The organism is Chryseobacterium sp. GW821-FHT04C04 (assembly GCF_059420365.1).
In genome coordinates, this window is sequence record NZ_JBWKTO010000006.1 from 1 (window position 1) to 57,671 (window position 57,671).

56 protein-coding genes (1 of these 56 running past the window's edge) are annotated in these 57,671 nt (G+C 36.4%); 26 read left to right on the forward strand and 30 right to left on the reverse strand.

The features are described from left to right. Nucleotides 1–457: 457 nt before the first annotated feature. Nucleotides 458–3,325, forward strand: coding sequence for a M16 family metallopeptidase (locus tag AC07UM_RS19490; RefSeq protein WP_494684268.1), 2,868 nt, complete (start codon nt 458–460; stop codon nt 3,323–3,325). 59 nt (nt 3,326–3,384) lie between these two features. On the opposite strand, the gene AC07UM_RS19495 is transcribed toward AC07UM_RS19490, so the two are convergent. The 3 genes from AC07UM_RS19495 to AC07UM_RS19505 form a co-directional block, all read right to left on the reverse strand. Further along, nucleotides 3,385–4,461 carry a GNAT family N-acetyltransferase gene (locus AC07UM_RS19495; RefSeq protein WP_494684269.1) on the reverse strand — a complete coding sequence of 359 codons (1,077 nt, stop codon included), beginning with the start codon at nt 4,459–4,461 and terminating at the stop codon, nt 3,385–3,387. Further along, nucleotides 4,458–5,456, reverse strand: coding sequence for a polysaccharide deacetylase family protein (locus AC07UM_RS19500; protein WP_494684270.1), 999 nt, complete (start codon nt 5,454–5,456; stop codon nt 4,458–4,460). The genes AC07UM_RS19495 and AC07UM_RS19500 overlap by 4 nt, the downstream gene beginning before the upstream one ends. 72 nt (nt 5,457–5,528) lie before the next feature. Next, nucleotides 5,529–7,667 carry a S46 family peptidase gene (locus tag AC07UM_RS19505; RefSeq protein ID WP_494684271.1) on the reverse strand — a complete coding sequence of 713 codons (2,139 nt, stop codon included), beginning with the start codon at nt 7,665–7,667 and terminating at the stop codon, nt 5,529–5,531. A gap of 294 nt (nt 7,668–7,961) precedes the next feature. On the opposite strand from AC07UM_RS19505, the gene AC07UM_RS19510 reads away from it, so the two are divergent. After that, nucleotides 7,962–8,447 (forward strand): copper resistance protein NlpE, encoded by a 486-nt coding sequence (locus tag AC07UM_RS19510; RefSeq protein WP_494684272.1) that lies wholly within the window; start codon nt 7,962–7,964, stop codon nt 8,445–8,447. A 34-nt stretch (nt 8,448–8,481) separates the two neighbouring features. On the opposite strand, the gene AC07UM_RS19515 is transcribed toward AC07UM_RS19510, so the two are convergent. After that, the gene (locus AC07UM_RS19515) at nt 8,482–9,129 is read right to left on the reverse strand and encodes an MgtC/SapB family protein (protein ID WP_494684273.1); all 648 of its coding nucleotides are present in this window, start codon (nt 9,127–9,129) and stop codon (nt 8,482–8,484) included. 202 nt (nt 9,130–9,331) lie between these two features. On the opposite strand from AC07UM_RS19515, the gene AC07UM_RS19520 reads away from it, so the two are divergent. The 5 genes from AC07UM_RS19520 (at nt 9,332) to AC07UM_RS19540 (ending at nt 13,050) form a co-directional block, all read left to right on the forward strand. After that, nucleotides 9,332–9,916, forward strand: coding sequence for a hypothetical protein (locus tag AC07UM_RS19520; RefSeq protein ID WP_494684274.1), 585 nt, complete (start codon nt 9,332–9,334; stop codon nt 9,914–9,916). A gap of 15 nt (nt 9,917–9,931) precedes the next feature. Next, nucleotides 9,932–10,330, forward strand: a complete 399-nt coding sequence (locus AC07UM_RS19525) for an immunity 22 family protein (RefSeq protein ID WP_494684275.1) — start codon at nt 9,932–9,934, stop codon at nt 10,328–10,330. 480 nt (nt 10,331–10,810) lie between these two features. After that, nucleotides 10,811–11,059, forward strand: coding sequence for an FEKKY domain-containing protein (locus AC07UM_RS19530; RefSeq protein ID WP_494684276.1), 249 nt, complete (start codon nt 10,811–10,813; stop codon nt 11,057–11,059). A gap of 43 nt (nt 11,060–11,102) precedes the next feature. Further along, a complete protein-coding gene (locus tag AC07UM_RS19535) occupies nt 11,103–11,837 on the forward strand; it encodes a protein phosphatase 2C domain-containing protein (RefSeq protein ID WP_494684277.1) in 735 nt (244 codons plus the stop codon). A 490-nt stretch (nt 11,838–12,327) separates the two neighbouring features. Continuing rightward, entirely contained in the window at nt 12,328–13,050 is a 723-nt protein-coding gene (locus tag AC07UM_RS19540) for a hypothetical protein (protein ID WP_494684278.1), read from the forward strand. A gap of 86 nt (nt 13,051–13,136) precedes the next feature. Here AC07UM_RS19540 and polA read toward each other — a convergent pair whose 3' ends face one another. The 12 genes from polA to tssO form a co-directional block, all read right to left on the reverse strand. Continuing rightward, nucleotides 13,137–15,971, reverse strand: coding sequence for a DNA polymerase I (polA, locus tag AC07UM_RS19545; protein ID WP_494684279.1), 2,835 nt, complete (start codon nt 15,969–15,971; stop codon nt 13,137–13,139). Between the two features lie 163 nt (nt 15,972–16,134). Further along, nucleotides 16,135–16,566, reverse strand: a complete 432-nt coding sequence (locus AC07UM_RS19550) for a hypothetical protein (protein ID WP_494684280.1) — start codon at nt 16,564–16,566, stop codon at nt 16,135–16,137. A 95-nt stretch (nt 16,567–16,661) separates the two neighbouring features. After that, complete coding sequence (gene tssD / locus AC07UM_RS19555) at nt 16,662–17,078, reverse strand: type VI secretion system tube protein TssD (RefSeq protein ID WP_109738676.1); 417 nt, start codon at nt 17,076–17,078, stop codon at nt 16,662–16,664. 442 nt (nt 17,079–17,520) lie between these two features. Continuing rightward, nucleotides 17,521–17,934, reverse strand: coding sequence for a type VI secretion system tube protein TssD (gene tssD / locus AC07UM_RS19560; RefSeq protein WP_494684281.1), 414 nt, complete (start codon nt 17,932–17,934; stop codon nt 17,521–17,523). 352 nt (nt 17,935–18,286) lie between these two features. Further along, entirely contained in the window at nt 18,287–19,153 is an 867-nt protein-coding gene (locus AC07UM_RS19565; protein ID WP_494684282.1) for a lytic transglycosylase domain-containing protein, read from the reverse strand. A gap of 67 nt (nt 19,154–19,220) precedes the next feature. Continuing rightward, nucleotides 19,221–21,716, reverse strand: coding sequence for an ATP-dependent Clp protease ATP-binding subunit (locus AC07UM_RS19570; RefSeq protein WP_494684283.1), 2,496 nt, complete (start codon nt 21,714–21,716; stop codon nt 19,221–19,223). Nucleotides 21,717–21,979: 263 nt separating this feature from the next. After that, on the reverse strand, nt 21,980–22,651 hold the full coding sequence (locus tag AC07UM_RS19575) for a hypothetical protein (RefSeq protein WP_494684284.1): 672 nt from the start codon (nt 22,649–22,651) through the stop codon (nt 21,980–21,982). Between the two features lie 108 nt (nt 22,652–22,759). Beyond that, complete coding sequence (gene tssD, locus AC07UM_RS19580) at nt 22,760–23,167, reverse strand: type VI secretion system tube protein TssD (RefSeq protein ID WP_494684285.1); 408 nt, start codon at nt 23,165–23,167, stop codon at nt 22,760–22,762. A gap of 357 nt (nt 23,168–23,524) precedes the next feature. Then, nucleotides 23,525–25,930 (reverse strand): type VI secretion system protein TssR domain-containing protein, encoded by a 2,406-nt coding sequence (gene tssR, locus AC07UM_RS19585; RefSeq protein WP_494684286.1) that lies wholly within the window; start codon nt 25,928–25,930, stop codon nt 23,525–23,527. A gap of 47 nt (nt 25,931–25,977) precedes the next feature. After that, on the reverse strand, nt 25,978–26,889 hold the full coding sequence (locus tag AC07UM_RS19590) for a PKD domain-containing protein (RefSeq protein ID WP_103231495.1): 912 nt from the start codon (nt 26,887–26,889) through the stop codon (nt 25,978–25,980). 48 nt (nt 26,890–26,937) lie between these two features. Continuing rightward, nucleotides 26,938–27,462, reverse strand: coding sequence for a type VI secretion system transmembrane protein TssO (locus AC07UM_RS19595; protein WP_494684287.1), 525 nt, complete (start codon nt 27,460–27,462; stop codon nt 26,938–26,940). An 11-nt stretch (nt 27,463–27,473) separates the two neighbouring features. Further along, nucleotides 27,474–28,010 (reverse strand): type VI secretion system TssO, encoded by a 537-nt coding sequence (gene tssO, locus AC07UM_RS19600; RefSeq protein ID WP_103231493.1) that lies wholly within the window; start codon nt 28,008–28,010, stop codon nt 27,474–27,476. 180 nt (nt 28,011–28,190) lie between these two features. Here tssO and AC07UM_RS19605 point away from each other — a divergent pair, with 180 nt between their 5' ends. The 5 genes from AC07UM_RS19605 to AC07UM_RS19625 all read left to right on the forward strand — a co-directional run bounded on the left by AC07UM_RS19605 (nt 28,191) and on the right by AC07UM_RS19625 (nt 32,932). Then, the gene (locus AC07UM_RS19605) at nt 28,191–28,862 is read left to right on the forward strand and encodes a response regulator transcription factor (protein ID WP_103231492.1); all 672 of its coding nucleotides are present in this window, start codon (nt 28,191–28,193) and stop codon (nt 28,860–28,862) included. 318 nt (nt 28,863–29,180) lie between these two features. Then, complete coding sequence (locus tag AC07UM_RS19610) at nt 29,181–29,471, forward strand: HU family DNA-binding protein (protein ID WP_002984212.1); 291 nt, start codon at nt 29,181–29,183, stop codon at nt 29,469–29,471. 370 nt (nt 29,472–29,841) lie between these two features. Further along, nucleotides 29,842–31,401: an Rne/Rng family ribonuclease gene (locus AC07UM_RS19615; RefSeq protein WP_109738679.1), complete on the forward strand. Its 1,560-nt coding sequence runs from the start codon at nt 29,842–29,844 to the stop codon at nt 31,399–31,401. Between the two features lie 199 nt (nt 31,402–31,600). Further along, the gene (locus AC07UM_RS19620) at nt 31,601–32,068 is read left to right on the forward strand and encodes an OsmC family protein (RefSeq protein ID WP_494684288.1); all 468 of its coding nucleotides are present in this window, start codon (nt 31,601–31,603) and stop codon (nt 32,066–32,068) included. Between the two features lie 213 nt (nt 32,069–32,281). Continuing rightward, nucleotides 32,282–32,932 (forward strand): response regulator transcription factor, encoded by a 651-nt coding sequence (locus tag AC07UM_RS19625; protein WP_494684289.1) that lies wholly within the window; start codon nt 32,282–32,284, stop codon nt 32,930–32,932. Nucleotides 32,933–33,292: 360 nt separating this feature from the next. Here the strand turns inward: AC07UM_RS19625 and AC07UM_RS19630 are convergent, their stop codons facing one another. From AC07UM_RS19630 to AC07UM_RS19655, 6 genes are all read right to left on the reverse strand, one after another. Next, on the reverse strand, nt 33,293–34,804 hold the full coding sequence (locus AC07UM_RS19630; protein ID WP_494684290.1) for a carboxypeptidase-like regulatory domain-containing protein: 1,512 nt from the start codon (nt 34,802–34,804) through the stop codon (nt 33,293–33,295). Nucleotides 34,805–34,815: 11 nt separating this feature from the next. After that, nucleotides 34,816–36,180 (reverse strand): CsgG/HfaB family protein, encoded by a 1,365-nt coding sequence (locus tag AC07UM_RS19635; protein ID WP_494684291.1) that lies wholly within the window; start codon nt 36,178–36,180, stop codon nt 34,816–34,818. Nucleotides 36,181–36,203: 23 nt separating this feature from the next. Beyond that, complete coding sequence (locus AC07UM_RS19640; RefSeq protein WP_494684292.1) at nt 36,204–36,614, reverse strand: curli production assembly/transport component CsgF; 411 nt, start codon at nt 36,612–36,614, stop codon at nt 36,204–36,206. A gap of 11 nt (nt 36,615–36,625) precedes the next feature. After that, nucleotides 36,626–37,360: a CsgE family curli-type amyloid fiber assembly protein gene (locus AC07UM_RS19645; protein WP_494684293.1), complete on the reverse strand. Its 735-nt coding sequence runs from the start codon at nt 37,358–37,360 to the stop codon at nt 36,626–36,628. 7 nt (nt 37,361–37,367) lie between these two features. Continuing rightward, nucleotides 37,368–37,766 (reverse strand): hypothetical protein, encoded by a 399-nt coding sequence (locus tag AC07UM_RS19650; protein WP_494684294.1) that lies wholly within the window; start codon nt 37,764–37,766, stop codon nt 37,368–37,370. A 115-nt stretch (nt 37,767–37,881) separates the two neighbouring features. Further along, nucleotides 37,882–38,700 carry an RIP homotypic interaction motif-containing protein gene (locus AC07UM_RS19655; protein ID WP_494684295.1) on the reverse strand — a complete coding sequence of 273 codons (819 nt, stop codon included), beginning with the start codon at nt 38,698–38,700 and terminating at the stop codon, nt 37,882–37,884. Between the two features lie 517 nt (nt 38,701–39,217). On the opposite strand from AC07UM_RS19655, the gene AC07UM_RS19660 reads away from it, so the two are divergent. The 6 genes from AC07UM_RS19660 to AC07UM_RS19685 all read left to right on the forward strand — a co-directional run bounded on the left by AC07UM_RS19660 (nt 39,218) and on the right by AC07UM_RS19685 (nt 44,356). After that, a complete protein-coding gene (locus tag AC07UM_RS19660) occupies nt 39,218–39,847 on the forward strand; it encodes an NUDIX hydrolase (RefSeq protein ID WP_494684296.1) in 630 nt (209 codons plus the stop codon). 27 nt (nt 39,848–39,874) lie between these two features. Continuing rightward, nucleotides 39,875–40,681, forward strand: coding sequence for a lysophospholipid acyltransferase family protein (locus AC07UM_RS19665; protein ID WP_047373745.1), 807 nt, complete (start codon nt 39,875–39,877; stop codon nt 40,679–40,681). 17 nt (nt 40,682–40,698) lie between these two features. Next, a complete protein-coding gene (locus tag AC07UM_RS19670) occupies nt 40,699–41,136 on the forward strand; it encodes a hypothetical protein (RefSeq protein ID WP_494684297.1) in 438 nt (145 codons plus the stop codon). Nucleotides 41,137–41,142: 6 nt separating this feature from the next. Continuing rightward, complete coding sequence (locus tag AC07UM_RS19675) at nt 41,143–42,480, forward strand: UDP-N-acetylmuramate--L-alanine ligase (protein WP_494684298.1); 1,338 nt, start codon at nt 41,143–41,145, stop codon at nt 42,478–42,480. Between the two features lie 284 nt (nt 42,481–42,764). Beyond that, nucleotides 42,765–43,553: a C-type lectin domain-containing protein gene (locus AC07UM_RS19680; RefSeq protein ID WP_494684299.1), complete on the forward strand. Its 789-nt coding sequence runs from the start codon at nt 42,765–42,767 to the stop codon at nt 43,551–43,553. A gap of 11 nt (nt 43,554–43,564) precedes the next feature. Beyond that, nucleotides 43,565–44,356, forward strand: a complete 792-nt coding sequence (locus AC07UM_RS19685) for a C-type lectin domain-containing protein (RefSeq protein ID WP_494684300.1) — start codon at nt 43,565–43,567, stop codon at nt 44,354–44,356. Between the two features lie 56 nt (nt 44,357–44,412). On the opposite strand, the gene AC07UM_RS19690 is transcribed toward AC07UM_RS19685, so the two are convergent. From AC07UM_RS19690 to AC07UM_RS19705, 4 genes are all read right to left on the reverse strand, one after another. Continuing rightward, nucleotides 44,413–45,024: a hypothetical protein gene (locus AC07UM_RS19690; RefSeq protein WP_494684301.1), complete on the reverse strand. Its 612-nt coding sequence runs from the start codon at nt 45,022–45,024 to the stop codon at nt 44,413–44,415. 143 nt (nt 45,025–45,167) lie between these two features. Further along, on the reverse strand, nt 45,168–46,226 hold the full coding sequence (locus AC07UM_RS19695; protein ID WP_494684302.1) for an NAD(P)H-dependent flavin oxidoreductase: 1,059 nt from the start codon (nt 46,224–46,226) through the stop codon (nt 45,168–45,170). Nucleotides 46,227–46,319: 93 nt separating this feature from the next. Then, nucleotides 46,320–47,024 (reverse strand): DNA alkylation repair protein, encoded by a 705-nt coding sequence (locus AC07UM_RS19700; protein ID WP_494684303.1) that lies wholly within the window; start codon nt 47,022–47,024, stop codon nt 46,320–46,322. A 102-nt stretch (nt 47,025–47,126) separates the two neighbouring features. After that, the gene (locus tag AC07UM_RS19705; RefSeq protein ID WP_494684304.1) at nt 47,127–48,002 is read right to left on the reverse strand and encodes an aldo/keto reductase; all 876 of its coding nucleotides are present in this window, start codon (nt 48,000–48,002) and stop codon (nt 47,127–47,129) included. A 182-nt stretch (nt 48,003–48,184) separates the two neighbouring features. Here AC07UM_RS19705 and AC07UM_RS19710 point away from each other — a divergent pair, with 182 nt between their 5' ends. After that, complete coding sequence (locus AC07UM_RS19710; RefSeq protein ID WP_494684305.1) at nt 48,185–48,619, forward strand: GNAT family N-acetyltransferase; 435 nt, start codon at nt 48,185–48,187, stop codon at nt 48,617–48,619. Beyond that, nucleotides 48,620–49,087, forward strand: coding sequence for a GNAT family N-acetyltransferase (locus tag AC07UM_RS19715; protein ID WP_494684306.1), 468 nt, complete (start codon nt 48,620–48,622; stop codon nt 49,085–49,087). It begins immediately after the preceding gene. Here the strand turns inward: AC07UM_RS19715 and AC07UM_RS19720 are convergent. From AC07UM_RS19720 to AC07UM_RS19730, 3 genes are all read right to left on the reverse strand, one after another. After that, nucleotides 49,061–49,960 carry a LysR family transcriptional regulator gene (locus tag AC07UM_RS19720; protein ID WP_103231470.1) on the reverse strand — a complete coding sequence of 300 codons (900 nt, stop codon included), beginning with the start codon at nt 49,958–49,960 and terminating at the stop codon, nt 49,061–49,063. The two genes, AC07UM_RS19715 and AC07UM_RS19720, sit on opposite strands and share 27 nt — an antisense overlap. Before the next feature lie 204 nt (nt 49,961–50,164). After that, complete coding sequence (locus AC07UM_RS19725) at nt 50,165–51,100, reverse strand: alpha/beta fold hydrolase (protein WP_494684307.1); 936 nt, start codon at nt 51,098–51,100, stop codon at nt 50,165–50,167. Nucleotides 51,101–51,405: 305 nt separating this feature from the next. Further along, entirely contained in the window at nt 51,406–52,155 is a 750-nt protein-coding gene (locus tag AC07UM_RS19730) for a metallophosphoesterase family protein (RefSeq protein ID WP_494684308.1), read from the reverse strand. A gap of 191 nt (nt 52,156–52,346) precedes the next feature. On the opposite strand from AC07UM_RS19730, the gene AC07UM_RS19735 reads away from it, so the two are divergent. The 6 genes from AC07UM_RS19735 to AC07UM_RS19760 all read left to right on the forward strand — a co-directional run bounded on the left by AC07UM_RS19735 (nt 52,347) and on the right by AC07UM_RS19760 (nt 57,179). Beyond that, on the forward strand, nt 52,347–52,964 hold the full coding sequence (locus tag AC07UM_RS19735; protein ID WP_124530666.1) for an NAD(P)H-dependent oxidoreductase: 618 nt from the start codon (nt 52,347–52,349) through the stop codon (nt 52,962–52,964). Beyond that, a complete protein-coding gene (locus tag AC07UM_RS19740; RefSeq protein ID WP_494684309.1) occupies nt 52,961–53,674 on the forward strand; it encodes an NAD-dependent epimerase/dehydratase family protein in 714 nt (237 codons plus the stop codon). Before AC07UM_RS19735 ends, AC07UM_RS19740 begins: the two co-directional genes overlap by 4 nt. Nucleotides 53,675–53,848: 174 nt before the next feature. Then, complete coding sequence (locus AC07UM_RS19745; RefSeq protein WP_494684310.1) at nt 53,849–54,136, forward strand: putative quinol monooxygenase; 288 nt, start codon at nt 53,849–53,851, stop codon at nt 54,134–54,136. 79 nt (nt 54,137–54,215) lie between these two features. Further along, on the forward strand, nt 54,216–54,890 hold the full coding sequence (locus AC07UM_RS19750) for a type 1 glutamine amidotransferase domain-containing protein (protein ID WP_494684311.1): 675 nt from the start codon (nt 54,216–54,218) through the stop codon (nt 54,888–54,890). Nucleotides 54,891–55,049: 159 nt separating this feature from the next. Beyond that, nucleotides 55,050–56,033 carry an aldo/keto reductase gene (locus AC07UM_RS19755; protein ID WP_494684312.1) on the forward strand — a complete coding sequence of 328 codons (984 nt, stop codon included), beginning with the start codon at nt 55,050–55,052 and terminating at the stop codon, nt 56,031–56,033. Nucleotides 56,034–56,210: 177 nt separating this feature from the next. Further along, nucleotides 56,211–57,179 (forward strand): cyclase family protein, encoded by a 969-nt coding sequence (locus AC07UM_RS19760; RefSeq protein ID WP_494684313.1) that lies wholly within the window; start codon nt 56,211–56,213, stop codon nt 57,177–57,179. A gap of 220 nt (nt 57,180–57,399) precedes the next feature. Here AC07UM_RS19760 and AC07UM_RS19765 read toward each other — a convergent pair whose 3' ends face one another. Next, nucleotides 57,400–57,671: the 3' portion of a carboxymuconolactone decarboxylase family protein gene (locus AC07UM_RS19765; protein ID WP_103234818.1), read on the reverse strand. Its footprint extends 172 nt past the window's final position; the window shows 272 of its 444 coding nt (coding positions 173–444); its start codon lies beyond the right edge, outside the window; it ends in the stop codon at nt 57,400–57,402.

The window sequence follows — 57,671 nt, forward strand, 5'->3', positions numbered from 1 at the left end:
TAAGAGAGAAAGTTGATGATACAGAATACTCCTATTCATATCCTAAAACCTGGAATTGTAACCTTAAAACCAAAAAAACGGAGCGCGAAAGCCGAAAACCTAATTCACAACTCATCATTCATCATTCATAATTACACCTCCCCTAGCCCTGATAGGAATGGTTACCCCACAGCTTGCGTTGGAGAGTGGGTGGGTTTGAGCATCGGAGAGCGTTGGCGCGAGGAGTAGGAATGGATAGCAGGAATAGCTCCAAAATAAAAATCATATATTATATATAGGATGGAAAAAACATATTTACCTGTCTTAATACCCTTCAATAATGGTAATTCCTTTCTGATGATTCACCTTTTCAACTATAATAATAGATGTAATAGTCATAAAAACAGGTGAACATTTTTTTTGATTCATTACATTTGTACTGCATTCCGGATTCTAAGGAATGAAATGTGTTTTATATATGACAGACAGAAAATATAAAGAAACGGTACATACTGATAAAAACCACAACGAATATATTACAGTAACCCACGACGAAAATAACGTCAGAATCTATACTTTGAAAAATGGCTTAAAGGTGTTTCTTGCTCAAAATTTTGATGCTCCGAGAATACAAACCTTTATTCCGGTAAGAACGGGAAGTAATAATGATCCTGCTGATAATACAGGATTGGCCCACTATCTCGAACACATGATGTTTAAGGGGACTCCTCAACTGGGAACTCAAAACTGGGAAAAGGAAAAAGAACTTATTGACCAAATCTCGGGATTGTATGAAGAGCATAAAGCTGAACAGGACCCTGAAAAGAAAAAGGAAATCTATAAAAAGATAGATGAAATTTCCCAGGAAGCCAGCCAATATGCCATTGCCAATGAATATGACAAGGCTATTTCTTCTTTGGGTGCCAGTGGCACCAATGCTCATACCTGGTTTGATGAAACGGTTTATAAAAATAATATTCCGAACAACGAGCTTGAAAAATGGCTAAAAATAGAGAAAGAAAGGTTCTCCGAAATTGTACTCCGTCTTTTCCATACAGAGCTGGAATCTGTATATGAGGAGTTCAACAGGGCTCAGGATAATGATACAAGACTTGTAAATTATGAATTGATGGATGCTCTTTTCCCGACTCATCCTAATGGGCAGCAAACGACACTGGGAAGACCTGAGCATTTGAAAAATCCTTCTATGAAGGCTATTCATAAGTATTTTGATGAATATTATGTTCCTAATAATTATGCTATGGTAATGGTTGGGGATCTTGATTTTGAAGAGACTATTCAATTAATTGATCAATATTTCGGGACCTTACCTTATAAAGAGCTTCCTAAAAAGACACCGGTTACTGAACAACCTATTACAGAAGTTGTAACCAGAACGGTAAAAAGCCCTACTACTCCACGGACTCAGCTGGCATGGAGAACAGATAGTTACGGAACAAGAGAAGCCATGCTGGCGGATATCGTTGCCAACATTCTTAGCAACAGAGGGGAAGCCGGATTACTGGATCTTCACATCAATCAGACACAAAAAATGCTTTGGGGGCAGGCTTTTTCTGTAGGTTTAAAGGAATATGGTTACTTCTCCATCGTTGCGGTTCCCAAAGAAACCCAAACCCTGGAGGAAGCAAAAGACCTGGTATTGGAAGAAATTGAACTCATCAAGAAAGGTGAGTTTCCAGACTGGATGCTACCAGCTATCATCAATGATTTCAAACTTCAGAGAATGAAAGCTCTTGAAACAACGGAAGGACTGGCCACCAATCTTTACGACACTTATATAAAAGGCAGAACCTGGGAACAGGAATTGAATGAAATGGATGAGTATGCTGCTTTTACGAAGGAAGAAGTAGTCAGTTTTGCTAATGATTTTTTCAAGGAAAATTATGTTGTCATTAATAAAGAAAAAGGAGTCAATGACAGGCTGATCAGAGTTGAAAATCCGGGTATCACTCCTATTAAAATAAACCGTGACAGCCAGTCTGAGTTTTTACAGGAAATTTTATCTGAGAAAACTGAGGATATAAAGCCTGAATTCATCAATTATCAGAAAGAGATTACCACTGACGATGTGAAAGGAAAGAAACTGAGCTTCGTTACCAATAAATATAATGATATAGCACAGCTGCATTTTATCTTTTCTTTTGGAAGTGACAATGACAGAGATCTGGCAATTTCAACTCAACTGCTTCAATATTTGGGAACGGATACTCTTTCGCCTGAAGATTTAAAAAACGAATTTTTCAAAATCGGGATCAGTAATGATTTCAAGACCACCCATGATCAGCTGATCATCACATTAAGCGGGCTGGAAGAGAATATAGAAAAAGGAATTGCTCTTCTGCAACACTGGATGCATGATGTGAAACCTGATCAGGAAATCTATAATCAGTTTGTAGGAACTGTTTTGGAAAACCGCCAAGCCATAAAGAAGGATAAAAACCGTATCATAACAGCTCTAAACAATTATACAAAACTGGGCAGCAACTCCCGTTTTACGGATGTTATTTCGAAAGAAGAGCTTGAAAACAGCAATTCTGAAGTATTCACCGACAGAATGAAAAAGCTTTTCAAATATCCTTATCAGGTATTTTTCTATGGTAGAAATTTTGAACATTTCAAGGGATATATTGGTCAGTATATAGAAACTGAAAGCCTTCAGATAGCAGAAGCCAAGAACTATCCGGAACCTGCAACGGGAGGAAATGTCAATTTCATCAACTACGATATGGTTCAGATGGAAATGAGCAAAATCGGAAAAGGAAATCTGGTGAACCCACATCAATTTGGAAAGGTCAATGTCTTCAATGAATATTTTGGAAGAGGATTATCTTCCATTGTTTTTCAGGAGATCCGAGAAAGTAAAAGTCTTGCCTACTCTGCCTACGTTTCTTACGCAGCCAACTCTGAACTGAATCATCCTGACTATGTGACCACTTATATCGGAACTCAGCCAGACAAATTGATGATTGCTGTAGATACTCTGAATGAGCTCATGGAAGAACTTCCTGAAGTGACCATCCAGTTCGAGAATGCGAAGAATGCCGCTCTGAAACAGATTGCCTCAACAAGAGTTACCCGAAATAATATATTTTTCAATACTTTGAGGTTGAAAAGACTGAATATTTATCATGATTTCAGAAAGGATATCTATGAACAGATCCAGAATTTGAAATTTGAGGATATTAAGCATTTTTATCAGACAGAAGTCAAATCCATACATTTTAATACAGCCATTATCGGTAAAAAAGAAAACCTTGATATGGAAGCTGTTCAAAAAATGGGAACATTTAAAGAAGTAAGCCTGAAAGATATTTTTGGACATTAAGAATAAAAAAACCGCTCAACATTTCTGTTGAGCGGTTTTTTTATTTTATCATAATTCCCTTACGTCATCATGCAATCCCCATCCCCATCCTGATAATCCGGATTAAAATCTTCGGGAAGCAATTCCAGCAACTGTTGGTGAAACAGATATTCCCTTTTAAAATTACGTTCATAGAGATAAGAAAATTCTTTTGAATGCAGTATCGCTTCGTTCAGTTTGGTCTGATAGCTGGTAAAACCTTTCACTTTATTTTTAATCATGAAATATTTTAAAAACCGGACTACCTCAGCTAATTCAGAATCTGAAAAAAGATAAGGAATTTTAAGGTATCCATCGCGGAGCTGCAGTAGCAAACAAGCTTTGAGCTTATTATTCTGATCGAAAATCTTCACCCAAAAATATTTAAATGTGTCAGCAAAACTTGAAAAGAGATATTTCTCGTCTTTCTTACCTTCCAATACCCATGGATTGTCTATAAAAACATTCATTTCTTCAGCACGACGTCTGCCTGAAAATCCGGACAGAAACGCTGCACTTTCCTTGTCAATCCGTCCAAGGACTTCATAGTTGAAGTCTGGTTTCTGTGTCGATAAGTTCTTTATTGAAATCAGCCCGTTGACACCCGTATCCAGGATTTGGAAAAGTGGTTTTAAGGATTGGGTTGCTGGTTTTTTTTCAGGAATCATCTTAGCAGCATCGGTTCTGAAGTAATACCTCTTCCCTTCTTTAGGAAAAACATATTCAAAAACACCCATAATATTATAGAGAGCCTCTGCTTCTTTGGTGAATTCTGTAATGGCAATTCTCCCTTCATACTCTTCAAAAACCTTTTTCAGTAATGCTTTTGCGGGTCTTTTTTTTCTGTATTCGGGGTTTACATACAAGGTGCTGAGCCATGCATAATGGATTTCTTTTCCGTCAATGACAAAACTATCCGGGAAGCATCCTACATAGCCAATCAGTTTTTCTTCAAAGAAAGCCAGAATAAGAAGTGTGTCATCGTCTGATGCTTTGGGATTTCTAATGTGAGAAAGCGCACGATGTTTAGTAATAGGAAGAAAATCATACTGCCGGAAAGTTCCGGAGGATATAAAATCTTCCAGTTCTTTTCTGTTGAATGTTTTCAGCGCTATCATTCTCTTATAATCGTGTTTTTATTGATCAGTTTTTTCAGTCTGAAATAAGCTATCTCTTTTTTCAGGATCTGTTTTCCGCTCTCTCCCATTTCCATTGGAATCCTTTGGAAATTTCTACTTACGCTGTCCAGTTTTACGCCTGCACATCCAAAACTGCAGTAGATTTCTTCATTTTTAAAAAGTTCATCAAAAAAATCTTTCTGTACTTCAAAATCGGTAAACGGAAATGCAAAACTTTCATAGAGGAAGCCATTTTCTTTTAAATAAGCAAAAGTCTTATCCGTTGTTTCCATCTGTTCTTTCAAGGATAAATCTCCGTATTTCGGGTGATCCCAGCTGTGAGAAGAGATTCCGAAACCTCTTCGGGTAAGTTCTTTTAATTCTTCTGTGCTTACATAAGGCTGATATTCTTTTGAATACGCTTTAAAATCTACCTCAAGTTTTTCTGCAAGCCAGTCTAAAGTATCTTTTTCCTGATAATTGATTGCTAAAATTTTCTTTTGTAAAGAGCGTCTGTCTGCATTTTTAAGCGATAAGACAAAATAAATTTCCGGATCTATCGTTTTCTTTCTCTCAGCAGCATCTGCAAGAAGACTGGCCTTGCACCTGAACATCATATCTTTATTGTCTATGAAAGCCGGATTTACAAAATTGCAGGCATAAATTCCCTTTCGTTCCAAAATGGGAGCCGCAATATCATAAAACTCTCTGAAACCATCATCAAAAGTCAGCAGGGCAATCTTTTTCTCAGGTTTAAAATTTCCGGACATACATCCTTTGAACTCCTGCCAGTCTACAAACTGAAAGTTCTTTGCCATATGATCCAGATCGTCTTCAAATTGTTTTGTAGTCTTATAACGGATCACATGTTTTATATGCGGAAGTTCTTTGTCGGAGACACTGTGATACAGGGGCAGACAGTAATCCAGCGGAAAAGATTTTCCGATATTATCTGGTTCTAAGGCCGCCAATGCATTGATGATCCTGTCTTTCATCTTATTTAAAATAAAAAAGAATCTATTCAAAACTCAATTCAAATAGATTCTTAAAGGTATAACTTTTATAAATTATTTTATCACCTTCATTTCATCAACAAGCCACTTTGAGTCAGCGAACTTCTCGATGATGAAAAGGATATATTTTGTATCAACCATGATGTTTCTGCTGAAACGCGGGTCATAATTGATGTCACTCATTGTTCCCTCCCACTGTCTGTCAAAATTCAATCCAACAAGGTTTCCGTTGGCATCAAGAGCAGGGCTTCCAGAGTTTCCTCCTGTAGTGTGGTTGGTTGCAGTGAATCCTACAGGAACGTCACCCGTTTTATCTTTATAGTTTCCGAAATCTTTTTTATTGTAAAGGTCAATCAGTTTCTTTGGAACATCAAATTCATAGTCTCCAGGAACATATTTTTCCATTACTCCTGCAAGGTGAGTCTGGTAACCATAAGAAACAGCATCTCTAGGAGCAGAACCTTTTACTTTACCATACGTTACACGAAGCGTAGAGTTAGCATCCGGGAAGAATTTTCTGTCTTTATCCGTCTGCATCTGCTGAGCCATGAACTTTTTCTGTAAAGCATCTATTTTTGCCTGCATTGAAGTATACTGAGGATCTGCAGTTTTCATATACGTTTCTTTCATAGAAACGTACAGCTGATAAATAGGATCTTTCTTTAACGTTTTGATTAATTTATCCTGATTAGAAAACGCTTTATCAATATCAGTAGTCAATGCTGCTCCATTTACAGCCGTTCTTCCTGTGATGATAGAGTTTTTAGACATCTCTTCTATTACAGGCATATTCGGACTTTCGTCTTTATACTTGTTGAATCCGGCAGGTAAAAATTGTGGCGCTGTTTTATTAACATACAAAGCCAATAGTTTTGCTGTTACTTTAGCATCAAGTTCCGCGCTGTAATCTTTATAGAAAGAGGTTAATTTTGTTTTTAACTTTGATACTTCCTTTTCATCCATTCTCCCTGCTTCCACAGAGGCAACAAAGTCATAATAATCACCGGCAAGCTTCAATGTTTCAGCATTTCTGATCACTTCTGTGTAATAAGCATTGTTTAATGCATAAGGAGCCTGGTCGTTGTACAATTTGTTCAACTGATCCAAAGTATTCTTGATCTCTGGGTTTTTAGCCACCAAAGAACCTTCATACATTACTTTTTTCTCAACAGCATTGGATTTTTTCAATCCTTCTACCTCACCGATCCATTTTTTCCAATAGTTCGCTACTGAAGCAAATTTTGAAGCATATTTGATACGTGTTTCATTATCAACACGCATTTTTTCGTCTAATGTTTTCAAAGCAACATCACGTACAGCAATTCTTGCAGGATCAATATCCTTCATGATTTTCTCTACGCCTATTGCAGGAAGATATTCTGTAGTTTTTCCCGGAAATCCGAATACAAAAGTAAAATCGTTTTCGTTTTTATCTTTTATAGAAACCGGTAAATAGTGTTTTGGGACGTAAGGTACATTGTCTTTTGAGTATTCTGCAGGTTTATTGCTCTTGTCTGCATAAATTCTGAACATAGAGAAATCTCCGGTATGTCTAGGCCAAACCCAGTTGTCTGTATCACTTCCGAATTTTCCGATGCTTTGAGGCGGAGCTCCTACCAGACGTATGTCTTTATATGTTTCGATTGTGTAAGCATAGTATTTATTTCCATAATACATAGGCTTTACCAGAATCGACTGGTAAGATTCAATTTTCTGAGCATTTTTATAAACCTCAATATTGTTGTTGATCTTTTTAGTAAGTTCCGGTTCTGTAAGGTTATCCGTACCTTCTAAAATCTGATCGGTAGCTTCTTTTATATCTACAATAAAATCTACTTTTACTCCCGGATTAGGAAGTTCCCCTTCTGTATTTTTTGCCCAGAATCCATTTGAAAGGAGGTCATTCTGAACAGTAGAATGTGCCTGAATCTGACCGAAACCACAGTGGTGATTGGTTAAAAGCAACCCTTTAGGCGAAATAATCTCTGCAGTACATCCGCCATTAAACTGTACTACCGCATCCTTTATACTTGGTTTCTGGGTATTGAAAATATCTTTTGCAGAAATCTTCATTCCCAAATCCTTCATTTCCTTTTCATTCAGCTCTGTAGGAATCCACATTCCGCCATATTGTTGTGCAAATGCCATTGCAGCCGGCAAAAGAAATACAGATAAAAGTATCTTTTTTGTCATAATCAAAATTTTGCCCGAATTTACGAAGAAAAATAAGAATAGCCTTTATAAAACGGGCGGAAAAGTTATTATGGAACTATTTTACAATAATGAATAGTCAATAGTGAATCTTGCTTCGCAAGTGAATGGTGAGTATTTATGATCAGATGGCACTTCACTAAAAAAAAAAATTGACAAGCGAATTGACTATTGACTATTTCACGATTCATTCAATCATCTTATTCTTCCCTCTGGCGTAATTTTTGTTCCTTGGAAGTCAAATTATTACTAAAAAACATCCTTAAATCAATTATTATGATGAAAAGCAAAGTACTCATGTTGGGAATTGCATCAACTCTATTCCTGAGTTCATGTTCTAAAAAAGAAACCACTGAAACAAGCGGTACTACAGATTCTGCAACAGCGGTTCAACCTGCTTCTACAGACAGTATCACAAAAGCAACGCCTACAGCGGCTGGTGATACTTCGGAAAATGCATTGGACTGGGCCGGTACTTATGAAGCAACTGTTCCATGTGCTGACTGCCCGGGAATCAAGACATCTCTAACATTGAACAATGATAAAACATTCAGCATTACTGAGGAATATCTCGACAAAAATTCAAAGAATCAGGATAAAGGATCTTTTGCATGGGATACTACAGGAAGCATGATTACTTTAAAAGGAAAATCTGTAAATTATAAATATAAGGTTGGTGAGAACATTCTGCTCCAACTGGATATGGAAGGAAAAGAGATGGATGGTCCAAACAAAGATCTTTATATCTTCAAGAAAAAATAAAGGCTCAGGCCTTTATTTTTTTGTTTTTAGATCATTAAAATTGATACCCCTTAATTTTAGGATCATCTACCAAACGTTTGGTTAATTCTTCATGATGGCTATTTCTTCCTGTTACTCTCCAAATAACGGTAAAACCATCCTGTGAATACTGCTGTCTGATCATCAGATAGGCTAAACGATTTTCTTTAAAGATATTCTCACAATATTTAATATCCCCTGAGCTACTCACTGCTATTCTGTATTCTCTTACTTTATTATAATTGTCAATAAAACTCTGAAGATAAGTTAAGGCACTTAGAATAATCAAAACCAAAGCAGTTCCCAACATTGCAATATAAACATATCCGGAACCTACCGCCATTCCTATGGAAGCAGTTGCCCAAATGGTAGTTGCAGTGGTAATTCCTTCAATTTTATTATCTCCTTTAAAAATAACACCTGCACCGAGAAATCCGATGCCGGTAATGATATTGGCAGCAAGGCGGTCCGGATTGGCAACGCCTATTTTAATGGAAAGAATGGTAAACAGGCTGGCTCCGAAGCAGACGAGAATAAATGTTCTGAGCCCCGCAGATTTATTACGGTATTCGCGTTCAGCACCAATGAACAGTCCTAAAATAACAGAAATAAGGATAAGCAGTAATTCATTTTTGACAGCGTAATGGTCCTGAAGAAAATCCATAATTTTTAATTTAAACCTAGAATAAATTTACAATAAAATACGATCGAGAAACTATTTTTGCTGTGGAGATTTTGTGCTTTCGTCTCAAAAAATTTATTTCACAAAAAAACTTTTGTAATTTTACATTTTAATAGTTATAATTCTCTCATATAAAAGAGCTACAAAAGAGAATCAACAAAAAGATTGTAATAAGAACCCTCCTATGAAAAGCCTTATTTTTGCATTATTTACGGTACTATCCGGAATGACATTTTTACATGCCCAAAAAGTATTTAATGAGAATTATTCTTTTAAAAGTAGTGGATCAACCGTTGCTTTTGTACCCATTATCAACAATTTTAAAGATAACGACGATATTACAAAGAAAATTTTAAGAGATACTCTTCAATTAAAATTTAATGATGTAGCTGTTTTACGGGCTAATATGGATACAAAGGTGATGGATATTTTAAAGAAAGTCGCTGAAAAAGATTATAAATCCAAAGAAGTAAAAATGTTTCCCAATCTTACAACTGTAATAAGTACTGAGGAAATGAATTATATTAAAGAAAAATTCGGCAGTGCGGATTTATTGCTGCTTCCGGTTGTTTTCAATGTCAACCAATCTATGGGAATGACTTTTGGGAATTCGCTATTCCGGCTATATGACCTTAATAATGGCGATTTTATTCAGCAGTTTTCAGAAAAAATCAATGTTAATATAGGAGATGATGCAGGTTTTGCAATAATGACCGGTATGCTTATCAGCGGTGAAAAATCTCACTTGCTAAAAAATATCAAAAAATAATACTTATATAAAATTATGGATAAAGAAATTTCACACTTCTGGTTAGGATATTTTAAAAATGAAGAAGACTTTTATAGTTTCGTAGAGGAGGATGAAAATTATTACATAGAAGAGGAAAGCGAAGATCAGTATGTTTCCAAATTTGCAGAATCTCAGAACATCAAATGGTTTGATGATGACTTTATAGAGTATGGTTTTGAGGACGAAAGTCTTGGACTTTATGACAAGTTTGCAGAATATTCTTATGCTGACCAATGGCTTCCGATTCTGGAACAAAAACTGAATGAACTCAGTCTGGATACTCCAGTGAATGCCATTATTTTTGCGACCAGATTTGCTATTCCTAATCCGGTTTCTACAGAAAACGATGATTTTTCCCTGCATTATGTAGGTCAAATAGAATACGACGTTTAATATTGGGAAATGATCTCCCTTCATTGATAACAGGTGGCTTCATCAGAAATGTAGTCACTTGTTATTGATAAACTGAAATGGCATAGAAAGTGATAATTTAATTTGTAAACTATGATCATGAACAGGAATCTTATTATCATTAATGTCATCATTATACTGCTGCTGGCCACAGCCTATATTTCCTGATATATTTTATTAACTACCCTACGCAATTCAATTTCTGGTTTTCTGTAAAAGAATCCTGTTTAGAATATTTTCCTGTTATATTAGCCATTACTACTCTTGTCACTTATCTTGTGAGCAGCCTATCTATTAAAAAATTTAATTTTAAGGCTAAGTTTTTAAGAGTTTACCCCATTATTAATTCTATTGTTCTTCTTTTTTTCATCTTTTCATCTGGAAATGAATTGATAAAGAATCAAAATGAACTTTCCAAAAAAGAGGTTGAATATATCCTGCAAGCTGAAAAAGACATAAAAAATGATCAGGTATCCATACCTTTTGCCGGAGGTTTCTCAATTACCGATTATGACGAGCAAAACCTCAGCAAAATACAGGACATCCGAAAAAAAATACGGTATAACGTATATGAATACAGGCTGTATCATTGATCCTATTGATACCAAAGCACAAAAGAAATATACAGAAACAGTGAATCCTTATCTCGAAAAAAGAAATGGAAAAGGCTGGGAAGACAGAATGCGGAAAGAGATTGATGGTTTGAAGTAAGCCTATTGCTACCTATCAAAAAATAGAAGTAATTTAGCCTCTCATGAATTTATATTCTACCCTACAAATCGGAGATTATCATATTAATCATTGTGAAGATGATCTTCTTATCAAAAAAATCGGTTCGGATAAGATTGTATGTGCTGTAATGGACGGTTGTTCAACAGCTATGGACAGTCATTTTGCTTCAACACTTATTGGAAAAATTTTACGTAAAGTCATTATTGAAGCTGGTTACAGAACATTATATGAAAAAGATAACCAACACAGTTTAGAAGAAGAGCTCAAAGAAATTATAAAAGGCTTATTCAAAGAACTCAAATTTGTTAAAAACCATCTGATGCTGGATGAAAAAGAGCTCTTAAGCACTCTTATTATCTTAGTTTATGATATCACAGTGGACGACGGAGTAGTCTTAGCCATTGGTGACGGAGTAGTTTGCATCAATGGAAACATCACAGAATTCGACCGTAATAACAAACCGGATTATTTAGCTTATCATCTTCATGAAAACTTTGAAGACTGGTATTCTAGTCTGTCTCAGAAAATATTTTTTGACCATTTGGATGACGTTTCTATTGCAACTGATGGTATTTCAAGTTTTTCAAAAATCAAAAAGACTGATTCTGAAGAAGGAATCAACTTTATGCAATATTTAATGATTGACCACCAAAATAACGATACGGAAGAAATGCTTAACAGAAAACTTAAACAGCTGGAGCATCAGTATGGCGTAAAACCGACAGATGATTTGGCTATGATAAGAATGATAAAATAATATCAAATATTTTGAACACTAAAGAACCATCTAAACCTCATCCATTCTACCTATTTTCGAAAAGGTTATTCATTAGTATAACCATTATTTCCATTCTTACATTTATGCAATTTTACTGGTCTATGGGAAGTCTTTCAGAGCGAATGTCGAGTGGATGCCTGGATTGTAGTTTTTTTGAAGACGCTGTATTTATGTCGCTTCTAACAGGTGTTTTCTTATCAGCTGTCTTTTTTTTATTTTTCTTTATTAAAAAGACACTCGTCAAAGTTGGCATTGAGTTTCTATTATTGGCATTTGTCTGGTTATTTTGGAACTACTCCATTTTTGTAGATAGAGAATCTTCATGGAGTACTTATGACTTCAATGCAGAGATTCAATACACAATATCACTTTCTTTTTTCCCGGTTATCTTTCTGGGATGTTTGTGTATTCTGCTTTTACATTATCAGAAAATAAAAGCTAGATTTGCATCTCTTAAAAACAAACACCATTGAAAAAAAACATTTCTATTTTACTTTTATCTTCTTTGATCGTTTATTCATGTGATAAAACTAAAGCAGACGCTTCGAAAGACTCTTCAACCACTATAAAAAAGGATTCGGTACAAAATATTACTCAAGTTCAAAACGAACTATCAACAGCAGGAAAACAAATCTCAGATTTTGTTTCAGATCAGTACGAAATTCAATATGAAGCTGAAGGTGATCTCAACCAGGATAGCCTTCCTGACAAAGTTTTAATTTTAAGAAAAAAAGATGACTCTTTAGCACAGAGAAAGGTTATTATTCTTTTAAAAAATCCTGATAAAACATACCGGTCATTTAAAAGTTCTGAAACCGTTTTTCCTAAAGAATACAATGAATATGGTTATAAAATGCACGATACCGAAGATATCAGTATTGAGAAAGGAACATTGAATATCAATCTGTATGATATTGGGCCTAACGGTAATCAATTCAGTAAATTTAAATATATCGGTGGTGATCTGATTCTTACTTATATTGAAACTTATAATATGGGAGCGGGTTCTCAATCTGCTCTCTATTACGAACCCATGAAAGGTAAAATTACACTTGAGAACATCAATACAATGGAAGAGGAAATGCCATCAACTATTCAAAAAGCCCAAGTGAAAAAGGAGAGATTTTTATTTGAAAATGTTTCTCTGGATGATGTTGTCAGTAATGCGTATAATTCTGTAGAAAAAGAATAAAAGTCTCCTGACTCTAATAAAAATAAAACTTCCGCCTTTTGGGCGGAAGTTTTTTATTGTATCATTAAGGTATGATGCAGTATTCATTAATGCGCTTCTAACCAGTTATCCCCTACTCCAATCTCTACCAATAATGGAACCTGTGTTTTTAAGGCATTTTCCATTTCAGTTTTGATTAGTTTTGAAGCGGTTTCAATCTCATCCATGGGAGACTCGAATATCAATTCGTCATGTACTTGGAGCAGCATTTTTGTTTTTAGCTGCTGTTCACTGATTTCCTTGTCTATTTTAATCATGGCAAGCTTTACAACATCTGCAGCACTTCCCTGAACGGGTGCATTTACTGCATTTCTTTCTGCGTGGCCTCTTACCACAAAATTGTTGGAATTGATGTCTTTCAGATGACGTTTTCTGCCTAAAATAGTTTCCACATAGCCCATCTCACGTGCTTTACTCACCTGTTCTGCCATGTATGCTTTCAGTTTTGGATACGTTTCGAAATAAGCTTCGATCATTTGCTTGGCTTCTGTACGGGATAATCCGGTTTGTTCTGCCAAAGCAAAAGCGCCTTGTCCGTAGATGATCCCAAAGTTGACGGTTTTTGCCTGACTTCTCTGGGTTTTGGAAACTTCTTCCAAAGGAATTTTAAAAAGTTTGGCTGCTGTGGAAGCGTGAATATCCTCTCCATCCTGGAAAGCTTTGATCATATTATCTTCTCCAGAAATTTCAGCAATTAAACGAAGTTCAATCTGTGAATAATCGGCAGAGATAATCTTCTTGCCTTCTCCGGAAACAAAAGCGCCACGAATCTGCTGTCCTCTCACGGTACGGATCGGAATATTCTGCAGGTTCGGGTTTACACTCGCCAAACGGCCTGTAGCAGCTGTCGTCTGTGAGAAGTTGGTATGTACTCTATTATCTTTTTTCTCAATCTGTGAAGGCAAAGCGTCTACATAGGTTGATTTTAATTTCTGATAGGTTCTGTATTCCAGGATATGTTTGATGATCTCATGTTTTGAGGACAATTTCTGCAGAACATCTTCTGAGGTTGCATATTGTCCTGTCTTTGTTTTTTTAGCTTTTGGATCCAGCTGCATTTTTTCAAACAGAATTTCGCCCAACTGTTTAGGTGAATTCATATTGAATTCTTCTTCTGAAAGTTCAAAAATCGTAGCTTCTAATTGCTTCAGATCATTTTCAAGGTCAATACTTTCCTGTGCCAGCCATTTTTCATCCAGAGAGATCCCTTCCAGTTCCATTTTTGCCAGTACTTCCATCAGCGGCATTTCAATATTGTAGAAAAGTTCTTCCAGATTTTCTTTTTTCAGCTGTGGTGCAAAAAGTTCATAAAGTTGGAAAGTTACATCTGCATCCTCTGCCGCATAATCCGTCTGTGTTCTCAGATCTGCATCTCTGAAGCTGCCTTGTTTTTTCCCTTTCTTTCCAATAATGGTTTCAATAGATACAGGCTTGTAATTCAGGTATACTTCCGAAAGATAATCCATCCCGTGTCTTCCATCCGGATTCAATAGGTAGTGGGCAATCATAGTATCAAACATAGCCCCTTTAACAGTGATGTCGTACTGTTTTAAAACTTTATAATCGTATTTCAGATTGTGAGCAATTTTCAAAAGGTCTTCTTTTTCAAAAAACGGTCTGAAAATCTCCAAGGTCTGCAACACTTCTTCTCTGTTTTCAGAGAGAGGAATATAGTAGGCAAGTCCTTTTTTATAAGAGAAACTCATTCCCACCAATTCTGCTTCCAGTTCGTTTAATGAAGTAGTTTCTGTATCAAAGCAAACTACTTTTTGCTGTAAAAGATTATCAACCAGTTTCTTTTGGGCTTTAGGATTATCGATGAACTGATACAGATGATCGTTCTGTTCAATGCTGGATTTTGTAGAAGTAGCCTGTTCCAACTCTTCAAAATTGGCAAAAAGATCCAGCTGCATCACCTGTCCTTTAACTTCTGCTCCTGTTGGAGTCTGTTTCACTTCTACTTCACTCACCACTAATGTTTCTGTAGTGGCAGGAGCAAAAGCTCTGTATAGATTTTCATATAGTCTTCTGAACTCTATCTCATCGAAGACTTCTTTTACTTTTTCAAAATCCGGAGTTTCAAGGTCATATTGTTCCTGATGGAATTCTACCGGCACATCACAGATAATGGTTGCCAATTTTTTAGACAAAATCCCACGCTCTGCAGAAGCCTCCACTTTTTCTTTAAGCTTTCCTTTCAGTTTATCGGTATTGGCAAGCAACGTTTCGATATTTCCGAATTCTTTCAGGAATTTCATAGCAGTTTTCTCTCCTACCCCTTCCAGTCCAGGGATATTATCTACCGCATCACCCATCATGGCAAGGAAATCAATAACCTGTTTAGGGTCTTCAATTTCATATTTAGCTTTTACTTCTTCGACTCCGAGAATTTCAATATCGCCACCTTTTAAACCTGGCTTATAAATTTTAATTTTATCGGTCACCAGTTGTGCAAAATCTTTATCAGGTGTCACCATGAAAGTGGTATATCCTTCTTTTTCTGCTTTGCATGCAATAGTCCCGATGACATCATCCGCTTCATATCCTTCTACTCCAAGAATTGGGATATGCATTGCTTCCAGAATTTTGTGAATGTATGGAACGGCAATTTTGATCGCTTCAGGAGTTTCGCTTCTGTTGGCTTTGTACTCTGAATAATCATCAGTTCTTACACTTGCCTGCCCTACATCAAAAACAACTGCCAGGTGGGTAGGTTTTTCTCTTCTGATCAATTCGATCAAAGAATTTGTAAAACCAAAGATGGCAGAAGTATCCAGTCCTTTGCTGGTGAGTCTCGGATTCCTGATTAATGCGTAATATCCTCTGAAAATCATCGCATAGGCATCGATGAGAAACAGCCTTTTATCTTGTGTTGCGTCCATATTTTGAATAATGAACAAATATATGAAAATAGGAGTGAAAGTTGGTAGTACAGGATAAGGGTTTCGGGGTATTGAGTTTCGAAATCCGGGTTACAAGGCTTGAGATCGTGAATAGTGAATTCACTTAGCCCGTGAATTCTTTGTATTAGCAATCATTCACTTTCTAACAGTCATGGTTTTCGAAATTTATCTGCTCCATTTTGCTTCGATATTTTTCCATTTCTTTGGTGCTTGCTGTCACTTTCTTCAGCTGTACCGGAAGTTGTTTTTTGCTGTCAGGACCTATCCAGGTTCCATTCATCATATCGTCTTCTTTTTTTATAATCATCAATCCGGTGAAGTGTTCTTCTACCATCGCAAACTGTTTTTGAGCACCTTCTGTAACGTTAAGCTCTAACCAATTGCTAACGTTATCATACTTGTACATTGCGTTGTAATAAACACCACTTCCACAGTCACTGTCTACGGACTCAAAAAATAATGTGATCGCCATTTTCCCATTAACAGTACCCTTGTATAAAGCAGACGAGTTTTGTGCCTGTAAGGAGATAAAAGTCATTGTAAAAGCAAGAATAAATAGAATTTGTCTGAACATGTTGGTTAGTTTTTAATAGATGGTTCTTAATTATTGATAAAAAAGGAACAGCATACCAATGGTATACTGTTCCTTTTTTTTTAAGTTGCAATGGATTATTTACCTCCTGAAGAAGGCCATAGCCCAGCGTACTGAGAAGTACCGTAGTCAATAGTTTCAGCACTGATTACGAAGCTGATCAGCATACTGTTGCTGTCTACTGCATCGAAATCTACTTCGTGCTGGATTACATATCCGTTCTCCCAGTTCAAAGTGATCAATGTTCCTTCTTCGTGAGATTTGTTGAATGTAATTTCTCCTTTTGTTGGCTTGTATTTACCGTTTAACAAGCTTTCAAGGATGTCAGATTTTTCAGTAGCTTCTACAGTTACTTTGATCAATGCGTTAGAAGGATCTGATGCTACACGTCCTGATACGTCTGTAGATCTGGATACGCTGTAGTTCATTTTTAATAGTTTTTGTCCTTCCCCTCCGTTGAATTTTAAAATTCCTCTTGAATTTCTTTCTGCCATGATTGTAAATTTTAGTCGTTAGTAATAAATTGTAATTCAATAATTATATAACAAAGATAACCTCCTTACTTTTGAAAAAAAAGCTTTTGAATAGAAATCTGAAAAAGTGTAGTAGTTCTACGATTTCATGTCGTAATTCTACGACAACAGGGTTAAAACAAAAACACAACACCTTATAAATAAACACATTAAACACAACTAAAAATCAAAAACAAAACACATCATATTACACTAATAAGAGAAATATAATATTAAAAAGCGTCTTTTTATGAGGTGAAAAATCTCTTCCATTAATCTCCAGATTATACAATTTGAACACCAAAAAATAAACCCCTGATTGGTTGCAATTTTTTGATAATTCTGCATAAAAAAACAGAACAGTATACTCGGATGAGTGTACTGTTCTGTACCAATTTTATTTTTACTAAGATGATGAATAGGCTTAATTACCTGCTGAAGGCCATAGTCCAGCGTACTGAGAAGTACCGTAGTCAATAGTTTCAGCACTGATGACGAAGCTGATCAGCATACTGTTGCTGTCTACTGCATCGAAGTCTACTTCGTGCTGGATCACGTATCCGTTCTGCCAGTTCAAAGTGATCAATGTTCCTTCTTCGTGAGATTTGTTGAATGTAATTTCTCCTACTGTAGGCTTGTATTTACCGTTTAACAAGCTTTCAAGGATATCAGATTTTTCAGTAGCTTCTACTGTTACTTTGATCAATGCGTTAGAAGGATCTGATGCTACACGTCCTGATACGTCTGTAGATCTTGATACGCTGTAATTCATTTTTAACAGCTTCTGTCCTTCACCATTATTGAATTTTAAGATTCCTCTTGAATTTCTTTCTGCCATGATTGTAAATTTTGATCGTTAATAATATTTTGTGATTCGGTGATTGTCTAGCAAATATAGAGGCTCTTTTCTGCTAAAAAAAACTTTTGAATATAAATCTGAAAAATTGTAGTAGTTCTACGATTTCTTGTCGTAATTCTACGACAATAGATTTAACAAACACGCTCAAAACGTGATGAATAAATGATTTTAACGTATTGAAAAAGAGACATGAAAATAATAATTTTACACATAAGTGAGAAATATTAAGATTTTTTTAATATAAAATTGGCCTATTTTAACAGATCAATTTTCACAAAAAATAGCAACCAGCCAACACTGATTGCTATTATTATTTTTTACCTAAGCGTATTTACTGCTGCGTGTTTCTTCCTTCTTTTATGGAACGAACCAATATTTTATTTTTTCTTAGCAGAAAATCAGGCATCAGATCCACCGGAAGATAAAAAGGACTTTCTCCTTTTTTCTGCAGCTCTTCTACAATACCTGGATTCCAGACAAGGATTTTATCCATATCTACATTCAATTCATCGGCCACTACTTTCAGACTGAATCCTGCATTGATCTCCGTTTCTGAAAGTGCAGCATCGGTTACTTTTCGGTTTCCATCCTCAAAGAAAACTTTATTGATTCTCGAGGAATTATAGTTACTCAATACACTCTGAAGTTCTCCGGTAGCATAGCATGCGTTCAGGTATTTCTTCACATGATTAATGGTTTCTCCCGGAAGATATTTAGAGAACTCATGGTATTGAGAGGAACCGGCAGCCTGCATCGCTTTGGCAATATTTCCTTCACCACAGTTATAAGCAGCCACAACGGTAACCCAATTGTTATATTTTTTATAAAGGTTGCTTAAAGAAATAGCCGCCGTTTTGGTGCTTTTATAAAGATCGGTACGTCCCTGCTCTGTAAGTCCATATTGGTTGGCATGTGCGGTCATCAACTGCCAAACCCCTACTGCTCCTGCTCCGGAAGTGATATTTCTGTTAAAATGAGACTCTATCAGAGCGAGATTTCTCAAATGCTTGGGAAGCCCCTTCTGAAGAAGTAGCTGTTCAATAAATTCTACAAGATCTTTATTCGCATTGATAATTCCTTTGTACTTTTTCACACTGCTTTCCGAGGTATCGGAAGCAGCAAGAAACTGTCCGTTTATCAAGATAACGGATCCTAATAATAGAAAACCTGTAAAGATATTTCTGACAATTGTTTTCATTTTAATTTTATTTATAAGCAAAAAAGACAAAAAACTGATGTACAAATCTGCCTTTCCGCTTCATCATTTAATCTACTTTCCAGCTTAGCTTTTCTTCTTCATTATTCCAGTCCACATGAATGGTTTGTCCGGATTTCACTTCTTCTCTTACAATCATTTTAGAGATTGGTCTCGCAAGCTGTGCCCGAATCACTCCGGAAATCTGTCTTGCTCCGTATTTACTGCTAAATCCTCCCAGTGCAAGGTTTCTTACAGCATCTTCGGTGATTGTTAGAGCAATTCCCAATCTCGTTAATGAAGTATGAAGCGATTTCAACTGAATATTAAAGATTCTTTCTGCAATTGATTCTGTGATCGGTGCAAAAGGAATAATCTCTGTAATTCTTGCCAGAAATTCAGGTCTGAATCGTCCTGAATTTGACATAATCTGCATGAGTGATGATGATTCCGGGATTTTACCTTCTTCAAACTGTTTTACAATTTCTTCACTTCCGATATTGGAGGTGAATAGGATCAATGCATTGCTGAAATCTCCTTCTTTTCCTAATTTATCATGAACTTTTCCTTCGTCCATAATCTGAAGGAATACATCAAAAACAGAATGGTGGGCTTTTTCAATTTCGTCAAACAAGACAACGGTATAAGGCTGTTGTCTGATTTTATTCACAAGCATCCCTCCTTCTTCGTATCCTACATATCCCGGAGGCGCTCCGTATAATAATGCTGCGGAATGTTCTTCTTTAAATTCTGACATGTCAAAACGGACCATTGCCTTTTCATCGTTGAAAAGCAATTCTGCCATTGATTTTGCCAGCTCTGTTTTACCGGTTCCTGTAGGCCCAAGAAGGAAGAAAGATCCGATAGGCTGTCCCGGTTTATTCAATCCGCTTCGGTTTTCAACAATAGCATCAGAAAGAATTTTTAATGCATGGTCCTGTCCTACAACTCTGTTCAGGAGAAGAGATTCCATATTCAGGAGTTTTTCTTTTTCCTGAGCCTGGATCTTCCCGATCGGGATATTTGTTTTAGCAGCCATTACAGCGGCCAGCTCCAGTCTGTCTACTTTTTCTCTTTTCTTCGCAGCATGCTGTATAAGCTCTGCATATGTATCTTCAATAATTTTCTGAATCTGATCTACCGGCATAGAATTGTCTATCGACGGCTGTTCACTCAAGGAACCCCAAAGAATTGGGCTTATTTTGTCTCTCAGCAGGTTATACGTCCAGATCAGCTCATCAGCTTTATCTTTGTTGTCTGCGTATTCTTCTTCTAATATAGCATCATAGCTTACTTTCCAGCTGTCAAGTTCTTTTTCAGAAAGCTCATCAAGCATTTTGATAGCAGCCATTGTTCTGTCTAATAAGTCGATTGCGGCATCCGGTAATTTTTTACCTTTTGCATATCTTTTCGCCAGACGTACACATTCCGGAATAGCTGTTTTTTCTACTTCAATACCGTGGTGTTTTTTGTATCCTTCAAGAAGGACATCAATCATTTTCACACAGGTCTTCTCATCCGGCTCATGAACGGTTAATACCTCAAAACGGCGGTTGAAAGCCTGTTCCGGTTCTATGATTTTTCTATATTCTTCCTGAGTTGTAGCTCCAATGACGGTAATCTCACCTCTGGCAAGCTCAGGCTTGAGAAGGTTGGCAACGTTTCCGATGCTTCCTTTCGGGTCTAAAAGGGTATGTATTTCATCAATGAAAAGAATGGCTTTTTCGATTTTCTTACATTCATTGATTACTTTTTTCAGGCGGTCTTCAATTTCGCCTTTATAAGAAGTTCCTGCTAATAATGCTCCGGTGTCCAGTTCCAAAAGAGTACCGTTTTTAAGCATCTCAGGAACATTTCCTTTGGTAATTTCAGTAGCAAAACCTTCAACCAATGCTGTCTTTCCTACGCCTGGTTCTCCAATGATAATCACATTCGGTTTGCTTCTTCGGCAAAGGATCTCTACCAGCATTCTAAGTTCTTTATCTCTACCGATAATATTTTCAATTTCTCCTTTTCTCGCCTGTGCGGTTCTGTCTACACAATAGCTTTTAATGGAAGGGAAAGAAGAATCGGAATAGTCTGAACCATTTGAAAATAGTGATGAGAAATTTCCATCTTCTGGGACCGTAAACGGTGTGTCTTTTCTATATAGATTGAATATCTCATGCTCTCGCAATGGAAGTGATTTCAGCTGCTGAAGTGAGAATATAACCTGTGGTTTTACGATTGCTGTAAGAATACATATTGGAGTAATCTCATCCAATCCTAGTTTTAAACGGATATCGTCAGCTTCTTCTATAAGGGCATCTATCGCATCATCCTGTCCCACTTCATCAGGAAGATGGTTGGTCTTGGGATATTCTTCAATGCGGACGTCTGCCCATTCATAGAAATAACCTGGGTCTTTATCTATACTTTTCAGGAATTCATTCAGCCCGATATCTTTATGCATTAAAGCCTGCAGGATATGCGGGCCACCATAAGTTCCATTATAATTTTCCTTCGCTATCGACTGAGCAATGTGAAATAGCTGTTTTACTGTTTCGTTGGTTACTAGTACTCCCATTTATAATTTTCTTATATTAATATATTTGCGTTCTGTTGTAATGTGCTTCAGATGTGATGGTATTGATCTGTATTTTATATCCCTGATTAGCAGAGAATCAAAAAACTTTCTTTTGTCTGGCTAAAATTAAATATTTTATTCTAAACGAGATAAAGATAGTTAATTCTTCAATCAGAGAAGTAACAACCGTACTTTTTTCTTTTCCAGAATGATCCTGCTATTATAATATCTTCACAAATTCTTCTCCTGAATCCTGTTTTTATTTACATATTCAAAAAATATAACAACATCAGACTGATCCACTGAAGTCCTATGTAGATATAAAATATCATCGCTGAGGGTTCTGCCAGTTCATGTAATTTTTCAATAAGTGTTGTTTTAATGATATCGGAAAAGTCCGCATTTTCTGCCCCCAGATTCAATTCATCAAACTTTATTTTATTTAAAGCATAGCCTAAGATGCGCTTGAGAATTTTATTTTCTGAACTGTTTTTAAATTCATTCAATAGTTTCACTTTAGCAATGGCAAAATCTGCACTGGTTCGGATAACCGTGGGCTGTTTTGCTTTGAATACATTGATTATTTTATCTATAAAGGGAACAACAATCGTCTTTGAATGATCCTGCAACAGTTTACTGATTACCACAGACATCGCATATTTTGTGGCAAAAACAATTGTAAAAAACGGGGCAATGATCATCAGCAAATAAAAAATAGATGCAGAAACCGGTTTGGCCTTAATAGTCGTTATTAAAAATGCAACCACTCCTGTATGCCCCAATGCCGGACCTAAGCGGTCTGACAATATATATATCCCCAATACAAGGGTGATGAGCGTAGAGAGGATGCCAATGGCATAGATTTTCAATATACTGAAGATGAATACCGCGGATAATTTTGAAAAGTATTTCAGGTGATCAGTGATTTTGTTCATTATTGCTTTTTCGGTTATTATAGTTTTTTGCTGCACATCCAAGTCAAAAAAGACCGCCTTAAATAGGGACAGTCTTTTTCTTATGAATGTTGATAATGTGTATAAATTCTAGCTGGATGGCCAAAGTCCTGTATATTGAGAAGTACCGTAGTCAATGGTTTCAGCACTGATGACGAAGCTGATCAGCATACTGTTGCTGTCTATTGCATCAAACTCAACCTGGTGCTGGATAACATATCCGTTCTGCCAGTTCAAAGTGATCAATTTTCCTTCTTCGTGAGATTTATTAAAAGTAATCTCTCCCACTGTAGGCTTGTATTTACCATTTAACAAGCTTTCAAGGATATCAGATTTTTCTGTAGCTTCTACTGTTACTTTGATAAGAGCGTTAGAAGGATCTGATGCTACACGTCCTGATACATCTGTAGATCGGGATACGCTGTAGTTCATTTTTAAGAGCTTCTGCCCTTCACCATTGTTGAATTTTAAGATTCCTCTTGAATTTCTTTCGGCCATGATTAGTAAATTTTAATCGTTAATAATATTTTGTGATTCAGTGATTGTGTAGCAAATATAGAGGCTCTTTTCCTCTAAAAAAAACTTTTGAATATAAATCTGAGAAATTGTAGTAGTTCTACTACTTATTGTCGTAATTCTACGATAATAGATTTATATACATTTTTATAACATCCATTAATAAAGCGTTTTACGATATTTCCCATTTTTAAGATAAAAATAATTTTTACACCTGAAAGAGAAATAATCAGAGGATACAGGGGTAAAGTTTGTGATCATCGTTTCTAATTTCATCTTCACAGCACAAAAAAAAGCAGAAGTGGGTACTTCTGCTTTTGATATGATAAAATGAATTTCTTAATGCTTAGTATATTCCGGTTGTTCTCTTGGAATTCTTGTCGGTGTAAAATACTCATTAAGCCAGTAGAAAGTCTGCCCGTTTTGCTGGATCTTTACCGCAGGGTTATTTCTGTTGGCAAGCATTCTGTCTGCCAGATTTTTATAGTGTTGGAAATAATTTCTCACGGTTTCATTAGGAACAATTTTCGATTTTTTCCAGCCTTTCAGCTTGTACTTAGCCATCAGCTCTTCGTCAGAAAGGTCAAAACCTGTACTCATACCAATAGCGTAAGACATTGGCAGCTCATAAAGATCTCCTTTATCCAGGAATTTGATCGTTGGATTGTACTTCTTCAGCAATTTCACATACTCTTTCACTGCTCTCGCCTGATTAAAGTCTGCACGGCCTGCCTCGGTATTTCTGTATACTTCAGTATAAAAAGCTTTTAAGTTATCATACTCAGATTCAGAAATAAGAATCCCTTTTTCTATTCCTGGTGTAAAGTCTTTCAGATCTTTTGGAATGTATCCTTTTACAAGAAATGGACTTCCGTAGTTGATCAGCTGTGCCGCAATTCCTGCAGAAACCGGATTGGTAAGTCCTGGATACAGATATTTATATTTTAAATCAACATCTGTTCTTCCTGCACCTACTGATGAATGGAAATATTCATTAAGTGACTTATCAACAGTCTGATTGTCTAAAGTAACCTGTGAAATAAGGCTGTCAACAGATTTTTTCAGGAATCCTGGAGTTGTGATATCTCCTTTTTTAGGGAAAATAACAAATCCCTGAGACATACTCTGTTTAGGGTAAGCCAGAGAGAAGAATCCAGCATCACCTTCCACAAGGCTGAAGTTATTCTTGGTAAGAACATCATATTGGTTGATGATCTTTTGTTTTTTAAGTTCAGCAATATTTTTGGCCGTATTGGTCACCACATTTTCTGCCATCAATACAAAATCATTATAGTTATCTGATGATCTTGCATTGGTCTGGAACATGATCAGCCTTGCCTGAGCCTGAGTCAATGAGCTGATTACACTGTACATATTCCCGCTTTGGTTGGCAGAGGTCCCTACAGTCACTACAATATTGGTTTCATCAGAAACGTTAGAAAGAAGGTTTCCGGCTGCTGTAAGGGCTTCTCCTACCGGCTGATACCCATTATTGCTTGCGCAGTTCATTTCATTTGTTTTCTGATCAATAAATGTGGAGATCTTACTGTAGTCTGTACTAAGATTTGATACAGAAATATTCTCTCCACAAGGGTTATTTTTGTATAAAATCACACCGTATTTAACATTATTAAAATAAGATGGCTTTTCGAATCTAAGCTGTAGATCCTGCAGTAATGATTTTACGATAGGGGTATAAGGTGCATTTCCTGCACTTACGTCCAATGCAAAGACAATATTGATATTTTTATCTCTTTCTGTAATCTCTCTGTAACGGTCAAAATAAATAGGTTCACCCAGAACATTGGATACAAAGTTCTTGCTGTAATCTAAAATATTGGTGAAGTATTTTGTTTTGGAATCCAGGGTTGGAGCTTCTTCTAATGGCAAGCTTACAGGGAAAATATTTTCCAGAGGTTTTCTTTTGTTCACATCAGTCAGAAGAATTGCCGTTTTGTTTTCGGCGTCTGATGCAGATCCACCAGGATATCCTTCATGAATTCCCAAGGCAGAATCGTTGATCCCTGTTGTATTTTTAAGTTTAATAGCAGAACGTTCTCCCCAGGTAGAGATAACATTGGAACTCACCCATCCATAAAGGCCTTTACCAATGCTGTCTATATCTATTGAAGGCTTTTTACCTACTAAAAATCGCTTGTTATTTTCAGCTTGTTTATAGACATATACAATTTGTCCGTTTGGAATTTTCACCTTAGCTTCTTCAATAAGACTTGGTGAATTAAACACCATAATGGAGTCATTTTTATAGTACCTTTCAGCATTCTTGATGACTTCGCTGTTACTTGGCACTACTGCTACTCTTACAGGATATCCTGTTTTTTCGCTTTTTAAAGCATTGTTCCAAAGAAGAAGGTCAGATTCCGGAATCCAGCCATATGTTTTGATTGATTTTGACGAAACTTTTTTCATTAAAGCATCCGGAACATATTCCGCTACTTTTACCATTCCGTCTCTATGTTTTAAAACCATTAATGGCTCAAGGAATTTCACTTCTTTGTAAGATTTCTCGTCATCTTTATCTAAATAAGCCGTATTTCTTGATCTGTCTGAAATCACAATCCATGGAACTGACTTTTTAGGATAACCGTTAACGACAGGGGAAGCATCCACCTGCCCATACTGTGAAGGCTCCGGGGTTTTCTTTGACGGCAGCTTTACCTGGCAACTCGTCAATAATACTGATAACCCTATATAATATGCTGCTAGAGGAAATTTATTTTTCATCCTATTTTATCTTTTAATGATTGGCGCATCCGTAATATCGGACGATATTATTTGCTTTGGTTGATTTCTACTTTAGTTACACACTCCTGCTTATCATCCAGGTTTACTTTTACCGTCTGAATGACTGTATTTTTATCAAACTGAAGGCCTGCACAATACATGTAGAAGTTATTCACTTTGCTGTCATTTACCTTTACTACTGTATTTTCATTGTTACACAGGTAGGTTTTCAACAGGTAATTATAATGCATATTGAAGCTGTTTCCATTGGCGATCTGCTGCAGGTGATACTTGAAATCATTATCTACTTTTGCATAAGAGTCTTCTACAGACACTTCATCTTCTGCCAGAGCATCATAAGCCGGAAGAATTTTGATACGGTGATAAATAGGCTCCTGGGTTTCTTCAGTGTACAGGGTTACCAGATAATCTCCAGGTTTTTTATAAGAATAGATTGTAAATTTATCCTTCGCATCTGTATTTCCCGATTCTCCGAATTTCCATGCAAACTGCTTAGCGTCAGAAACGGCACGAAAAGTTACGTTCTCATTTTGCATAGCCTGAGTAACGGCTTCGATAGTAGTTGTAGATTTTGCACTATCTTTAGGCTTCTGTACGCTTCTTGCGCCTACCATTACAGGGAAGGATTTCGTATACTTATTGTCAACGATCAAGCTCACCTGATAATATCCCGGTTTATTATAGAAGTGAATTCCACTGTTTTTATCTGAAGTTGTCCCATCTCCGAAATTCCATCTTTTGGTTTTTGCAAATTGGGTTTTATCTTCGAATAAAAGGGTGTCTCCTACCGCCAGTGAAGACGGATAAACCACTCCAACAATATCATCGGCTGAATGGATTACTTTTTTCTGCAGCCACAGAACAACCAATGCTGCGATGAGCAGAGTTGCAATAACACCGATAATAATGTTCTTCTTGTTCTTTTGAAAATAATTCATAGTTAATAATTGTGATGTGTTTTATATGTAGTTCCTAGTATGTATTGCTTACTGTATTCTTGCTTTCAGATCTTGCTCACGTTGATAAAGCTTATTCTGCTTATCTTTAAATCCAATTCTGCATTCATCTACCTGTTTCTGGAAAATTTTGATGTCTTCCGAGGTTGTTGAAATGACTTTTTTGTCATCAAAATACATTTTGTAGAATTTGGCGATCTGAGGATAGGCATCTTTTCGGATATCAACAACGTCGGTACCATTGAAATAGCTGTTAAGGTCGTTGACCCCTAATTGAATATTATTTTCCACAAAAGGCTGTGGTCCGTCATTGGTCAATTTTGTTATCATGGCATAAGTACTGTCCATGATCGGCAGAACAACTTTTTGGTGTTGTTCAAATTCGGCTTTCTGCTCAAGATTCTGAATACCTCTTACATCTTCGTCTGAGAAGGGAGATACAAATCCTTTTAAAAAGATCACTCCCAAAAATAACATAGCCGTCACAAGCATCAGTATTAAATAAAAAAACTGATAATGCCTTTCTTTCTTAGATAGTGTAATTTGTCCTTGCATATCTTTTCTTTTTATCTTCTTCTTTTACTTCCGGTGAAATTTCTCGTAGGGTCTTTTCTAAGCTCATTATTGGTCACTTTTATTTTACCCATACATTCGTCGAGATCTCTTAAAACGGTTTTCTTCTGGTATTCCACTTCAATGATCTTGGCTTTCAAAGTCATCATCGGTACAATCTGCTTCATCAGTACAGCATAATGCTTAAAGCTCTGTGCACTGTCTTTACCCATAATATTTTTAGCATCCCTCACGTTATCCATAATACTGGTTCTGAGGAATACATCATTCTCCACCTTATTGATGTTAAGCTGGTTCATTTTGTCGTAAATATCATCAATGTGATCTCTCAGTACGTCACTTCGAAGCATCAGTTCTTTATACGCTTCGGCTTCACGGCTGATCCCCTCCCGCTGTATATCATAACTCTTAAAAAAGAGAAATAAGCAAGCAAAAGTTACAACCGACAAAGCGACAAAAGATAGTATAAACTTCCAAATGCCTATTCTGACGTCAGATTTGTTTAATTTTTTTTCCCTGTTAGAAGACATAATTTGCGATTTGTTTGGCCTGTGAAAGTATAAAAAAAAAATTTTATGCACAATACGTAATTTCCCCAAGCCTTTTTCGTGAAAACCCTGATTAACTTAATATTAATTTCTGCTTTGATAAGTTTTTCATAAATTAGACCTCTAAATTTTACAATATCATTTGCCAAATCGATATTAAGAATGAGCAAAATATTATCTAATACCGTACGTTTTTCTATTGCTGACAGTGATTTTTATTTTAAAAAAATAATGATCAAAACACTGATGGAAAATCCTTTCTATATGCTTCTGAATGATTGTAACAATGGACATGAGCTGGTAAACAGAATCTACAGAAGACAGGAGGACGTGTTCATTATTGAACTTTTTATGCCGGTATTAAGCGGGATTGAAGCAATCAAATACATCAGAAAAAACAATTCGGAAACTCCTATTATCACCTACTCCGGTACTTATCAGGAAGATATGGCCGAAATTCTTTCGAAGATTCCTAATATCTATTACTGTCAGAAAAAAAGTACCATCATCAAGGACATCATCAAAGGAGGCATTGCTTCTGAAGATTTTGATTACCAAGCCTATTCCAAGGAATGGGAGCAGCAACCGCTTGCTGTACAGGAATATATGGACAGGCAGAAAAAAGGACAGGAAGAGCTTTCTCCGGCTGAAATACAGCTGATGAGATTCTGTTATGAGGGATTCAGTAATAAGGAAATAGCAGAAAAGCTTAACCTGAGCACCAGGACTATTGACACCTATATCAACCGGCTTACAGAAAAGCTGGGACTGAAGACCAAGCTTCATCTTATCCGTTTCTGTGTGGAAAATGGATATTACAATTCCAGTTTATAAAAAATTATGATTTCAGATTCAAAATTTTGAATGCCGGATATCGGATGGAGACAGATTATTTTTTTTTCAAACACTCCATTGAAGATAAAATTCCCCTCAACACCTACTATTAAGCCATTTATTAAATTTTATTCATCAAAATTCTGTACCTTTATACCGCTATATTATTTTATTATTAAATTAACTTAGCCCTGCATTAATATGGTGTATACATTCAAAGCGCAAGTATTTGAATAAAAATATTTTGTCACTAATTTGCTAGTATTCAATTTTTTTAACTAAATTTGCACACCTAAAATTTAAAATTAAAATAAGGAAATGACAAAGGCAGAATTGGTAAACACCATCTCAAATAAGTTGGGAACAGAAAAGAATGAAACACAGAAAGTTGTAGAAGCTTTTATGCAGGAGATCAGAACTTCTATGTATAATGGGGATAACGTTTATCTAAGAGGTTTTGGATCTTTTATCATTAAAACAAGAGCTGCTAAAACAGGAAGAAATATTTCTAAGAACACTGCAATTGAGATTCCTGCTCATAACATTCCTGCTTTCAAACCTTCAAAATCTTTTGTAGAGAAAGTAAAAACTAAAGTTGCAGTAAAATAAGAACATTAACTGAATATTAACTAGTTACTAAAAAATTAAAATTATGCCAAGCGGAAAGAAAAGAAAAAGACACAAGGTTGCGACTCACAAAAGAAAGAAAAGAAGAAGAGCAAACAGACATAAGAAAAAATAATCTCCTTTTCTCGAGATTTACAATATAATAATATAGTTGGTGAATTTAAATTTAAAAAGTTCACTGACTATATTTTTGTTTGCAACTATATTAAGATTCCTCGGATGACGGAAGGTTTCAAATATTATTTTAATAAACATATAATGGTTTTCATTCAAAATCCTTATATTTAATAGATGAATTAATCGAGAAAAACATCCAATCCCTATAATCTTAACAATTTTATCTTATTAAAAAATGAAGAAAGAACTAATAGTTTCGCATGAAGATGATCTTACAAAGATTGCACTGCTGGAAGACGGAAGACTATGTGAACTTCATGAGCAAGAAGACAAAAGCGATTTTATAGTTGGAGATCTGTTTATAGGAAAAGTAAAAAAACTTGCGCCCAATCTGAATGCAGCATTCGTCAATATCGGATATGACAAGGATGCATTTCTGCATTATCAGGATTTGGGACCTCAGTATCTTACATACAGAAAGTTTTTGAAAGATACTATTTCTAAAAAACAAAGCACTTCGAGCTTAAAAAATTTCGAGATACAACCCGAAATAGACAAAAACGGAACAATAGATAAAGTAATTGCCAAGGACGATCTGGTCCTGTTACAAATTACTAAAGAACCAATTTCTACAAAAGGTCCTAGAATTTCTACCCAGATTTCATTGACAGGACGTTTTCTGGTTTTAATTCCTTTTGACAATAAAGTTTCTATATCCAAAAAGATCAGAAGCTTTGAGGAAAAAGAAAGACTGAGAACCCTAATTGACAGCATCAAACCTGAGGGATTCGGCGTTATTATCAGAACTGTAGCAGAAGGAAAAAAAGTAGCCGACCTTCACAATGACATGAATCAACTGGTTCAGAAATGGGAAAGCACTTTTAAAAATATCCAGAAAAATAAAGTTCCGTCTAAAGTTTTAAGCGAAGAAGACAAAGCTTCAGCTATTTTAAGAGACAATTTTAATCAGGATTTCGTGAGTATCATCTGCGACGATGAACAGATGGTAAGCGAAATGACAAATTACGTAGAAGTAATTGCCCCTGAAAAGAAAAACATTGTCCAGTTTTATGATTCCCATATTCCTCTTCTGGAATATTACAATGTTGAAAAACAGCTTAAACAGAGCTTTGGAAAACACGTTAACATTCCAAGTTCTAAAGGCGCTTATCTTGTTATTGAACACACAGAAGCACTTCACGTCGTTGACGTCAACTCCGGAAACAATATTACTACCGGAACCGCTGTCAATAAAGAGCATGCACTGAAAGTGAACAAAATGGCCGCTACTGAGATCGCACGACAGCTTCGCCTCCGCGATATGGGAGGAATCATCGTTATCGATTTCATAGATATGCCAAATTCTGATCACCGAAGAGATCTCTACGAGCACTTGAAAGAGGAAATGAATCGCGACAAAGCTCGCCACAAAATACTTCCTCCTAGTAAATTTGGTCTGATCCAAATCACCAGACAAAGAAACCGTCCGGAAAAACAGATCGAAACCAAAGAAGAAAACCCGAACAAAGACGGAGAAATTGTTGCTCCGATTGTCATCGTGGAAAGAATGGGTGAAACCTTAAGAAACATTCTGCAGAAAGAAAAAGGAAAAGTCTACCTGCATGTACACCCATTTGTGGAAGCCTACCTTACAAAAGGCATCAAAAGTATCCAAATGAAATGGTTTATCAAATACAAAAAATGGGTAACCATCGTTCCAAGAGATTCTTTTAAATATTTAGAATACAAAATTTACAATTCCAAAAAAGAAGAATTGATAGAATTTTCTAATTAAGACAAAATTTAAAACCTTCAGTTGTACTGGAGGTTTTTTTGTTTTATATTTATAAGTATAGAATATGTGATTGGCAATTTAAGTTTTGGCTAAAGCCAATGGATACCTATTATTTGCTACATGGATTAAAATCCACCCCCTATTGAATTTTAATAACAAAATCTTTTATCTTTTATCTTTTATCTTTTATCTTTTATCTATGAAAAACCACCATTACAAAATCACCATTCAATGGACAGGCAATAAGGGAACAGGAACAAGCGGCTATAGAGATTACGAAAGAAGTCACGTAATTTCAACAGAAAATAAAACCGTAATTGACGGTTCTTCCGATCCTGCATTCCGTGGTGATACAACGAAACATAATCCGGAAGATTTGTTTTTGTCTTCTCTTTCTGCCTGCCATATGCTTTGGTATCTTCACTTCTGTTCTGAAGCCGGGATTATTGTAACCGACTATACTGATGAAGCAACAGGTATAATGACGGAAACAGCAAGTGGAAGCGGGCATTTTACAGAAGTTACTTTGCATCCTGAAGTAACTGTTGCGGAAGCATCAATGATGGAAAAAGCAGAGCAGCTTCATCATAAAGCCAACGAATATTGTTTCATTGCCAATTCGGTTAATTTTCCGGTAAAGCATATCCCCATTATGTTAGTTAAATAAATTAACAATCAAAAATTACATCTAAAAACAATGATGGATAGTATATTTTAACAACAATAACTCTAAAAAACTCCACAAAAAGAGAATTATTTAATAAAAAATCAACAATAACAACGTTTTACCATCAATAAAAACACAATAAATTGAAAATATTTGTCAATTTTATTCAAAATGTAAAGTTTTTTTCCTATTTTTATATAAATAAAACAAACCATGATGAAACCAAGATTGACCATTTTTGATGAACCCATGCTTTACACTGAGGGGTTATCAAGACTGCTTACACAAAGCAAAATTTTCAGCACAATTGACACTTGTAATTCTTTAGAAACCCTCTCCAAAAACTTAAAAAAAGATCCTCCGGAAATGCTTGTTATGAGCTCCAATATGCTAATGCTTACGGAAATCTGCAAGTTGGTAGAAAGTATTATCTCTGAACATAAAAGCACTAAGATCACCATCATTGGAAACTCATATGATATGATCGATATCCGGAAACTTTTCAACAAAGGGATTAAGGCTTATCTCGACAAAAACTGTACATATGATGAGTTCCTGAAATCCATTCATGTTTTACTTCTTAATGAGATCTACATTTGCGACCATGCAAAGGAAAGAATGATCAATTTTATCAGCAGTGAACAGGAAAAACCCAATCCTCACATCAAAGAACCGCTTACCCGCCGCGAAATGGAAATTCTTAAACTTATATGTGACGGAAACAGCAGTAAAGATATATCTGAAAAACTTTTTATCAGCATCAACACGGTAGAAACACACCGAAAAAGAATTCTTTTGAAACTCAATGCGAAAAACTCAGTCGGAATTGTAAAATATGCTATTGAAAACCATATTATTGACTGAAAATCTCCCATGAACAACTCAAAAAAATTCCAAACTTTACCGTCTGGAATTTTTTTGTGCCTGAATTCGGTCTTTTGAATCAGACAGACAACTCATTATTGAGCTTTTTTAAGGCCGGAAGTGAGGCAAAGAGATCAGAAACTGAGGAATGAAAAAGCGTATGTTACTTTTATCCTTGTTGTTTTATCTGCAAACAACTCAAATTCTAATCTCAAGCTCACCTCCTGGAACTTTAAACCTTAAAACCTGGACTTTATCATAGTAATAATCATCTTTTATTTGAAAAGCCCATCTATTAAATGTCAATGAAAATGACAAACAACATTAAACTTAAAACATTAAACCCTGAATTTTTGAACCTTACTCATAATCCGGCATTTCTCCATTGCTGAAAAGTGAAGCACGGGTAAGATCTGTCAAACTACTGGTCAGGTCGATTACCATCACATTTCTCTGGGAAATATTGTCATTGGAAGTATTCATAAAAATGACCTGTGCATTATTCGGTGAGAATCTTGGATCAAGATCATTGGTACCCATCACTTTTTCGCTTTCAGCAGAGATATCACTTACGACATCGCTAACCAGATTATAAATGAAGATATGCGAATCGAGCTGACGGTAGTTTCCGCTACCATCCACATACCCTGAAACATCACGGGTAAACAGAAGAAGCTGCCCATCTACAGAAAAATTCAGCCCACCACTCGCTCCTACAGAACCGGATAATACCGTTTTAATGGTATTCCCTGTGGTATCTATCACATAAATTTTCGTGTTATAACCGTTATAATCATTGGTTTTCAAAGCAATTTTACTTCCGTCATAGCTCCAGTCACATTCGGAGATCAGACTTCCGTCCGGAGTGGTATACACCAAACTCAGCCCGCTTCCGTCTTTATTGATCCTGTACAGTTTATTAAAGTTTGAATAAATAAGCTCTTTACCATTCGTACTCCAGGCAAAATCCATCTCATAGTTATTAAAACCTGCTACAGGCACCGTTGTTACTTTAAAGGGATTGGAACCATCCGGATTGGCAGTATAAATATGAGTGCTTCCCCCTTCTGTACGGAGAAATGCTATAAGACCTGCATTATTGTTTTTACGTGGCCGCCAGCTGTTGTAGGAAGAATTGGTAAACTGGAAGTTATTTCCCTGATCGTCGCTGGATATGATGATGAAGTTTCCATTCTGTTTTTGTGTATAATGATACCGGTTGGCGGGAACTGTATTGGTCGTAAATTTACTGATAGAGCTTAAAACTGGCTGGTGAATGCCGTCCGAAACAGACACCTGCCAGAAGTAACTTACACCAAACTTCAAATTTGAAAGCGTATAATGATTCGCTTTCAAATCATTAACCTGAATCACATTAGTGTCAAGATTATTTTTAATTGCCAAACTGTATTTCAAGACATCCGCTGTATCGGGATCTGTTGCGCTCCAGGTTAATTCAACGCTCAAAGGTTGATTGACTGCGTTATCTATCGGACTTAACAACTGAGGTGTAGCAGGAGGAGAATTCAATGATGTATCATCATCCATCTCAAAAACTACCGTTACCACCTGATTTTGATTCTGTATATTGACAGACTGGAAGCTGGTAATATATCCTGAAAGTTCTGCTTTCACAGAGTAATTACCTACGGGCATGGCCGCGATCTCAAAAGAACCGTCCGTACCACTGAATACCGTCTGTGTCGTAGGATTGGTGAAAATTTTCACATTAGGAATCGGCACATTACTGCCTCTTTTTACGACTTTTCCTTTTAACATTCCTGTTTGAGCCTGTTCTACAAGGTCTTCACTGCATGAAAACAGACAAAAAGCAAAGATGAATATGCTGAGTATTTTAATTAAAGTTTTCATAATTCGTGTTTTTATTTGTTTCCGAAGTAAAAATTGATTCCTATAGCAAAGCGTAAAGCCTGATCTTTTCTTTTCCCGTTAACGAGGCCTTCCCAGTTATCTTTGAAACCTAGGTCATATTGAGCGGAAGCTCTCAGTGAAACATTCTGGTTGATCATATATTCCAGTCCGCCACCGACTTGTGCTTTATATTGAGGTTTGTATTTTGAATACATCGCTCCTGCCCCTCCGTATATGTATGGACTAAATCTGTATTTTGGGAAAAGCAGATATTCCAGGTTCACTTCAGGACCATAATAATTTCTTTTCACAATATTTGAATTTTCCAGCGTAAAATAATTACCGTTTACTTCTACATTCAGGTAAGGAGTAAGGAAATATTTGAATCCTACTTTGCCTCCAACGTTCATTTTAGGGTCTACATAATCGTCTCGGACTTTCTGACCTTCAACATTGGCAAATACGGAAAATTTCTGTCTGTAATTATCTGGAAATCTGCCACCGACTGCTCTTCCGTTATTTTGTTCCTGTTCACTATTATATTCGCTAATTAATGCCTGATATGGGCCATTAGCATCCACAGCTTTTCCCCATATTTTATCTCTTATCCCTTCTACAATGAGAGATTTCACAGCTTTTTCAATAGCTTCAGTTACGGCAAGCTGAACGGGCTCATTTTGAGTGAGGCCTACCTCAGCTTCCAAAAGTCTTTCCGTATCAATATATCTGAAAAAACTTCCATTGACGCTGGTTGAAAGTATTGTTTTGGAGGTATAAACAGTCTTAAGAATTTCTCCGTTGAGAGTAGAAACAGCACGAAGGTAAATCGTAATTCTGTCCTGGCGGTACTGTGTGGAAGCTCCGATTCCGAAATATCTGGCTCCAAGTCCTCCGGTCAGAATATTGCTGTCGTAAGAAATGACACCGCCTTCAAGAAGAATTCCGGCATACAAAAGAGGGGGAAGTGACTGGCTGTTTTTGTCTGCATCCTTTATATACTCCTGTCGTGTGGAGCGGATGATTTGTCTTTCATTGAGAAGATTGGCAATGTTTTCTCTTTCGATAGGGATAAACCAATGGCTGTCTTCTAATGCTTTGATGAGAATGGTAGTGGTTCCCTGAGGAACTGCCGTACTCCAGTTATTTCCGTTTTCAGAAGGCTTATACTGGCCGGTCTGGTCCCGGAATTTGTAGACTCCTATTACAATCTTCTCTTTGGGAAGCGGGAGATTTTTCAATTCTGCGGTAGAAGAGGTAACCTCTCCCATCGTTGGTTTTTCGGGATCCGAAGGTAAACCAAATATTGAACTACAAGCCTGCAGAATGCATAGCAGGAAAGTACAGAAAAAGATTCTGGTGTAAGTGTAGGTTGTCATGGTAAGTTATTTTTAGTTATTTCCTATTTTGGGATTACGATCTCGGACTGATCGCCATTGCTGGTATCCAAAATATTGATTAAAAGTCCCTGATTAGTATTGGTGATCTGTAGATAAAGTGATCCAAAAAGATAATTTCCAGGCTTTATATTTCCATCACCAAACTGTTCATCAAACAGTTTTCTTGAAAGTTCACTGAGGATTTGTCTGTTGAGACTCTGGGTAAAACTGTCAAGAGAGTTTACACGATCTAGCAAATCTGTATAATCATTTTTTTCATCAAATTGATTTTGTGCATTAGCAGAGCTTAAAAGCCACTGATAATTAAACGTATCTCCTCCAAAAGCCGGATTCACCGGTTTATAGACGAGCTGCTGAGATTTTCCGTAGAAAATACCCGCGATAAAGGTCAAAATAATGATAAGGGTTTTCATGGCGGACATTTTTAGTAAATGAATTCATTTTTAATAAGGTTTTTCTTTGCGTTAAATTCTTTGATATATTTTAAGCTATAGGTCAGCTGTTCTTTTAAATAATCTTCTGCAGGATTGGTCATAAAACTGTAAATAATTTTATCCTCAATCTGAATATTGATCTGGCCGCTTGTCCCACGAAGGGGAAGTTCTGTAATCGTAACGGCACTGCTGCTTTTATCCGGCAGCTGGCTATACTGCATATAAAACAGATCATAAAAGTCTTTCCCAACCTTTGTTTTGGTTTCATCAATGGTAAGCCCTCTCAGTTCATAGGCAGCATCTTCTTCTATTTTTGCTGTTTTCTTTTTAAAAAGATCGCTGTTAAGCTCCAGGCTATCTTTCGCTACCAATTTCTGGGTTTCTTCATCCCTGATATAAAGGAAAGCTTTCAAGGCATCTTTTGAATCTAGATTGACGCTGATCTCTGACAGTACTTTGACTTCATTGGGATTAACCGAAAATTTACCACTCTGCTGATTGTTTGAAAGGTTTCCTCCGTTTCCTTTTTTAATAGAAACCAAAAGATAATTCAGTTCCTTGTAAACGGCGGTATTATTCATTACAACTGCTTTCAATATAATTTGATTTTCAAGGAGGCTGCTCTCTATCCTTGCATTTACTTTTTTATCTTCCTGCCCATAAACCCATACAGACAGGAAGGTAAAAAAAGTGCTCAGGCTTAGGGAATATAAAATTTTCATCATTGGTGTTTTAATAATTTCTCATGAAAACTGTTTTATTGTCTCCCTTTACATTGATCTGAATTCCATCCGAAATACTGTTGCTTCCTGTAACATCAATAATGTTATTGTTCCCTTGTGCAGTAATGGCGGCTTTTGTTTCTTTATCTGTAAATGAGTTGATAAAATAGAGGGTATTGAAATCTCCCAGCTGTTTTACTACAATATTTGTATGGGCGTTAAGAGAAAGCTCGGCATTGTTATAATCTCCTATCTGAATAATATTGGAACCGAAAGAACTCTGATCAATCTGCTGCCTGGCTATAAGATTTAAGATTGTATTACTGTTGACCTTATCCCAGTCTATTTCCTGTGCCTGCAATCGCAGTAGCGCGAAAAGAGCAATAGCACTCCATTTTAAAGTAGACATGGCCTATTTTTGTTTTATACATTCATGCAAACCGGAGAAAAGTGAAGGTGAAAAAGGAGAAACCCTGTAGTTTCTCCCTTACAATTTCTAAGATTTACAGTATGTGTTATAGGGCTTAATTGGATTGATTCACAATCATTGAGTTTCCGTTACCCATCTGAGTTCCTACATGGATATGAGAATCACCAGTCTGAGTTACCCAGGTAAAGTTACCGTTACCCATTTGAAGGTCAATAGCTGTGTTAGAATCTCCTACCTGGAACTGATAAAGTTGGTTGGCATTACCGGCTTGTATTCCTACAGAAGTGTTATCATCTCCTACCTGAACTGAAGCAGCAATATTTCCATTACCTACTTGTGCGTGAGTAGCACTGTTATCATTACCATCCTGGTACTGAACAAGAACGTTATTGGCTCCTACCTGAACTCCGCTGGCGTCATTTCTTCTTCCCAACTGAATCTGATATGCATCATTACCGCTACCTAGCTGAATAGCTGAAGCGTCATTTCTTCTTCCGTCCTGATATTGAACGACAGAGTTACCTAATCCGATCTGTACTGAAGAAGCACCATTTCTTCTTCCGATCTGAGTTTGCTCTGTAGAATTAAGTATTCCAAGCTGCCAAGTTGAAGCAGAGTTTCTGTTTCCCATCTGGCTCACATCATTTGTGTTTCCGACACCTACCTGATCCACATCTATAGAGTTTCTGTTTCCGATACTTTGCGCAGTGTTGACATTTAAAATTCCAACCTGATCAATGTCTGCAGTATTACGATTCCCTGTTTGTGTTAAAGAATTGATGTTCAAAAGACCAGTCTGGTCTACAGTAGCAACATTTAAGTTTCCTGTTTGGGTAGTCACATCAATATTAAATTGAGCGAATCCGAAACTCATGGCGAATAGTGTAAGTACACCTGTAAGTAAATTTTTCATCTTAGTAAAAATTAATTGGTTAATAGTAAGGCAAAGGTAGCTCCTCCATCAAAGTGAAAAACCACCATCAAAGTGTAAATTTCAAAAGTCACTGTTTACGGGTGTAAGGGTCACCAATTGCCGTTGTAAGGAAATCATTGTTTTCAGTGAGGGGAAAACACGATCTTCATTTTCAGCGCTAAAAGTAAGCCAGTTCATGGTGAATATTAAGGTCGCTTTGACCATCATTCTCACTCATTGTTCCCAATTTTCCATCAGCCTTGAAACATCACAGTTCAGGGTTTTAAACACTTTACGTCATCAGATCCTCAAAAATTATTTTCAAAATAAAATTGACTATTGCTATTAAAATTCAGGTTTAAAGATTAAGATGTAACGTTCTTTATTCTTTGCTCGATACTCATCATTCATTAGCGAAACAAAATCGATCACAAAACATCTTTTCATACTAATATTTGCATAGGTTAATTAATGTTAAGGCCCTTATTTCTTCAAGATATATTGCTAAATTTGAGCTATGGAAAATTTTGGAAAAGATTTATTGAGAAAAATAAAAAGCGTGGAACTTCCCGGTGAACACGCGCATGGAGTCTTCTCTCCCCCATCCCGACCCGTTTTTACGTATGATGAAGTACTGGCAAAAAATCCCAAATTTGCAGCGGTCAATATTGTATTATATCTGAAAGACAACGAGTGGTATTTTCCATTGATTCAAAGAACCATTAATGAGCATGACAGACACAGCGGACAGATATCGCTGCCTGGAGGAAAGCGTGAGGAAATGGACAGGGATTTTGCTGAAACCGCAGTAAGAGAAACTTCTGAAGAAATCGGAATTGATAAACATTATGTAAGGATTATCAGAGAAATGTCTCCCATCTATATTCCACCAAGCAATTTTTACGTATACCCTTATATTTCCTATACTAAAAAGAACCCTGCTTTCGTTCTACAGCAAAGGGAAGTGGTTGAAACCATAGAATTTCCCATCACTTCCTTCTTAAACCTGTCGGACACCCCCGAAATGATGGACCTTCCGAATGCAAGCGGACATGAAGTCCCAGTCATTAATTTCAACGGATATATTATCTGGGGAGCTACAGCGATGATATTAAGTGAATTCAGCCAGTTGCTGAAAAAAATGTAACTTTGCACTACCGTGTTTAATTGAGAGATGGCGAAGAAAAATATTTTCACCGATGCATTCGGAACCCCTTATTTTTTGAAAAGGTTTATTATTTTTATTTTAGGAGTTGTATCATACAGAAGATTCAACGGCTTTAATAAGTTAAAAATAACCGGGACAGAACACCTTGTGGATCTTCCGGACTCTAACGTGCTTTTTGTATCCAACCATCAGACCTATTTTGCAGATGTGGCAGCAATGTACCATGCTTTCTGTGCTGTAAACAATGGATACTTGAACACGATCAAAAATCCGATCTATCTCTTGAACCCAAAGATTGATTTTTACTATGTTGCAGCTGAGGAAACCATGAATAAAGGTATTCTTCCTAAAATTTTCAAAATTGCTGGCGCTGTAACGGTAAAAAGAACATGGAGAGCAGAAGGGAAAAATGTCAACAGAATGGTAGACATGAGCGAGGTAGACAATATTATGAAGGCACTAGACAATGGATGGGTAGCTACCTTCCCTCAAGGAACTACTTCCGCTTTTGCACAGGGACGAAGAGGAACAGCCAAATTAGTAAAAAATCAGCGTCCTATTGTCATTCCTATTAAAATAAACGGATTCAGAAGAGCTTTTGATAAAAAAGGACTCCGCGTAAAAGTAACTGGTGTAAAACCTACGATGGAATTCAAGGCTCCTTTGGATATTGATTATGACAACGAAAAAGCACCGGAAATTTTATTGAAAATCATGACTGCCATTGAGCAGACAGAGGATTTCAACCTATTACACAGTTATGATGAAGAACTTAAAGCTAAAAAATTAGAACAAAAGGACTCAAATAATTAAAGTAAAGACAAAAAATTATGAACAAAATACTTGGAATCTTATTCGCAGTCATAGTATTAGTTTCATGCAACAGCCAAAAGGTATATTCGGATTTTGATATCAGCTATTCGAAAAGCGGTGGCTTTGCTCCTATTTATGAAAATCTGCTTATAAAAGGTAATAATGTACATTATTCTTTTGAAAGCCAGGGAAAGAAACATAAGCAGGATTTTAAAATTTCCGATGAAGATTTAAAAAAACTGGATCAGGTTCTTTCTCAGAATAATTTCAGAAGAATACAGGAAGACCGTAAAAAATTATACGACAATATTTCAACTTCCATCAACATCAAGAAAGGTCCTAATGAAGGCAGTAAATCAGATGCCAGTATGATCATTACAAACTATCAGACCAATTGGAACAATATTCTTGAAGCTTTCCAGCAGATCATTAATACTAATGTTAAAAAACAGTAAATACAATTGAAAACCCACTTCATTGCTATTGGCGGAAGCGCCATGCATAATCTTGCGATCGCATTAAAAGACAAAGGATATCAGGTGACAGGTTCTGATGATGCTATTTTTGAGCCTTCAAAATCCCGATTAGAAAAGAAAGGAATCCTACCTCAGGAAATGGGCTGGTTCCCGGAAAAAATCACTCCGGATATTGATGCTGTCATTCTTGGGATGCATGCACATCAGGATAATCCTGAGCTGGCAAGAGCAAAAGAACTGGGGCTGAAAATATATTCTTATCCGGAATTTTTGTACGAGCAGTCTAAAAATAAAACCCGAGTAGTTATTGCAGGGTCTCATGGTAAAACAACCATTACCTCAATGATTCTTCACGTTTTGAATTTCCACCAGAAAGAAGTGGATTTCATGGTTGGAGCTCAGCTTGAAGGTTTCGACTGCATGGTAAAACTGACACAGGATAATGACTTCATGGTATTGGAAGGTGATGAATACCTTTCTTCTCCTATCGACCTTCGTTCAAAGTTTTTACTGTATCAGCCGAATATCGCTTTAATGAGTGGTATTGCATGGGATCATATCAATGTTTTCAAAACATTTGATGATTATATTGATCAGTTCAGAAAATTTGTGGCAAGTATTACAGCAGGTGGAGTTCTGGTGTACAATGAAGAAGATGCTGAAGTGGTGAAAGTAGTGGAAAATGCTGAAAACTATTTCAGAAAAATTCCTTACAAAACTCCTGAATACGAAATCAATAACGGTAAAGTCTATTTAAAAACAGAAATGGGAGATGTTCCGCTTTCTGTTTTTGGAGCACACAACCTTTTGAATATGGAAGGAGCAAGACATATCTGCCGACAGCTGGGTATTATGGATGAAGATTTCTATGAGGCTATTATGAGTTTCAAAGGAGCATCCAAACGTCTTGAAAAAGTAGAAAGAGAGGATAAAGGAACACTTTATAAGGATTTTGCCCATGCACCCAGTAAGGTGAAGGCAGCTGTAAAAGCATTTGCAGAACAGTTTAAAAACGATAAGAAATATGGATTTCTGGAACTTCACACCTATTCCAGCTTAAATCCGGCTTTCCTTGAGCAATATGACCACGCAATGGACGGTCTGGAAGAGGCTGTAGTTTTCTACTCTGAAGATGCTTTGAAGATCAAAAGAATGGAACCCATCTCTCCTGAATTCATCAAAGAAAAATTCAAAAATGAAAAGCTAAGAGTTTTCACAAATGCTGAAGATCTTCATACCTACTGGAATACATTGGATAAAACAGATGGTGTTTATTTAATGATGAGTTCCGGAAATTTCGGTGGTCTTGATTTAACAAAATAATGATTATCTATACAGAGATCATTTAAAAGTTCTCAACATACTAAAAAACTCCTTTCCGCTGAAAGGAGTTTTTTATTTTTCAAATAAAACAAATTAGTATAATAATCCGAATATGAATCATAATTATTTTATGATAAAATAATTATGAGTAAAAAATAGTTATAAATAAACAAATACAACTATAAATTTAATTTTAATATAAAATCACAAAACATTAACAATCAATACATTACATTTAATATTGTAAAATATTTTATATATTTGGTACACAAAAAAGCATAAAAATGAAAAAAGCTATCTTATTTATTATTTTACCTTTTGCTGCAAATGCTCAAGTTGGGATCGGAACAACTGCTCCGACAAAAACTCTTGATATTAATGGAGAACTACGCATCCGCACATTACCTATAGGAGTGGCTGCCGATGATATACTCTCTACTGATGCCTCTGGAAATGTAAGAAAGATTGCCAGAACTGACCTTAGTGGTGGATCATCATCCGGATTCAATAATTCCATACTAGGATATGATCCTAAACCAGTAGCGACAAGACCTCAACCACCAGGTTCAGTACCGGGAGGAGGTACTGCTACTGAGCTAGGCTGTAAAAAATGGGCAGGAAATAATCATACCTATTGTGCTTATCAACTCTCACAGGCTATCAACTGGTTCAATGCATTCAGTTTTGGAAAACAAATGGGTGGATATCTGGTTACCATGCCTAATGATGCTGAAAGAATGTGGGTGAATACCAATATTTTAGCTTCAGGAACTGGCTATAACCTGGCCAACAATGTATGGATTGGCTTTAATAAAATTCAGAGACCGGGAAATCCGGATCAGCTTCAATGGATCACGGGAGAAGAATTCAGAATCAACTGGTCTACCAATCCTGCCACTACAGAAAACTGGTTTAATCCGGGAGAACCCAACAACTCAGGAGGTGTAGAAGGAGCAACCCACATATTTCCAAGCAGTACAAATGCTGAAAGAAGATGGAATGATTTAAGTGGTACACTGACTTCGAGTTCCAGTATTTCTATGAACCAGCTTATTATTGAGTTTAATGAATAAGAATCGCACCTATGAAAAAATCAATTTTACTATTCATTATATTACCTTATCTCGCAAGTGCTCAAGTTGGAATTAATACAACTGCTCCAACAAAAACACTTGACATCAATGGAGAGTTACGAACCCGTACTTTACCCCAAGGTGCTGCAGCTGATGATATACTCTCTGCCGATACCAATGGAAATGTAAGAAAGATTGCAAGAACTGACCTTAGCAGCGGAACAGCATCTGGATTCAATAATTCCATACTAGGATATGATCCTATACCCGTCGCGACAAGGCCTCAGCCACCAGGTTCAGTACCGGGAGGGGGTACAGCCACTGAACTAGGATGCAAAAAATGGACAGGAAACAACCATACCTATTGTGCTTATCAGCTTTCACAGGGAATCAACTGGTTCAATGCATACAGTTTTGGGAAGCAAATGGGAGGTTATCTTGTTACCATGCCTAATGATGCGGAAAGGATCTGGGTTGCAACCAATATCGTAGCTTCCGGAACAGGCTATAACTTAGTCAACAATATATGGATTGGCTTTAATAAAATTCAAAGACCTGGTAACCCGGACAGACTTCAATGGATTACGGGAGAAGAGTTCAGAATGAACTGGTCTACCAATCCTGCCACCACAGAAAACTGGTTTGCAACAGGAGAACCTAATAATTCCGGTGGAACGGAGGGATCTACTCATATTTATAATGCTGCCGGAAACACGGAAAGGAGATGGAATGACTTAAGCGGGGCAACCACTACTTTTACCGGCTCGGCAATGAACCAGCTTATCATTGAATTCAGTGAATAAAAAACAATAAAAGAGCTTCAGAGTATAATCTGAAGCTTTTTTATTAAGGAGTATGTCTAGTTATTCAATCTCTTGTTATTGGTCAGCTCAATACTTTTTATGGAGCCTACTGGTGAAATTTTTATCGTTTTACTTCCTTTAGCCAGATAAATATAATACATACTGTTGGACCCTATCAGATGAACCAATTCAGACTTTTCATCGTTATAATCTAATGTATAATCATATTTAAGCCTGTTTTCCTTTATTCTTTTGGTTAATGTCATCCCTTCACCCCATCCTATTCCTACGAAGAAAGACAATAACATCATGGCCAGAAATCTTACAAACATATTGGTAAAATGATTCTCAATAGCTTCTTTACTCATGCTTTCATGTTCTTTAAGAGATGCCATTTTTAATGCCCACTTTTTATTCTTACTACTTTGTTTTGATAAATAAGATGGAAAGGCAAATGAAGACACCACTATAATAATGAGAGCGATCAATATGGCCGGATGAGATGCCAACGTAGCAATCGGGCTTATCAGGATGTCCATTATGGTGGAATATTTTAGAATATTGATGCCCATCTGGTAGTAGAAAACACTTTCCTTTAATATTCCCATTACGACAAGAAAAAGATATCCGAACGGAAGTGATCTTTGAATTCCTTCTGAAAATTTCATTTATATTTTCTCTGGTTTTAGTTTTAATATTTGATCTAATTGATATTCCGAAGTATTTTAACAAAAAACCTAACTTTCTGGTACATCAAATGATTCTTATCCACGAAAATATAAAATTATCCTCAATTTGAAAGCATATCGATCTATCTTTCACATTCTCTGATCAGTTTTGCCAAGATCTCCTCTGTAGAAAGTTCACTATATTGATGAATAGACTGTCCTATCCAAATTCCTACGAATTCCAGATTCTGCAGAGATTTCGCTGCTTTACGTAAAGCGTTGGTCAATTTATTCTGATAAGGATAGGGTAAAATATATTCTGAGTGCTCAACAATCTCTATAAATTTATTTCTCACTCCTCTGGCATACCTTCCGGAGAAACTTTTCGTTAACATAATCTCATTTTCTCCTACCCTTTTAAGACGTTCTTTTTCAAAAGGCTGCAAGGCACTTTCCTGGGAAGCCAATAAAAGATTCCCCACCTGAAATCCTTGTGCTCCCAAATCTTTAACAGCCTGTAAGGTTTTTGCTCCATAAATTCCCCCAGCATAGATCAAAGGTACTTTTACATGATCATAAACTTGTGATAACAAAGATAACCCTCCGATCTGCGGAATATTTTCGGCTTCGAAACTTCCTCTGTGGCCACCCGCTTCTATCCCCTGAACACAGATGATATCAATACCGGATTTTTCAAGAAGTAAAGCTTCTTTTACAGAGGTACAGGTTCCGATAAGAATGACTCCGTTTTCTTTTAATTTTTGAATACTCTGATCATCAAGATTCCCAAACGTAAAGCTCACAATCCTGCAGTCTTCCTCAATAATGGCATCCACCTGCTCATGATAGCTGTTTATGTTGAGATCTTCAATATCTGGTAGGTTAACATCAATATTATTCTCTTGAGCAAGCTGCTCGATAAAACGTTTGGTCCTAACAAATTTTTCTTTTAAAGCCTCTGTTACTTCAGGAATGTGATGTACAAAAATATTTGTGGAAAAAGGTTTGTCTGTAAGTTTTTTCGTTTCCCTGATAAGTTCTATAGATTGATCCGCTGACAGATCTGCCAGTGCCAATGATCCCAGACAATCTGCTTTTGCAGCTGCAGCCACCATCTGTACCGTACTCACTCCAAACATCGGAGCCTGAATCACAGGATATTTTACCCCTAATCTTTTACTGATTGTATCCGGCCAAAACATAAGAATTATTTGTATTAAAATTTACGAAGAATGAAGCAATGCCTATTATTAAATAACATGATATTGCTCACTATTGAAAAGTGGTAAAAAAACTTATTTAGCCTTCCTGAGCTCTTTGTAATACAACTTTGATTCTGCATCAAGTTTTTCTGTAGCATAAAAAAATGTGGCAGCAGGCATTGTTTTCGCGTAAGTAGTAAGAAAACTTTCTAATTTATTTTGGTCTTTTTTCCCAGCTTCTCTTACCCAGCTTCCTACCGCTTTATTCACGAGTTCGTTGGGATCATTGATAAGTATTTCCGCAATGGCAAAAGTATCATGTACATCATTTTCCCTGATAAATGCATGAGTACTTACAATAGCTGTTCTTCTTTCCCACGGGCTATCGGAATGCGCAAGCTGGTATAAAACATCCCTGGGCTTATCAATAAGATATTCTCCGATAATATGACGGGCTGCTCGGTCTACAAAATCCCAGTTATTCAATCGGTCGTGGCGGTTCAGATACAAATTATACAGCTGTTTCTTTTGATTTTCAGACGTTTTTTTACTTCTGGCCTGGAAATCCATAATACTCACCGCCCCCATTCTTATTTCATAGAAATCACTATCAAGAAGTTTATTGATCTCTTCCAAAGACATCCCAGAAAACTCTTTAGCCGTAGTAAAGACATCTCCGAATTTCACTCCGAAGCTTTTGGTAACACCATCGTTTCCCTTGAAAAATTTCTCCACTTTATCGGTCTCTTTTTCATTCTTAAACAAGGCGAGTGTTTCTATGAATTCTTTTGCCGTCATGGGTAGTATTTATTTAAAATCCCACAGACTTCAGAATCCCTCAGATTTTCGATCTGTACATTCATGAAAGCTGTGGGAGCTATTTTATTTTAAATTTTAAAACTAAATATCTGCTACAGAATTTAGCATTTTTTGTTCCCATTCCGGATCTTTAGGATCAAAGAATAATCTTTTCCCTGTATCTAAAGAACGAACAACATTCATTTCATCTTCTGTCAGTTCAAAATCAAATACATTAAAGTTTTCTTCTATTCTTGAGGGTGTCACCGATTTTGGAATGACTACAAATCCTTCCTGCAGGTGCCATCTCAGGATTACCTGTGCAACTGTTTTACCATATTTCTCTGCAATCGCTTTTAGATCTGCATTGCTTAAAAGATTGGCATTTCCATTTCCTAGCGGGCTCCACGGCTGTGTTACGATATTATTTTCTCTGTCATAGACCTGCAATTCTTTCTGCTGGAATACAGGGTGAAGCTCAATCTGGTTGATTACCGGCAAAACAGTAGAGTTAGCTTTCAACTCCTCCAGTTTTTCGATGGTAAAATTACATACCCCTATTGCTTTGATCTTTCCTTCTTGATAAAGTTCTTCCAAAGCCTTCCATGTTCCCAGGAAGTCTCCATACGGCCAGTGGACAAGATACATATCAAGATAATCCATCTGTAATCTGTCTAATGTTCTTTGAAAAGCGCTTTTTGTCTTTTCATATCCATGATCCTGAACCCATACTTTTGAAGTGATAAACAAGGTATCTCTGTCTACTCCACTATTTTTTACCGCAGCACCCACTGCTGTTTCGTTTTGATAAATAGCTGCCGTATCAATCATTCTATATCCTGTCTGAATTGCTTTGATTACTGCATTCTCGCATTCTTTCAAGTCTTCCATCTGCCATACTCCAAAGCCTAAAGCTGGAATATCTACTCCGTTATTTAAAGTTACCACAGGCTGTCCTGTATAGGTTTTCTTTTGCATAAGTCTTTATTTTAGTTATTAATATAAAGTGATAAACAAATTTGCGACAAAAAATCGAAAATTCTGCTTACCAATTTTACTGTTTCTGTTAAAAAATTATTATTTGACAGGTGATTAATAATCTATGCTCCAACTGGCATCCCATCGCTATTTTCTTTATTTTTGTTTAAATTTTAAAAATCATGTCACACAATATCAGACTCGCTGCTGCAGAGGATTATCCGAGAATTATGGAAATCTGGGAGTCTGCTGTAAAAGCAACTCACGATTTTCTTACAGAGGAGGATTTCAATTATTTCAAGGAAGCCATTCCGAGAGATTATCTTCCCAATCTGGAAGTCTATATAATCATTGAAAATGATGAAGCCAAAGGTTTTGCTTCCGTAGCGGAAGGTAATCTGGAAATGCTTTTCATTCATAACGACACCCGTGGAAAAGGCTATGGGAAAACACTTTATCAGTTTATGAAAGAGCAGACAGGTCTTACCAAGGTAGATGTCAACGAGCAAAATCCACAGGCTGTCGGGTTCTATGAAAAAATGGGTTTCAAAAAAGTTGGAAGATCAGAAAAAGATGGCTCAGGAAAGGATTATCCACTTATTCATATGAGCTTGTAAATGGAAAATTTTGCTTTTAAGAAATTAAATTCTGATGTAGAAATACCTTATTATTTATTATTGCTGGCCGATGAAACCAAAGAAGCTATTGATCAATATATTTTCAAATCCGACCTCTATCTTTTACTTGATGGGACCGAAAACATTGCGGTGATGGCATTGTACAAAAAAAGTGATACAGAACTGGAAATTAAAAATGTAGCAGTAATTGAAAGCTACAGAAATAAAGGAATCGGAAGCATTCTAATGAATAAAGCCAAAGAAATTGCCAAAGAAAATCATTATAAAACACTGACTGTTGGAACGTCGGATACCGGCTTCCAACAGATCAGATTTTATGAGAAAAACGGTTTCATCAAACAAGGAATGCTGAAAGATTTTTTTATCGAAAATTATCCATTTCCTATTTATGAAAACGGTTTGCAGATGCGGGATATGATCCTACTTACCCATCACCTTGCGGAATAGTCCTTTAATATGTTCTATTTCTGTTTGGTAATTGGTGTTTTTTCTACACCCGAAATAAAGTGTGTTTTCAAGCTTTTTCTTTCCTTCCCAGATCAGCTTCACATCACCACTTTCGATTTCATTTTTACACAAAAAGTCCGGGATAACCGCTAATCCGGTTCCGCCTTTCAGACAACGGATAATTGAATTGAGGTTAGGAACGATATAATTCGGGCGGAAATTAGGTTTATGACCGAAATTCAAGGTCCAGAATTGGAAAAGGTGTTCCATATCTCCGGTTGTTCCGTACCATTTTTCATTTTTCAGCCATTCCTCGATCTGCTCGGCATCTTTTGTTTTTAAAACTTTATTAAAAGCTGCTTTATCGACATCTTTTCCCCCTACCAGAATAATCTGCTCAGAAGAGAATGCTTCATGTTCTATATTGGGTGAAGATCCTTTTTTCGGTGTAATGATAAGGTCCAGGATTCCTTTATCCAGCTGATCAAGCATTTCAGGATATTCTCCAAAACTGATAATCAGGTTAAAAGGTAATGAAGAAACATATTGCTCCAACGTTGTCTGAAACGTCTCAAAACACATCCCCACACTGATGGTTGGGGTATGCTTCTCTGTGGATTTCTGAAAATTCTTCTCTACATCCTCCAGTTTTGTAAGAGGCTCAGCCACTGCATTGAATAATACTTTTCCACGCTCTGTCGGAAGCATTTTTCTTCCGGTTCTGTCGAACAATTTATATCCTACATAAGCCTCTAATGAACTTAAGTGAAGGCTTACTCCCGGCTGGGATATGAATAAAGCGTCCGCAGCACCCGTCAATGTCCCGGTTTTATAAATCGCCTTAAAAGTACGATACCATTCTAAATTGACCATGACTTAATTATTAATATTATGATGCAAAATTACAAAATAATTATAATACTGATATCATTTTTAAAACATATCAATTCGTTAATAATTTTAATCTACTATTTTTTTGTTTTTAATAAGGTCGGAAAACTTGAGCCTGAAAAGAGGGAAGCCGCAACTTCCCTCTTATCTCTGCCAAAATCTTCATTTTCATTACCTGAACTCAGATTATTTTACGATCTGAATAATTGTATTCTGAAACTTTTCCGGTTCGTCTTTATGAATCTGATGACTCGACTTTTCAAATAAAAATAAGTCTTTCTTAGGGGCTTTTACTTTTTGAAAATATTCAGTGGTAACCCTGGTAGAAGTTTGGATATCGTTTTTACCAACAAAAAAATAAATAGGACATTCTACTTTCTTTAAAGTCTTTGGCAGGTCAATATTCATAACTTCGTTCCATGCAGGAGACCATGTTTTTGACCACTGCAGAAACCCTTTCCTGAAATCGTCACCTGTCACATACTTCTTACCATCTTTATAAAAAAGCCATTTTCTTAAATAAAATAAGTCTTCATCAACTTTGAAAGGAATATGTACACTCGCCAATTCTTTACTGGCAACAGGATCTTCTTTAAAATGATCTTTTAAAATCCCAAGTAACTCTTTCTCGCTCACCAATTGGCTGACAACTGGATTTACCGCAAAATAGGCGTGTAAAAGTTCGGGATGATTTCTAACAATATAAAAACCTAAAGCATTTCCCCAAGAGCTTCCCAATAGATATATTTTTTCCTGTTTTAATTCTTTTCTCAGGAAATTAATAACCTGATAAGTATCTTTTCCCATGAGTTCAACGGAAGGCTGAACGGGAGAAGGATTCAGTTCAAGGGTTTTTCCGGCATCTCTCTGATCCCATTGAACAATGGTGAATTTATCTTTTAAGAGATTTGTAAAAGAGTCTGCATTTTTCCGCATTGAACTTCCCGGGCCACCTGATAAAAATAAAAGTATAGGTTTACTGGCGTCATCTGTTTTAATATCTATGGCTTGTTTTATCCCACCAATTTCAGGGGTAAGAAGGGTATCCATTTTTACTTTTTGTAATTGTGCTAAACTAATTGCGGATAATAATAAAAAAATAAAAAGAACTGCTTTTTTCATGATTTCTAAATTTTAATTGGACTTCAATAATCTATTGCAAATATCCTTTAGAGAATCTTCAAAAAAGTATCAATAAAAATAGTCGAACCGATTTTAATGAATAAATGAGTTCGACCATTTACATAGAATCGTACGAATAATTACAAAATACTATGAATCAATTATTTAAAACTCACACCAGAGTTTAACTGGTGTGTTTTCAATGCAGTATGAAAAGACAATTTCGAATTAAAATTTGTTGAATATGGATATAAAAACAAACAAGCGGAAAAACACGGTCCTAAAAAAGGAAGCAAATATTCTATTTATTGTTTTATTGATATCTTTTTATTGCTTAAAAAATGAGCATAATAATTAGGAATCCCACTGTTCTCAATCCCTAGCAAAGTTTGTTCGAGTGGATATGCTATCTGTACAATTTCCGGGGTAATATTTTCCTCATCTAAAGTTAAAATAAGATAAGAAGCTAAACGGTTATCTTCTTTGGACCTGCCTACAGAACCGGAATTCACAGCCCATCCATTATTTTCAAAATGTTTTATAAATGATAAATGAGTATGCCCCATCACAATGACATCAGATTGAGATTCTTTCAGCATATCGGAAAAAACCTCATCATTTTCAGATTCATACAGATAAGTATCATTGCTGCTAAGGCTGGAATGTACAAGCTGGATATTCCAGTGCCTGTTCCCTATCTTATAGTTTAACTTTAAATGAAAAGGAAGTGCTGATAAAAACCTTTTGTTTTCTTCTGTAATATGTTTTTTGGAGTGATCAATAGCAATGAATCGGGCTTCTGTTTCTTCTTCCGAATGTTTAGATAAAGGAATAACAGGAATATCAAAAGCAATTCTTTCATCATGATTTCCCATCAAACAAGGGATATTTAAGCTTTTTATCTTTTCAATCACTTCATTTCCCCAGGGAGCAAAATCTACCAGATCCCCCAGACAGAATGTCTGACGAATCCCTCTTTTCTCTATATCCTTCAACACCGAATCCAGCGCAGGAAGGTTTCCATGCACATCACTAAAAACTGCAATCTGTATCATATTCACTCTATTTGTCACAACAAATTTACAAGAGAGCCCTGACAACAAGATCAAAAAGCAGTATGACATTTCACATGATTGGCAAAATTTAAATTATCATTATTATGATAGTTACGTATAATTTATATTATTTTTATTATACAAAGATCCATCCTAACTTTGCAGAGTAAAATTTAAACAATCATAAAAAAATGAAAAAAGTATTAATCATCAACGGAGGACAGAATTTTGGACATTCCGGCGGAAAATATAATCAAACGATTGCAGAAAATACATTAGCCGTTCTTAAAGAATTTGATAATGTAGAAGTAAAGATAACCAATGTAAGCGAAAACTATGATAAGAATGAAGAAGTACAGAAGTTTGTCTGGGCAGATTATATCATTTACCATACTCCGATCTGGTGGTTCCAGCTTCCGAATGGATTGAAAAAATATATCGATGAAGTTTTTACAGCAGGTCATGCCAAAGGAATTTATATGAGCGACGGAAGAAATGCCGAGAATCCGGAAATCAACTATGGAACAGGAGGAATGCTTGGCGGCAGAAAATATATGCTGACCACAAGCTGGAATGCTCCTGCAACAGCCTTCACTTTACCTGGAGAATTCTTCAGTGAAAAAAGTGTAGACGATGGACCGTTATTTGGATTCCATAGAATGAATGCTTTTGTTTCTTTAGAAAAAATGGAAAGCTTCCACTTCCATGATGTAGAGAAAAATGCAAATATAGAGCGTGATATGAAGCTTTATAGAGACCACGTAAGAAATGTATTTGAAAAAGAATTGAAACCAGAATTGGTATCATGAAAAAAGTACTGATCACAGGTATTACCGGCTATATTGGCGGAACTATTGCAAAAAAACTCCTTGACAGGAATTATGAAGTAACAGGACTGGTTCGTAATGAAACTCATGTAGAAGAGCTGGAGTCATTAGGAATCAAAACTATTGTGGGGAATATCCATGATGAAGATCTTATAAAAACAGGTGTTGCGGATGTTGATGCTGTCATTCATAATGCTGATTCTGCAGATGATGCCTATGCTGTAGATAACTTTATCAAAGCATTGGAAGGAAGTCGTAAAACTTTTATATTCACTTCAGGTTCAGCAATTTTTGGAGGAAAGGAGAATGGTAAAAAAAGTGACTTTATCTTCAGAGAAGATTTTCCTTTGCAGCCAAGATTGGAAATGGCATCCAGGGTACTGATCAACAATTACGTCCTGCAATCGGCAAAGAAAGATATAAGAAGTATCGTTATTGTCCCTACAATGGTTTACGGAGAAGGTCTGGGAATAAAAAAAGACAGTATCCAGATCCCGGCTCTCATCAATTTTTCTAAGGAAAAAGGACATGGCGTCTATTTTGGAGAAGGTGAAAATATCTGGTCCAACTTACATATTGAAGACCTGGCAGACCTGTATGTACTGGCTCTGGAAAAAGCAAAAGGCGGTTCCCTCTATTATGCGGAAAACGGTTCTTCCTCTTTAAAAAAACATTGCAGAAACTATCAGTAAAAAATATAATCTGAAACCGGCCCAATCTTTAAGTATACAGGATGCGGTTGACAATTTCGGACCTGCAGGCGGCTATTTCGGCTTTGCATCCAATAGCAGATGCAGCTCAGATAAAGCCAGAGCAGAACTGGATTGGAAACCTATCTATAACCCAATTGAAAATTTTATTTAATTATGAAAATTCACCTTACAGCCATTATAAAAACCAAAGAAGAATACCAGTCAGAAGTATTGGAAGTTCTTCAGAACATGGTAAAAGAAACAAGAAAGGAAGAAGCGTGTGAGCTTTACAACCTTCATCAGGGAATTGAAGACAAAAACCAATTTGTTTTCTACGAAATCTGGAAAAGCGAGGAAGGATTGGCTCAGCACAATCAGCAGCCCTACATCCAGGCATTCGGAGCTTTGGTGGATGAAAAGCTTCAGGAAAAACCACAGATTTATACCACCAATATCATTTAATATGAAAAAATTAGCGTTTTTAATGTTGACTATCTTCACGATAGGATTCGTACAGGCACAAACCAAAAAATCAAAAAATATGAAAAAGAAAATTTTATTTGTCGTAACCAGCCATGATAAAAAAGGGAGCACTGGTGAAGACACAGGATATTATTTGGGTGAAGTTTCTCATCCATGGGAAGTTCTTCACCAAGCAGGATATGACATTGACTTTGTAAGCCCAAAAGGCGGAACTCCTCCGGTAGATGGATTTGACTTGAAAGATCCTGTAAACAAGGAGTTCTGGGAAAACAAAGAATATAAGAACAAGATTGATCATTCTATGACACCCGCACAGGTGAATCCAAAAGAGTATTCTACCATCTTTTATGCTGGAGGTCACGGAGCTATGTGGGATTTTGCAGATAATAAGGAACTGGCAGACATCGCTTCAAAAATTTATGAAAACGGAGGTATTGTAGCAGGGGTATGTCATGGTCCGGCAGGCTTGGTGAATATCAAACTGAATAACGGGAAATATCTTGTAGATGGAAAGAAAATCAATGCTTTTACCAATGAAGAGGAATCTGAAGTAAAATTGACAAATGTTGTTCCTTTCTTATTGGAAGAAAAACTGAAAGAAAGAGGGGCAAAATTTGAAAAATCGGGGCTTTGGCAGAATCATGTTGTTGCAGATCAGAGAGTGATCACAGGTCAGAATCCACAGTCTGCAAAGAGCGTTGGAGAAGCGATTTTAAAAGAATTAAAGAAATAACAGTCAATTTTTAACCACAAAAGTCAAAACAGTTTTCAGACACTTAAGTTCTTAAAAGCGTCATTGAAACTGCGAGAATTCCCCTCCTTTGGAGGGGTGGCGAAAATTCAAATAATTTTTGACGGGGTGGTAAATAAAAACAATCAATTTTAAAACAAAATGGAATTTAGAAAATTAGGAAATACAGATTTAGAATTATCAACAATCACACACGGAGCTTTTGCTATCGGAGGAAATATGTGGGGAGGTAATGAAAAACAGGACTCTATCAGCTCTATTCACGCATCATTAGATCATGGAGTAACTTCTATCGACACAGCACCTTTCTATGGTTTCGGATTGAGTGAGGAAATGATCGGGGAAGCCATTAAAGGAAAAGACCGTTCAAAAATTCAGCTTTTAACAAAATTTGGGTTGGTATGGGACGGAAGCAACAACGGAAAAGGAGAATTTTTCTTTGATGCTGAAGACGAAGGAAAAACGATTCCCGTATATAAAGTAGCTTCTAAGGAAAACATCATCAAAGAAGTTGAAGAAAGTTTAAAAAGATTAGGAACAGATTATATTGACCTTTTACAGCTTCACTGGCCAGACAGTACAACTCCTATCTGCGAAACAATGGAAGCAATGGAGTTATTGATCCAGCAAGGAAAAATCCGTACCGCAGGGGTAAGTAATTACAGTGTAGCCCAGATGGAAGAGGCCAACAGAACTTTAAAACTTGCCAGCAACCAGGTTTCTTACAGTATGCTGAATAGAGCCATTGAAAACGACCTTGTTCCTTATTCTTTGGAAAACAATTCAGGAATTATCGTGTACAGCCCAATGGAAAGAGGTCTTTTGACCGGTAAATATTTCAAGGAAACTCAATTAAAAGATAACGATCACAGAAACGGATATTTCTCACAGTTTGATTTGAATAAGGTAAAAACTTTCTTAGAAAAAATTGAACCTATTGCACAGGAAAAAGGAGCAAGCCTTTCTCAGCTGGTTTTAAGATGGACTACTCTACAGCCGGCAATTACAGTCGTATTGGCAGGAGCAAGAAATGCACAACAAGCCATCGAAAACGCAAAAGCAATGTCTATTGACCTTTCACAGGAAGAATTGAACTTCATCAATTCAGCTTTAAGCGAAATTTAATATAAACGCTGGAAGATGGAAGGAGGAGGATGGAAGTACTATCAGCCTTTTGGCTAATAATATTTATCTGATTCAACAAAGATTTGATTGAAACAGAACCTTGCTTGTATCAGACTTCATAAACTTCCCTCTCCCCTCTTCCAGCCTTCTTCCCCTAAATCTCATACATTATAGAAAATGAAAAAGAATCTGATCAAAATGTTCGGATTGGTAACCTTATTGACCCTAAACAGCATTACATTAAAGGCTCAAACGCTTGTCAATCCGGAAGATCAATCATGGTATCCTTCTGCTTACGGAGCACAGGACGAAATCGGAGCAGCCAATCTATTGACTCCGGAAGTTGTAAAACAGGCTTTAGGACTGGTAAAACAAGGTAAAACGTTAGCACTTGCTGTTCCTATTGATAAAAACCTGCCGGCTTTCAGACACAGAAGCTTCAATCTATACAATATTCAGCCTGGAGAACAGGGAGGAAAAAGCATAGGTTCAAATAAATTCACCTTCAATGATGAACTGGTCAATGGATGGACCGGAGTGGGAACACAGCTTAACGGTATCGGACACATCGGTATTGATAACACTTATTACAACGGAAATAAAGCAACAGATTTTGTAACCGTAGAAGGCGTGAAAAAGCTGGGTGTTGAAAAGGTACCGCCATTCGTTACCCGCGGTGTAGTCATTGATATGACTGCTCATTATGGAAAATCAATTGTACCCGGAGGAACAGAATTTACTGTAGAAGACATCAAATCTGTTTTAAAGAAACAAGGACTTACGCTAAGAAAAGGAGATGTCATTCTTTTCAATACGGGATGGCTGGAATTGATCGGTAAAGACAACAAACAGTTTCTGGAAACAGAACCGGGAATAGGAATGGAAGCTGCAAAATGGCTTGCCGATCAGGGAATCGTTGCCTTTGGTGGAGACACCTGGGCCTCTGAAGTGTATCCCAATCCGAAAACCAAAGAAGAATTTCCAATCAATCAATTTATGCTCGCTAAAAAAGGAATCTATAATCTGGAGCTGATTGACAGCCGTCCTCTGGTAAAGCAAAAAGTTTGGGAATTCTTATTCGTACTGGGACAGCCTCTGTATGTAGGATCTACTCAGGTGAATGTGAATCCTGTCGCTATTTACTAAAAATAGAGGCCTTGTTTAAAACCTATAACATACTATAAAGAACAGAGAGACAAAGTAATTCGGTTTTGAAAAAATAAAACTAACCTTTAAGATTTATTTTAGAATTAATACTTAAAACAGTGTTACATTGTCCCTTTGCTTCTTGCATTAAAATGGCCTTTCAAAACTGAAAGGCCATTTTGTTAAATAAAGTAAATATCCGTAGATAATGCAGTCTTCCTTATTTTCCAACCGGAAGATGAGTACTCACTGCAATTCTGTTCCATGCATTGATCGTTACGATAGCCATAATAATCTGTGCAATCTGATTATCATCAAAAAACGACTTTGCTTTTTGATACGTCTCTTCAGTTAATCCTTTGTCGCTTATCAATGTAATTTCCTCTGTCATCGCCAAAAGAACCTGCTCTTCTTCTGTAAAAAATTCTTTTGCTTCTGTCCATCCGTTCAGAATAAAAATTCGCTGAGGAGTTTCACCATATTTGATAGCAT

Bases quoted from the DNA above. Each gene is read 5' to 3' on its own strand.
- AC07UM_RS19725 (WP_494684307.1), bottom strand. From the start codon at position 51,100: ATGAAAAAAGCAGTTCTTTTTATTTTTTTATTATTATCCGCAATTAGT.
- AC07UM_RS19635 (WP_494684291.1), bottom strand. From the start codon at position 36,180: ATGACAACCTACACTTACACCAGAATCTTTTTCTGTACTTTCCTGCTA.
- AC07UM_RS19615 (WP_109738679.1), top strand. From the start codon at position 29,842: ATGAAGAAAGAACTAATAGTTTCGCATGAAGATGATCTTACAAAGATT.
- AC07UM_RS19715 (WP_494684306.1), top strand. From the start codon at position 48,620: ATGGAAAATTTTGCTTTTAAGAAATTAAATTCTGATGTAGAAATACCT.
- AC07UM_RS19595 (WP_494684287.1), bottom strand. From the start codon at position 27,462: ATGCAAGGACAAATTACACTATCTAAGAAAGAAAGGCATTATCAGTTT.
- AC07UM_RS19685 (WP_494684300.1), top strand. From the start codon at position 43,565: ATGAAAAAATCAATTTTACTATTCATTATATTACCTTATCTCGCAAGT.
- AC07UM_RS19700 (WP_494684303.1), bottom strand. From the start codon at position 47,024: ATGACGGCAAAAGAATTCATAGAAACACTCGCCTTGTTTAAGAATGAA.
- AC07UM_RS19655 (WP_494684295.1), bottom strand. From the start codon at position 38,700: ATGAAAAATTTACTTACAGGTGTACTTACACTATTCGCCATGAGTTTC.
- AC07UM_RS19740 (WP_494684309.1), top strand. From the start codon at position 52,961: ATGAAAAAAGTACTGATCACAGGTATTACCGGCTATATTGGCGGAACT.
- AC07UM_RS19620 (WP_494684288.1), top strand. From the start codon at position 31,601: ATGAAAAACCACCATTACAAAATCACCATTCAATGGACAGGCAATAAG.
- AC07UM_RS19515 (WP_494684273.1), bottom strand. From the start codon at position 9,129: ATGGATTTTCTTCAGGACCATTACGCTGTCAAAAATGAATTACTGCTT.
- AC07UM_RS19750 (WP_494684311.1), top strand. From the start codon at position 54,216: ATGAAAAAGAAAATTTTATTTGTCGTAACCAGCCATGATAAAAAAGGG.
- AC07UM_RS19690 (WP_494684301.1), bottom strand. From the start codon at position 45,024: ATGAAATTTTCAGAAGGAATTCAAAGATCACTTCCGTTCGGATATCTT.
- AC07UM_RS19520 (WP_494684274.1), top strand. From the start codon at position 9,332: ATGAAAAGCCTTATTTTTGCATTATTTACGGTACTATCCGGAATGACA.
- AC07UM_RS19670 (WP_494684297.1), top strand. From the start codon at position 40,699: ATGAACAAAATACTTGGAATCTTATTCGCAGTCATAGTATTAGTTTCA.
- AC07UM_RS19735 (WP_124530666.1), top strand. From the start codon at position 52,347: ATGAAAAAAGTATTAATCATCAACGGAGGACAGAATTTTGGACATTCC.
- AC07UM_RS19745 (WP_494684310.1), top strand. From the start codon at position 53,849: ATGAAAATTCACCTTACAGCCATTATAAAAACCAAAGAAGAATACCAG.
- AC07UM_RS19530 (WP_494684276.1), top strand. From the start codon at position 10,811: ATGATCAGGTATCCATACCTTTTGCCGGAGGTTTCTCAATTACCGATT.
- AC07UM_RS19610 (WP_002984212.1), top strand. From the start codon at position 29,181: ATGACAAAGGCAGAATTGGTAAACACCATCTCAAATAAGTTGGGAACA.
- AC07UM_RS19650 (WP_494684294.1), bottom strand. From the start codon at position 37,766: ATGTCTACTTTAAAATGGAGTGCTATTGCTCTTTTCGCGCTACTGCGA.
- AC07UM_RS19625 (WP_494684289.1), top strand. From the start codon at position 32,282: ATGATGAAACCAAGATTGACCATTTTTGATGAACCCATGCTTTACACT.
- AC07UM_RS19500 (WP_494684270.1), bottom strand. From the start codon at position 5,456: ATGAAAGACAGGATCATCAATGCATTGGCGGCCTTAGAACCAGATAAT.
- AC07UM_RS19510 (WP_494684272.1), top strand. From the start codon at position 7,962: ATGATGAAAAGCAAAGTACTCATGTTGGGAATTGCATCAACTCTATTC.
- polA (WP_494684279.1), bottom strand. From the start codon at position 15,971: ATGGACGCAACACAAGATAAAAGGCTGTTTCTCATCGATGCCTATGCG.
- AC07UM_RS19505 (WP_494684271.1), bottom strand. From the start codon at position 7,667: ATGACAAAAAAGATACTTTTATCTGTATTTCTTTTGCCGGCTGCAATG.
- tssR (WP_494684286.1), bottom strand. From the start codon at position 25,930: ATGAAAAATAAATTTCCTCTAGCAGCATATTATATAGGGTTATCAGTA.
- AC07UM_RS19710 (WP_494684305.1), top strand. From the start codon at position 48,185: ATGTCACACAATATCAGACTCGCTGCTGCAGAGGATTATCCGAGAATT.
- AC07UM_RS19525 (WP_494684275.1), top strand. From the start codon at position 9,932: ATGGATAAAGAAATTTCACACTTCTGGTTAGGATATTTTAAAAATGAA.
- tssO (WP_103231493.1), bottom strand. From the start codon at position 28,010: ATGTCTTCTAACAGGGAAAAAAAATTAAACAAATCTGACGTCAGAATA.
- AC07UM_RS19640 (WP_494684292.1), bottom strand. From the start codon at position 36,614: ATGAAAACCCTTATCATTATTTTGACCTTTATCGCGGGTATTTTCTAC.
- AC07UM_RS19495 (WP_494684269.1), bottom strand. From the start codon at position 4,461: ATGATAGCGCTGAAAACATTCAACAGAAAAGAACTGGAAGATTTTATA.
- tssD (WP_494684285.1), bottom strand. From the start codon at position 23,167: ATGGCCGAAAGAAATTCAAGAGGAATCTTAAAATTCAACAATGGTGAA.
- AC07UM_RS19590 (WP_103231495.1), bottom strand. From the start codon at position 26,889: ATGAATTATTTTCAAAAGAACAAGAAGAACATTATTATCGGTGTTATT.
- AC07UM_RS19760 (WP_494684313.1), top strand. From the start codon at position 56,211: ATGAAAAAGAATCTGATCAAAATGTTCGGATTGGTAACCTTATTGACC.
- AC07UM_RS19660 (WP_494684296.1), top strand. From the start codon at position 39,218: ATGGAAAATTTTGGAAAAGATTTATTGAGAAAAATAAAAAGCGTGGAA.
- AC07UM_RS19535 (WP_494684277.1), top strand. From the start codon at position 11,103: ATGAATTTATATTCTACCCTACAAATCGGAGATTATCATATTAATCAT.
- AC07UM_RS19570 (WP_494684283.1), bottom strand. From the start codon at position 21,716: ATGGGAGTACTAGTAACCAACGAAACAGTAAAACAGCTATTTCACATT.
- AC07UM_RS19605 (WP_103231492.1), top strand. From the start codon at position 28,191: ATGAGCAAAATATTATCTAATACCGTACGTTTTTCTATTGCTGACAGT.
- tssD (WP_494684281.1), bottom strand. From the start codon at position 17,934: ATGGCAGAAAGAAATTCAAGAGGAATCTTAAAATTCAATAATGGTGAA.
- AC07UM_RS19665 (WP_047373745.1), top strand. From the start codon at position 39,875: ATGGCGAAGAAAAATATTTTCACCGATGCATTCGGAACCCCTTATTTT.
- AC07UM_RS19705 (WP_494684304.1), bottom strand. From the start codon at position 48,002: ATGCAAAAGAAAACCTATACAGGACAGCCTGTGGTAACTTTAAATAAC.
- AC07UM_RS19680 (WP_494684299.1), top strand. From the start codon at position 42,765: ATGAAAAAAGCTATCTTATTTATTATTTTACCTTTTGCTGCAAATGCT.
- AC07UM_RS19695 (WP_494684302.1), bottom strand. From the start codon at position 46,226: ATGTTTTGGCCGGATACAATCAGTAAAAGATTAGGGGTAAAATATCCT.
- AC07UM_RS19630 (WP_494684290.1), bottom strand. From the start codon at position 34,804: ATGAAAACTTTAATTAAAATACTCAGCATATTCATCTTTGCTTTTTGT.
- AC07UM_RS19720 (WP_103231470.1), bottom strand. From the start codon at position 49,960: ATGGTCAATTTAGAATGGTATCGTACTTTTAAGGCGATTTATAAAACC.
- AC07UM_RS19645 (WP_494684293.1), bottom strand. From the start codon at position 37,360: ATGATGAAAATTTTATATTCCCTAAGCCTGAGCACTTTTTTTACCTTC.
- AC07UM_RS19575 (WP_494684284.1), bottom strand. From the start codon at position 22,651: ATGAACAAAATCACTGATCACCTGAAATACTTTTCAAAATTATCCGCG.
- AC07UM_RS19565 (WP_494684282.1), bottom strand. From the start codon at position 19,153: ATGAAAACAATTGTCAGAAATATCTTTACAGGTTTTCTATTATTAGGA.
- tssD (WP_109738676.1), bottom strand. From the start codon at position 17,078: ATGGCAGAAAGAAATTCAAGAGGAATTTTAAAATTCAACGGAGGGGAA.
- AC07UM_RS19550 (WP_494684280.1), bottom strand. From the start codon at position 16,566: ATGTTCAGACAAATTCTATTTATTCTTGCTTTTACAATGACTTTTATC.
- AC07UM_RS19755 (WP_494684312.1), top strand. From the start codon at position 55,050: ATGGAATTTAGAAAATTAGGAAATACAGATTTAGAATTATCAACAATC.
- AC07UM_RS19730 (WP_494684308.1), bottom strand. From the start codon at position 52,155: ATGATACAGATTGCAGTTTTTAGTGATGTGCATGGAAACCTTCCTGCG.
- AC07UM_RS19490 (WP_494684268.1), top strand. From the start codon at position 458: ATGACAGACAGAAAATATAAAGAAACGGTACATACTGATAAAAACCAC.